The following is a 56557-nucleotide window of genomic DNA, read 5'->3' as shown; positions in this document are numbered from 1 at the left end:
CATGACAGAAGAAAGCTCGCAATAGGTGAGCAGTACAGTCCCTGGACAAGTCGTTTCCTGCGGTTGCTACGGGAGTAAAATGTTCAAGTGTTCCATCGACTGGCGCATCGACCGCTCGATGCTGATATCAGCCACCAGCTCATGATATGACGGCCTGTAACGTTGCTATAATCGATGAGTCTCCTAATCTCGTTCTTTCATCAGTTGAAACCGCACTATCCAAGACTAACATTTCGAGACGACGAAGACGTTATCGGCCTTATGCAGAAGAAACATGGCGATTAGGTCGGATGAACGGCTGATCGGGAAGCACTCCCATTCACGCGCTCGAGCCGGTAATGCTCCTCATCGACCACGCTGGCGATATACTCTTCCAGCGCCGGGAGCAGGCCGGACGGAAGCGGGTTCGATGCGCGGGGATTATGCACGACCACCATGTTCGCTGGCCTATCACTCACTGACCCTTCATCAATATCGGTCGCCCAGATCGCGCTTATAGGCGCGAAGCGGGCGTCAAGGAATGTATCGGCCGGAACGGGCTGTCCAACCCGCTTATGGAGCACATAACGTTGCTGGTGTTTGGGTTGGGAAGATTCCAGTGTATTGCGGTCTATGCTGACTTGGATCGGTCCGACTGCGAGCGTCGCTTCCACGGCAAAGGGAAACTGACTAATCCCTAGCAACTCGCCGGACATTCCGTCGAAACCACGCAGGAGACGCGCATTCACCGCGATGACATAGCAGTCCTCGGTGCCGACAATCCCGTTCGTCAGATAGCCGTTTATCTGTTGGGCCGGATTGCCGAGCAGTACCTCCGCCTTCTGCTTGATGGCAGCAGTCCAGCGCAATAGTATCTGCTCATGAGGAAAATCGCGCACCCCGTTTCCCGCCGGAGCGAGCCACGATTGAGGAACGCCCGCTGGCGTCGGCGTGATGACCTCGACCCAGATCCGTCGCCCCTCATGCTCGATGAGGAAGTCCGGTCCTATAGCCTGATGGGTAAATGCAATACCCGCTTCGCCCAGCCGGTAGCCAAGCAGGACCTCCGAGAGTTGCTGCCAAAAGACGTGGTCATCTACGGAGCACAAACGCTGCTCAGCATTGGCATCGCCCTGCCCTGCCTCAAGAAAAGCCTGAGCGACCTCGATCAATCGCTCGCGCAGTGCCGGCATCCGCCCTCCCGAATGCGGATAACGTTGCTCAAAGGCGGTTCTCAGGCTCATTATTCTACCCCGGCTATTTTCAGTAGCTGTTTTTCTGTCCGTTATCATAATCTAACTATGAAGCGGAGTCGGGAAAAGTGCACCAAATGACTTTAGGCTAGGATTTCGAAGGAAGAGAGGCGTCGAACTGCAGGCGCTAACGCCGCCGCCTCCACTGATCCATCCGTCACTCCCTTCTTGTTTACCACCCCTCATCAGAATGCGATAAAGATCGGACTGTGTCGCGTCGGCCGGCATGGTGTCGGCAGTAGGGGGCATGTTGATATAGGCCGTACCATTCGCCTGTGTCATCGCATGCACGCCGCAGACGCGAATGAGAGCAGATCCCGTCCGGCCAAGTTCCATGAGGTCATTATAGCTTTCCCATTCGCCGCGACGTTCCCAAAGAACGCGCATTTGCGAAACGAGTTCAATTATGGCGGTGGCTATCGTTTTATCCGCGCTCTTCAACTCCGAGGTCATGTCAACCAGCTCCTCTTCAGCTATGCTATCGAGATGCCCGAACAGGTATGACGCGATCCGTAGCAGCTCCCGAAGCGCAGAGCCGACCTCCTGCAACACACGTTCGACATCGCCGTGGATGCGACAGGATCGGATAGAATCACGGCCCTGCTGCGGGAATCTTTCAGCCGGATCCCAAGATTATCTCGATAGCGCTTCGCCTGATTGCGAGCCCAGAGCGCCGAGGCGCGGCACAATCAAGTCGACAAGCCATTGAGATCGTAAGAAAGTAGTCAGGCGACAGGCAGCGAATCGGTCACACATCGGATGGCCTGCAGAAAATCGAGGTCGACCATTGTTACTGAGTCATTTGCGAGAAACTTGTTGCTCTACCGTGCACCACCTGCATGCTAAGGATTGAAGGCCTTTTCAGAAATCGCCCCCGATACCTGGTTTAGCGTTCCAAATTGAAATCGTTATTCCGAAACCAAAGTCGACAGACCCGCGTACCCCGCTTACGATTTTAATTTCACATTCGAACATTTCGTGGACGGCTACGCATTGTTATTACTCAGTATTTTCTTTCATCCCGCATCTAAACCATGCCTCACTTCCTCTCGTCTGACTATAAAATGAAGAATTCCTAGCTTACCGCGAATAGCTCCTCTGTCAATTCTGCAACCGAAGGGCTATCTGTCTCTGTGGTCGTCCAAACGCCCGTTTTCCTTGTATTTCGGGCATTTTGTCGATCGCAGAGACGCTTCCTTTCCTATTATCGGCATTTTCAAACGACCGTTTTCCCAGGACTTTCTATTTTGTACAGACCCATTCGATATGAGATTTTTGAACTAGGTCCACGTACCGGGCGCGCGACTAGATTCACGTAAGGCTTTACAGGGACTGCAATCTTTATGAAGAAAGCGGCAATTCCTTCAACGGATTCCACCACTTTACCCCCATCGTTCCAAAATGCTTTTCGTTAGAGGTTAACACCGTCAGGCCGTTGGCATCCGCGGTAGCCGCAATAGCGATTTCAGCAAAACCAGGTTCATGCGCTCGAGCACGCTCAAGGATTACGCCAGCAGCATAAGCTTCTTGGAGCCAAATGGGAGAACTCTGTTTCCGTACAGGTTCTCGATCAAAGTCACCCAATTACGAAGCCGGCAATGGATGCCTAGATCCGAAGCCGCCGCTCGATCTAACAGGTTTTTCAGACCGCTGCGGAAATCGTTTGCTGGTCAACATTTCATTTTCTCCGCTTGATCTTGTCAGTTAGCTCAATCCACACCGGCGCGTGATCGCTGCTATGGGCCCAGCCGCGCACGTGTTTGTCGACTTCGGCCTTTGCCAATCGTCCTGCAAGATCGGCACTGAGGAGGAAATGGTCGAGTCTCAGGCCCGCGTCGCGTCCATAGGCGTTGCGGAAATAGTCCCAGAACGTATAGATCCGTTCTCCCGGATGCATCTGCCGCAGCGCATCAGTCCAGCCCTGATTGATCAAGTTTTGGTAGGCCTCCCGAACTTCTGTGCGAAACAGGGCGTCGTCCTTCCAGCGCTCCGGTTTATAGACGTCCAGTTCCGTGGGCATGACATTGTAGTCGCCCACCAGCACGACCGGAACCTCAAGTTCCAGGAGCTCTGCGGCATAATCATGCAAACGCCGGAACCAGCGGAGCTTGTAGTCGAATTTCGGGCCGGGATAAGGATTGCCATTGGGAAGATAAAGGCCGCCAATCACAATACCGTCCACGATGGCCTCGATAAACCGGCTCTGCTCATCCTCGGCCTCTCCAGGGAGATCTTTTCGCGTAAGGTGCGGCTGTTTTCCCCGGGCAAGAATGGCGACGCCGTTCCAGGATTTTTGACCGTGCCAAACCGCGCCATAGCCCGAAGCCTCGATAGCCTTGGCGGGAAATCTGGCGTCCGGCGCTTTCAGCTCCTGAAGAACGACAACGTCCGGCTCCGCCTCGCCGAGCCAACGGAGAAGGACATCAAGACGGCCGTTCACGCCGTTGACATTGTAGGTGGCGATTTTCACGTGGATCTATGATCGTTCTGGTTACCCGAGCCAGGCCTGGCGTCGTTTTTTACCTTGTACTGGTCGGAGGATGGGAATTGACCAACCTTGACAGACAAAGTGAACGTGCTCTCTTCATTTTTCCGCTCACCGTGTTTGTCGGTTCCAATGTGGATGAGCTTGCGCTTCGACATCATGATCTCCCGTTGCCTGTGCACACCAAACCCTTGTTCTTCGAGATGGAGAGGCGATTTGTCAGCCAATTGCTACAGTGGTTCCTATTACCGATTTTCCCACAGCCTATACCATACTCGCTCATTTGACCCAGTCGATATTGCGCCCCGGCATGACCTTGATCTGCCGCCTCGCGGTACAATCTAACCGCTTCTGTTGGATTAACATCACAGCCGCGCCGTCCTCTTTTTAACAATCCCCTCAGAATGTGCGCATCGGCATTGCCCGACCCGGCTTCCTGGCTATTACAGCCGCGGTGACGTCGATGTTGTCTTGATGCTCAGGCCTTTCCCTCGCTCTCAGGTTTTCCACAACATCAGTTGTCTGTCTACCGTCGGGTAAATTGACGCCGACATGTTGCGACCCATACGGAGGAATTATCTGCGTGGCCTTCGAGCATTGACCGAGTCGTTGATGCGCTCACAGTCGCCATTAAATTTAATAATCAACTGTTGGGCAACATCCTTGTTTAGCTTAAACGCCTCCATCGGGTGATCGACGGTGTAAGTCTCTCCAACCTTGCCGGGACCTCGGCCCTTCCAATTCGATGTTGGCTTGGTTTGGACCATCTGTTTGTCTCCGTTATACCAGCCTTATGTTTAACGGGCTAAAGAGATTCCTCGTGCTTTCTAGCTCTCAGCAATGAATCAATAGCCATTTGAATTTCCATCAGGTTTTTAATCGGTCCAGGATTTGCACCATTTTGAGCAATCTGGATAATTTCCAGCCGACGAGCAGCAATAAGTTCGTTTATTGCTTCATCGATCTCTTTGACATGTTGTGCCGCCATATCGAAATCAGCCCGCAGGCTTGCGAGTGTGCGAAAAACCGCCGCCCGAACGTCTGAGTATATTGGACAATTCGGTCCAATCCGTCGACGGTATAGGTTCAAGACCGTGAGCGGCCCTCACGTTCGTGCTCGAGGCGATTAGTTTTCCGGAGCTGGTTTCGCTTTCCCGGCGCGTCGACCTTTTAGGAATTGGAATGTACTTCATCGCATCCTCCTCAAATTGAATAAATACTGGCTGTGTCACTATGCTTATGCAAACCGGATGTGGCCGTGGCTCAATGATAACATGTTGATACTGATCTCTGTCTCTAAGGCCCTTTGAGAGCCCTTGTGAGCAAGTCTTGGCGTATCATGGAGAGTGTGGCTGTTGACGAAAAATTTGAAATGCTTCGCAACGAATGGTTTGCGTTATGTCCCACTCATCAGGTGGACATGGCTATGCGAAAATCTACTTAAATGCACATAACGAGCTGCGCCAGGCGAAAGCTCAAAGCACTCTCGAGCGTCAGTGGTCATAAATGCCTGATGACAATTGACTGTCTGACAATTGAGGTAGGGAGTCAATGCGAACCTGAATATCCAGTTTGTCGATTGGACCGTCACAATATTCAGGTCATGCACCGTTGACTGGATCAAAAGGCGGGAGTCGATTCGTCTCCTACCGGGCAACGAGCCCCGTGCATTCTACGAAGCCATGAGCTATCGGTCACTGCAAAGGTGCCGATAACGTACTGCGCAAAAACTTCCAAGTTACAGATGGATTCATTCAGAACCGAAATGAGAGTAGTGCAATGTTCAAGAAAATAAATGACAGCGCTGCAGCAGCCGATGGCGGTTCGCTGGCGTTATTTGTCGAGCGTGACGACGGCGAAGTCGAGACCTTTATCATCCTTCGTTCAATTGCCAGCCGCGGAACTCCAGACTTCAATTTGGTCACTTCAAATCTGAGGAAGCTGACACCAGACCTGTGCGCCAAAATAGCCGAGGATTTTGATCGTCTTGTTCCTACGACAGATTCAATCCATTCTTTGACGCAGTTCGTTCAGGCACTACAGGGCCAAAGCGGGCCGAAAGATTGAGCGGCAGCCCGAAGACTGCCGCTCGTGCACCGGCGTCCGGAATCTGGATTTCTACCAGTTCCTCACGCACAAACCACGCGGGGTCAGGTGGTAACCACGTGCGCATACGCGAGCAACCGGCCTTACCCTGACACATTCACCGTATCGGTTCAGTCGCCATCCCCGACCACAAACTGATGCCCGACGATTGGGAACACAATCGCCATACCTGTTCATCCGCCAGCCACGGCCACAACGCCATCCAACAGCTTCAACTGGCCTGGAAATTTCGGGACTACCGGAATTATACGATAATGGTGCAGCTCCCGCCGGAGGAGCAAATGAGAAGAAACCCAGCGCAAGAATTAGCGCATAAAACCCTGATCTAAGTGACATCGCAGAATCCTCATTCTAATGGACCCCCGTGCCTTAGAAAATAAATCGCCAAGATGAATAGAAGGTGAATGAGATTGGTTGTGGCAGATCGGATCAGGGCAACGATCTTCTGGTCACGATCCAGACGAGACAGACCACTTCCCCAGTATGCGGAGCAGAGTTTAGGCAATTGGTTTAAACGGCGACATGCTATGAAGTTTATTCAACTTGCGTGCCGAAGGCTAAAAGAACATTTATGTTTATCACATGGCCTATACTGAACGGACGGTATGATAATAACTGGGTGACGCACCTTTACTTGTGATTACTTTCGTTGGGATTTGCTTATCGAATCGCTGGCACGGACAACAGAACGAGCCGTCTTGTCGATTTTTTTCACGCAATCCCGTCGGCAACTTCTGCGTCGGCCGTCCGGCTTTTGGAGTTTCGTTAGAAGTCAGGTTCGATCAGTCTAGGGCGTTGGGCCGCAAACCTTCCTGGCGGCAAGCCGTGAAGATTATCCCACGTGCCCGGCAAGTGTTTCGGTGCAAGGTGCAACAATTTGCATGCGCGCACGCCCCTTATACAATCACAACTTATCCCGCTCTATCTCGTGGGCATTGACTTGACGAAGCAACCTAACTCCCTTGACAGGCTAAAGGGCACGAACATGCAATCAATGAACATCCGAAGGTTAGGACCGAACGACGAAATCGCATTTCGCGAGATGAACGTCGTGTTTGCTCGGGCTTTTGGTGATCCGGCTACCTACACAGGCGAACCACTGACTTCGGCCTACATTTCAAATCTGCTGTCGATGGACCACGTCATCGTTCTGGTCTGCATACAAGATAACCACGTCATCGGTGGCTTGGTCGCCTATGAGCTCCAGAAATTTGAACGCCAGCGCCGGGAGATCTATATCTATGACCTGGCTGTCGATGAAAAACACCGCCGTAGGGGCGTAGCAACTTCTCTCATTGAGCAGCTTCGCAGGATTTCGCGTGACCGCGGTGCCTGGGTGATCTATGTGCAGGCGGACTACGAAGATGATCCGGCAGTGACTCTCTATACCAAGATGGGCAGCCGTGAGGATGTCATGCACTTCGACATCCGTGTTTCAACTTAACGCGGTGGGAGATCAAAAGCATGCAATACGTGCGCTGATCCGCAACCTGCCACGCGGCTTTTCCGCAGCCGAGGCAATGGCGCTGGCTGTTTCGTCGAGCTCCGTCAGGAGCGCGGCTGTCTGCTGAAAAAGAGCGCGTCCTTCCTCGGTAAGTTTAAGATTGCGCGCGCCGCACTCGAACAGCCTGAGATCAAGGGCAGCCTCTAGTTCCGCCACCCGGCGTGACGGTTGCCTTCGGCCGCCCGGTGGCTCGTGCGGCTTTGCCGAAGCCGCCGTGGCGGGCAACAAGGTTGAAGTCAGCAAGCGCGACGAGATCCGTTATCTGTTCCAACAGTGAGACGGCGTGTCTAGATTAGCGATCTATTGGATCGATATTGATCCGTCCATATTCGGGGTGTCAAGCAATATCAACCCCGGAGAAAATCCCATGACTATCCTCGTGACCGGCGCCACCGGCAATATCGGCAGCCAAGTCATTCAGCACCTTGTCGATCGTGGCGCAGACGTTCGCGCTCTCGTCCGTGATCCCTCGAAAGCAAACTTCCCGGCCGAAGTTGCCGTCGCCGAAGGCGACTTCCTCGATGTCGACTCGCTTCGGAGGGCCTTCGAAGGCGTCTCAACGCTCTTCCTGCTGAACGCCGTGGTATCCGATGAATTCACCCAAGCCTTGATCGCGCTAAATGTGGCCCGCTCGGCCGGCGTTGAGCGGATCGTCTACCTGTCGGTTATTCACTCCGACATCTACGTCAACGTCCCGCATTTTGCCGGCAAGTTCGGCGTGGAGCGGATGATCGAGCAGATGGGCATGAATGCCACTATCCTGCGCCCGGCCTACTTCATCCAGAACGATCTGACAATCAGAGACGTCATCACGGACTATGGCATCTACCCGATGCCCGTCGGTGACAAGGGTCTCGCCATGATCGACGTCCGCGATATCGCGGAGATTGCAGCAATTGAACTGCTGCGTCGCGAACAGGCTCCTCAAGTGCTTCCGACCAATCGCATCAATCTTGTCGGTCCTGACACACTCACAGGAACGGATATCGCCGCCATCTGGTCCGACGTTCTTGGCCGCCAGATCAATTATGCAGGCGGTGACACTCTGGTCTTCGAGCAGAGCCTGAAGAAGGTCATGCCGCCGTGGATGGCCTACGACATGCGCATGATGGGGGAGCGCTTCCTGACCTACGGCATGCTGCCCGAGGGCGGCGACGTCGAGCGCCTGACAACACTTCTCGGCCGCCCGCTCCGCTCCTATCGCGACTTCGCCAAGGATACTGCTCCCTCTGCCTGAGGCTGCCGTCTACGGTTTCCAAACAAGGAACATCGTCATGATCTATTCAACCGCTACCATCCCCGTAAATCCCGAAGGCGAAACAAAGCTGACCCGCGAGCAAGTCTGGAAGGGCCTGGAACTGAAGGCACGCGATGCGCGCCTCTTTCTCCCGGCTGGCCTCTGCACCCGCTGTGATGTCATCGAGGAAAGTGCGACGCATCTCGTGCGCGAAGCCACCATCGCTCACTTCGACATCAGGGAGATCATCACCCTTGAACCCCATAGCAAAGTCACCTTCTTCCAAGCCACTGGTCCACGAGAGGGCGCGATCATCAACGAAATCTTCGAAGATGAAACAGGGGCCCTGCAGCTGAAATTCTACTGCTACATCGGCCTGCGCGGCAAAGTTCCAAATGGTCCGGAAGAACAGGCGGAACAGAGGCAATTCGACAGCGAAAAGGGATACAAATCGGCCCTGCTATCGACCCTGAAACGGACACGAGAGCTGCTTGCGGAGGGTAGCCTCTGACGGCACGCGTCAACACCGCACCAAGGCGCCGTGAGACATCTCGGCGCACTGCCATTTGTGGAGAGCTTGCACCTCTTGATTATCGGGCAAGCCCGGCATCGTTACTCAAGGGGAACCTTATTACAATAAAGTTCGTCCAGACCGTTATGGATATTTCTTTGCAAGGATTCCCGGTCTCGCAGTCACATTCTTCGAGAACAATGAGAAAGCCTTTTAAGGGCGGCCATAGATCGCCTGGGGTGATAAACCCTGTTTCGCACTCTTCGCAGTGCGCATACATATCTCCGGTACTGAGATTACGCTGTAATATCAGCCAGCCTTGCCGGCAACTGGGGCATTGTCCAACATGGAAAAATAATCCGGATAAAGTCCTGCTCGCACAGGCGGCCTTCGCAAATTCATCGATAAATTGTGGTTCTGATTATCCGAGACTATCCAAATCCTCGGATAAAGGGGGGGCAAATTTGAGAATTGACGCGATGCAGTAATAGATTTCACCATTGTTGGCATATCGGGTCGCCTTTCGAAGATACGCCCGTCCAGATGGTCTTGCATCTTGGTGAAATGCTTCGGGTCAAATCCATCGACCCAAGCTATCGCACAGGCGCAAGGATTAGCGTTCCAATGATTGATAATTATCTTTGGGATAACTCCTTCAAAATGCTGCGTCGTAGACCCTTTTGCAAACACGCGGGATTTGCGTCGTCCAGTCGATCGGGTGGCTGAAGAGCCACTTTTCAATTTCCCGGAACAAGGGTCGCCTTCACGAGATAGCGCATTGGACCGGACGTGATGCTGTCGAATGGCCAGCAGGTAGCGAGCACGAGATTTTTGCCGAGTGCCTCGGCGTTGACCCCGGATTGATCCCACCGAACGATAGTCGTTTCCGTCACCCGGTAGTGGAAGGCCTGGGCATCCTTTCCTGTCACCATGATGTCATCGCCGATACCCACATTCTTCAGGAACGCAAAATGTGTATCGCGATGTGCGGCATAGACTGTCGTGCCATCGCCGCCGGGCTCAGCGCTTCGTTCGAGATGACCGGGGCCAAAAGCCAGGGCTTGACCACTTGCACCATGCAGCACGATGGCGCTCTCAGACAGGCGGGGAACCTCTATGCGGGCAACAGGCCATGTGTCAGCCCAGGACCAAGGTTTTACAGTCTTGCCAGTTGCGAGCGTTTCGGCAAATGCGCGTTCCAGGAGTATCTGCGCGAGCTCAGCCTTCGCATGTACCCAAATGCCCTGGCCGAAAAGCAGGAAACCGGTAAGACCAGCCATCATAGTTACGAGCCGAAAGGCCGGGCGCAAGACCGCCCAGCCCTTGGGTGTTTCTGGCATCGCGATCATGATGACTTGCGTCCGGATTTACGGTTGAGGAACAGACCGGCACTGACCAGGAGAAGCATAAGGCCGCCGAGCATGCGCAATTCAGCATCGGTTGCAGTTTGAGGCAGAGGTAGCTGTTCTTGCACGTCTCCGGCCACCTCGGACGCCTTGTTCAAAGCGATCTGCTTGATATTTTGTATATCGATATCAGCTTTGCGGTCCGCGTGCTCTCCGAAGACCTTGTCGAAATCCCAGCCCGCCGGAAGATTCAGCGGAACGTCAGAGCGTGTCAAAGGCTGGTCTTGAGTGCGTGACGGTGTCTTGTCGACCGCAACCAGGCTGGTAAGACGGGTTACGAGACCATGGTCAAGAGCCAGCTTGAGAATGCGATTGTTGGTTTCGTCGATGCCAGAGATGCCAAGCGTATTCTCGACTTCCGCATCGGAAATCCTGCGACGCGCCCAGAGCTTAGACAAGCCTTCACCAGTCGCAGCATTGGCTACTGGAACCGTCACCTCCCAAGGCTGCCTTCCAATCGTTCCCTTTACAGTAAGAACTCCTGAAAGTGAGCTAAGCTTTGCTGCGATGACCAAAGGCTCGCCCTGATAAAGATCAGGCAATTGGGATGGTGTCATGTCCTCATTGCCGGACGAGAATGTTGCAACAAGATTGGTTACGACAGGGTTTTCCAGTTTAACGAACAGATCACGCATACGGTCATTGACCTGTTCGCCCGAACCAATGAATGTAAAACTGCCACGACCGAGCTCAGCAGCGCGGTTCATCAGGTAGTTGTTCGGAGCCGAACCGATGCCGACCATGAAAACCCGTGAGCGACCGCGTTTTGCGGCAATTGTATCCAGGAGTTGCTGTTCATTGCCAACAGCACCATCGGTGAGGAAAACAATCTGGCGAATAAAAGACTGATCAGCCGGACGGGCGTCATTCAACGCCGCCCGTAGCGGCTCAAGCATTTCCGTACCGCCGGATGCTTGAAGGCTGCCAACAAATTCACGAGCCACGGAAACGTTCCTGGCATCGGCTTTGACGGTGTCAACAAAAAGAAGGTTCATTGTGTCATCAAAACGGATGATGTTAAATTGATCGGCGGGTTTTAAACGGCTCAATGCATAATCCAGGCTGGCCTTGGCTTGATCCATGGAAGGTCCACCCATGGAGCCGGAATTGTCGATGACGAAGACAATCTCGCGGGGACGTGCATCTTTCTGCTGCTGGATGGCGGGAGGTGTTACGTATGCAATGGCATAATCTTCGTCGCCGACATGTTCCCGGAAAAGTCCAACTGCGGGAACCTTGCTTTCCTTCGGCCTCCAGGTCAGTTCAAAATCTCTATCGGCATGGGTGCCGTCAAGGAAAGTGATAAGCCGCGTCTGGGCATCAATGGCTTCCGTCTTTACAGAATGGAAATGGCTCTTGACTTCGTCAAGGTTAAACCCGGCCTGTAGACGAACTTTGATACTCACCGGATTTACTGGTGCGTTGATACGGCGATCGAGCACAGGAGATGTAATCTTTTCGCGGTCAGGAACGGGATCAGCCACAACACTCCAATCGTTGCCGTTGGCGGAGACATCCGCTGATTGCGTTACTGGGGCGGGATTATAGCGAGGTGCAACAACCAGCGGCACGCGAAGGGAAAATACATCGTTGGAAAGGCGGACAGGCTCCTGTAGATCGATCTGTACGACGACCTGTTCGTGCGGTCCGATATTGGCGAGCGAGTTGGTAAAAAGATTAGGTCGCGCCGCTTCCACCAAGCTGGCTTTCTGACCAACTGCCTTTGCATTCTCGTAGATGGCTTTCGCCTCCAGCCGCTCCTTGATTTGTCCTATGATAACGCGTTTGCCGACGACCATCTTAAGCCCGTGGACTGCACTGTCCTCCGGCAGAGGATATGCATAGACAGCCTCGACCCAGTCATTGGAAGGGTTTGTGAATATCTGGGTGATGCGAGTGCGAGCCGTCGGGCCGCTGACAACGATGTCAACATCAGTCGCCACGCGGGTGGCTTCCACATAGTGGCCTGGCGCGGTGCCCTGCAACAGCAACGAACCGGATTTTACGTCATCAAGCGTCATTTGTTGTGTTCGAGAAGAAGAAACTTCTGCACGCGAAGGAATTGCAGAAAACAGGGTCGCAGCAAGCGCGATCAATGGCAGAACGAGAAGGTTGATCAGGCCAATTGCTCGGCAACTGTGCCCCACCCAGCGGGGTATTGATCTTTTTTTGCGGTTGAGTGTTAAAGGGTTCATCGGAAAGCTCCTGTTGATGCTCCCGTCGGGAAGCTTTCCCCATTTCATCCACGTGCCATTTTGCCGCCAGCGTAAGCTTCCGTGATGTTCCGCACCCATGCGCCATCTCCAGCCTTGCCGGATGCCACGATGTGTGGATATGTGACGGAATGTGCGGACCCTTACATATTCGGGCAGGTGAATGGATAGCGACGAACTTTCCGAAAAACAGAACCTGGCTGTTGCCGCGCGAATTCGTGAAGAATTGGCGCGTCGCAGAATCTCGAGGCAGCATCTGGCCGATCTTGCGAAGATAAGCCTTTCAACGCTGGAAAAGGCCCTATCAGGCCACCGACCGTTTACGCTGGCAACGACGATACGATTGGAAGAGGCGCTTGCCATGCGCCTGCGGGCTGCAGACATGCAGAATGTTTCGTCTCCCATTTCAAATGGCCAGGCAGATGAGCAATTTGGGGCATACTCACGGGCATCGGTGGCGTGGATAGAAGGTCTTTATCTGACGATCCGCCCATCGTTCGGCGACAGGCACGCGATCTTTGCCTATTGCACCGAGATTCATTGGAGCAACGCCTCTTCCAATCTCCGGTTCAATGAAAAAGACAGGTTAGACGCTGCTTTCACCCAACAGGGTACAGTGGCAATCCCCAATCTTTCCGGCCATATTTATCTCTCTACCAACACATCCGGTCAGCAGAGATTGATCATTGTGTCCCGACCTTCCATTACCGGTGAAATGTACGGAATACTTACCACGTTGCAGGCCGGTCGCGGCGCACAACTCACACCCGTGGCTGCCCCGATAGTCTATATTCCAATGAAGGCGCTGGCCGAGGCTCCGATGGGCCGAATAGGTCCTGATCAAGCAGGTTTCGCACCTTATGCCGCTTTTCTCAAGCGCGCTGTGGAAGAACCGTTCGCCATGTTTTTGCCTGGCGTAGCAGCGCAATGATCGGTTGTACGGGATAATTGAAAAGCTGAACCAACCGAGAAACCATCGTCTTTACTTTCACTGCGTGGCGTTTTCGCCAGCGCAACCATATGGTGGTACGGACTTGGCAAAACGGGTTTCAAGCATGGCACATCCCCATCTATTGATTGGGTCTGGCGCGGCATTGTTGAGGGTGATGCCAATTTCATCGTAAGGGCTGTCGGTGTTGCTGACGTAGCGATACCAGCGAGAGCCAGCAAGAGCCATCACCGCAATAATAATCGTCAAAAAAACGAGAAACAATTTCTTCATAACGCTTCCTTAAACTACAGCCCACCCGCTTAGCATTAATGTTGCAAGGCCGAAACGAATTCCTCCTTTTGGCTGCAAAGCGTCGTGTGAGGCCTAGCGGCCAAATTGCCTGCTTTGCGAGAGGAACTGAAAAACCTGGTGGGTCCTTCCCTGGAATCTTGTTCACGGGAACCATCGGACCAGGACAGTTTGCCGAGGCGACTGAAGCAATAGGAGAGCCTGTGCTGGTTTGATTTTCGTGTTATTCTGCGCTGAGGTGAATTTTGGGGAGGATGACCTTGGCACAAGATCGTTTGGAACCCGAACCAACGCGCACAATCGGCGATGATGCTCTGCGCCAAATTGGGACAGTTGCATTGCTCTCAGTCCTGTTGGGGTTTGTCATGCAAGGGTTTATACTTGCCGCCAAACTAGCCGGAGGCAGCGCCCCTGCGGGTGTTTTGTTTATCTCTGATTTGGCTCAAGGCGTCACATGGTCATTCTTCGTCTGCACAGGTGTCAGCATCGGCGTATTCCTGAGCAAAGCTCGCGCGTCCGTGGCGGGACTCATCGCACTGGCATCAGCGCCGATTGCAGTTGCCTTCGCGAAATCAGCGCAGAAAACCATGAATGGAATATTGAAGGTAGCGGATCAGCCGGCAGTACTTTCCTTGGCGACAATCAGTATTCTTCGCGCAATTGAATACGGGATATTGGGTTGGCTTTTGGCGAAGCTTGTCCAGCAAGATTCTCTAAAAATCGACCGATACATCGGATCAGGGGTATTGATCGGCGTTGTATTTGGTGGAGCAATTGCCTTTCTGACTTATTCGTCTTCTGTAACAATGGGGACAGCTCCTACGCTCCCGAAAACTTTGGGTACAGTCGTGAACGAAGTGGGCTCGCCCATCGGGTGTGCACTGCTCATATATATTGGTCAATGGATAACCCATCGCCATAAATTGATCAGCGAACAGGATAGCTAGAAGTGGTTTTTGGAAGTGCGCGATAATTTTTGCGCCTGACGTCGCAGGCCTGCAGTAAACCGTTGCCGCAAGGGACAGCCAGGGCTTTCCCACGCTGTGGCTTTGCCGATCCTTGCCCGGCTGGTTCATGGACTGATCGGCATAGGCAATTTCTTCGGTTTTAGCCGTCGCGCATATTGGCTCAACCACTCAGCGAAGTGCAAACACCGTGCCGCAGAGCTACGAGAGGTCTGGTGTGGGCAAACTACCCGAAATAAGCCTCTGAACGTCCTCGCCAAGAACTGCATAAGCACCGAAGCTCGAGTGTTGCCTAACGCGGCGATGCTTGTCGGCCCTCAACCAACGGAGGGCGTGAGGACCAACCCAAACATTGGAATCAGGCATGCCTGGATTTGCCGAGCGGCCCGGCGCCGCCGGCAAAAACGGAGTTAAACTGTACCAGCAAACAGCAGAGTTCCGATAGTTGGATTTCATGTGCATGAAATAGGAATGAAAACGTTTCTCTATCCGCCTCGCCTCGGTCTGTGTAGCCGGGTCTGTGCTGATGGAAAGCGAACCCTCGGTAAGCAGATCGCCATGTATCCTGCTCCGCAGAAACTGAATGGTCGCCATCTCTGAATCGCAATGCCATTCACCTCCCTTGTACTGCGCACTCAGGGATGGACGATCCAGCGTGGACCAAATGATGCAGTAGTTTCCTATCCGATCAAGTGAGTTCAATTTGGCTGGCGAATCGGATGTCCAGATCGGCCCATCAACCAATACGATACCCTCTTCTGCGAGCACCTCCTGTTCAAAATCCTTTTCATCGTCTGGATGCATGATGAACCGCTTCTGCTTCCTCAAGCCCATAACCTCCGCATTAACTGACTCGCCGATAGCTCCATGGAGGGTACATTCAACGAGCTTGAATAGCTGCGCAAGGCCAGTCACGGCGCAGGGTAAAATGACGATATTCAGCGACTAAAGATATGTCCGGGGACAGCTTACAACGTTGGCAAAGCGATTTGACTTCGTGTGAGTACAGCAAGCTCTCTTATTCGTAGTCGGTCCAAATAACGTTTCGAACGAAAACGCTGCGTGGACACTGCCCACGTAGCGCCGCAGCTGAAACCCGTGAGGCATGTTCGCTCCAGCACTGACGTGATATCCGTGATTTGATGACATTGTTGTCACAGGCTCAGACATTAGCAGTCGTCGGCATTTGCTGAGCGCACTGCTTGCGTGCGCAACTCAGGATCGAATATCATCGCTCAAACAAGCCGAATCGGCTCTTGGAGGGAAAGCATGTCCATAATGCGACCACGCATCGACCGCCGCCACCCCGAGCGCTTGCAGAGTGTCAACGTGCGGTCGAAGATGAAATAATCAACATCATCGGTGACGCCCAAGAGGCCGGTTGGGACCGGGATGAAATCCTGTCCGCCATAGTCGAAGTGGCCGATAGGATGGGACTGGCTCTTGGGGCCAATACACTACGCTCAGTAGAAACGGAGCTCGGCCGGTTACGAAAACGTAAAAATATCTGATAGGTCAATGAGGAATGTGGTGAAGACAACCAAGCCTTATAAATGACGCGTGTCCATTGGCTTTTGATTGTCGGAACTTTTACCATCTTCCCGACGTTCTTGGCCCCGTTTGCCGAAGCGCCATCCGACCGCGCTCCCCGTTGAGCTCACCATGGCGCCAGGCATTCCTAAATCCACTACCCTTCAAAGTATATTGAAAACTTTTTGTCCCCAGGAGACATGGGGCTTGTCGCCAAACATACGATGGCCACTGCGCTATCGCCCACCGCGTTGATCAGACACAGGCTTCTCCTTGTCTGCTTTGGCATCAATTAAAGGATGTCTCAGGGCACCCTCAACTGATCCATCACGTTCCTGGTGCAGGCGTTCCTTTGGCCTTCCAAGCCCTTGAGTTCATGAAACTCAGCTTCGTATCGGGCCGCAATGGAGATCTTGGCGTCAATTTGGATCTCGCGGTTACCATGTGATGAACGGCGTTTTCTTGAGCCATGTGCTCGAGGTGATTTGATCGAGCAGGAAGGTGGCAACGTCTTTACGCGAGATCGTACCGCCATGTACGTCGCTGAGATCGGTCAGAGCTCGGACCGGTTTGTGCTCCTGTTTGTTGTTCAGGATCGAAGGACGGACAATGGTCCAATCGAGATCGCTGCCCTTTACGATTGCCTCCTGGCGGTTCTTGTCAGCGTAGACCTTCCGCAAAAGCAAAGGATAGATCAGGTTATCGAAGAGAAAGCCGCCATGTCCCTTGCTGTCGCCGGCGCCAAGCCCGGTAACCGCGATAAGCCGTGAGACCTGCTCTGCCTTCATGGCATTGACGAGCGCGCGGGTCGCGGTGGACAGAAGCGTGACTTCACGAAAAGGGCTCGCTGGCGTACCAAGGGCGCTGATCACCGCAGCGCGGCCTTTGATGGTCTGGCGAAGGGCCTTTTCGTCGCGGGCATCGCCAACGACAATATTGGCGCCCTTGAGTTCAGCTGCCTTCTCTGGCGAACGGACCAGGACGGTGACGTCATAGCCGCGGGCCACAGCCTGGGCTACGATATGGCGACCTGTCGGGCCGGTGGCACCCAGGATGACGATTTTCGGGGAAGCGGCCAGATTTGACTGAGTAGCGGACGTTGTCATTGGATGTCTCCGTGTTGGATTTGCTTGACACCCCGAATATGCACGGTTCATGGTGCGTCCAATAGACTCCCAATCTGGCCACTCTGTCTCACAGTTGGAACACTCATGGATCTCGTCGCACTTGCGGATTTCAATCTCGTGGCCCGTCACGGGGGCTTTGGTAAAGCAGCGAGAGCCTCCAATCGTCCGAAGGCGACGCTGTCGCGGCGGGTAACGGAGCTGGAGGCTGCGCTTGAGCTCCGGCTCTTCGAGCGCGGCGCCCGCAACCTGAAACTCACCGAGGAAGGACGCACCCTTCACGAACGGACAGCGGCGCTTCTCATAGAGATCGACGAGACGGCATCCGCCATTGTCTCAGGGGCGGAGAAACCGCGCGGCCGGTTGAGGGTAAGCGCGCCACTTCTTCTTTCGCAGACCGCCATGGGCAAGATCGCCGCGGGATTTGCCCTCAAATACCCGGACGTGAAGCTTGAAGTCACCACGGAGGATCGTGCAGTCGATATGATCGAGGAAGGCTATGATCTGGTTATCCGCGTCAATCCTAATCCGGATGAAAGCCTCGTTGGTCGCGCCTTCCTTCATGATCGTCTGGTTGTCGTCGCAAGACCTGATTTGCCTCGTCCCGCGCGAGACAATGCAGCTCCGGGAGTCGTCCGCGGTTCCGCCGACCGGCAGACTTGGAATGTCACGACCCCAAAAGGACCCACGCAGATAAAGATCGAGCCGGTCCTTGTCTTGTCGTCGCTGATCATGGTCCGGGACGCCGTTCGCGCCGGTGTCGGTGCGGCCCGTCTGCCGATTTCGCTGGTGACCCACGATCTGAATGACGGCAGCCTGACCCATTGGGGAGATATCAAGGGATCCGATATCGCGCTTTGGGCGCTCTACCCCTCGCGGCGACTGCTGAGCGCTCGGGTCTCCGCCTTCCTGGATTTTCTGAAACAAGCGTTTCCCAATGGGACGCCAGATGAACTGGCGTCCTATATCGGAAGATAGGACAGCCATGCCCTGCATACCTTCGGGAAACAGATAGGAGAGCTTGATTGTGGGCCGCCCAGCTCTCCGCAGCCTGCTCGAAAGATTGACAGCCCACAAATGAAGGTTGAACCAGCGGCCGTGAAGCGTCCGTAGGCACGTGTAATCTCTTGACCAGCGGTAAAATGCGCTCGAGTTGTCTTCCGAACGCTTCTGTTAATCAGCATCAAGTCGCGTACGAGGCGAGTGAGAAAGCAGCACGCCACGCAGATCCTGGCGAGACTGCTGCAACGACAAAAGCGTTCGTCAGGCCCGGCTAAACGCGGATCTCCGGCCAAATCTGTTGATCATCGGGAAATGAAAAGATGGTCACTGATCCCATAAATAGCAGGATTGGCACTGAGTGGCTGATATCGTCGAACGCCTTGATCGGAAGCGAACCGCCGACTATTTCATGCAGTTTTACAAGGGTTGCGTTGTTCTGGAGGAACAATTCCTGATTTTACCTAGCCGCAAGTCGCTCCAACAACGCGGCCGGACGCTGGATCCGTTTCGATCGTAACCCGTTCTTGCCTGTAGTCATGGGTGACCATCTGGCCCGGCTCTATCTGCCGCACAAGCTTTGAATTTGACAGACGCATTGCTTCTGCGTCTGTCGGCTTGGGCTGCCCGACCAGTTTCCGGGCGGCATCGGCACTACACAGACCTTGAGCCGGTTGAAGCGATACGGATTTGTCGTTGCACGATGCAAGCGCTGGTAAGAGCCCGATGAGAAAGATGGAGATGGTCCGGTTTGCTCTCGACATGTGATCTGACCTCGATGTATTTATCCAAACTCGATCGCGGGCGGATCCATGCCTCACGAATCCGCTGTCATTGTGGATTTTTGCTTTAGTCTAGCTGACATTACCATGCCAGCAGCTGTGTGGCCTTTTCAAGATAATCTAGAATGCTCGAGAACGTTTCATCGGCTTGTGCCTGTCACCTCGCTTGCGGATCGACCGGCCATCCATCTCGGTTTCGGTACCGCACTCAGCAGTGCTTGCGTATAGGGATGCCGAGGGGAGGCGAACAAATCCTCCGTATCGTCTTCTTCCACGACCTTTCCTTGCTGCATTACGATCACGCGGTCCGCAAACTCGCGCACGATCGGTAGATCATGGGTGATGAAGAGGTAGGAAAGGCCGAGCCGCTGTTTCAGCTCGCTCAACAGCTCGATCACCTGCATCTGGATGGAGACATCAAGAGCGGATACTGCCTCGTCACAGACGATCAGCTCCGGATCGCTGGCGAGCGCTCTTGCGATAGCAATGCGTTGCCTCTGGCCGCCTGAAAACTGGTGAGGATGACGGTCGGCGTGCTCCGCTTTCAATCCGACAAGCTGCAGCAACTCAACCACCCGATCATTCCAGCGCGAACGCGGCAGGATATCCGGGTGGATCACGAGCGGCTCGCAAATAATTGCCCGCACATTCATCCGCGGATTCATCGAGCCGAAGGGATCCTGGAACACCATCTGGACCCGCCTGCGAAACCCGTTGAGTGCCTTGCCCTCGAGCTGGAATATATCCTCGCCCGCAAACAGGGCCCTGCCCGACGTCGGATCGTTCAGTCGCAAGAGCATGCGCGCGATGCTGGATTTTCCCGACCCGGATTCGCCGACGATGCCAACCGTTTGGCCCCGGCGCAGGACAAAGCTGACATCATCCACCGCCCTGAACTCCCGCTTGGGCATGAAGAGGCCCGAGGTCAACATATAGTGCTTGCTGAGGTTCTCGACCTGTAAAAGAACGTCGCCCTTGACCGCGGTGGGCGCGCGCTGCCTTCCGGGGTCCCGTTGTGGCACCGCCGCCATCAGGCGGCGTGTATAGGCGTGGCCCGGACTGGTAAAGACCTCCTCGGCCTTGCCGCTTTCCACAACCTTGCCGCCATTCATGACGATGATACGATCCGCCATGGCTGCCGCAACCTCAAGATCATGGGTGATCATGATCAGGGCCATGCCGGTTTCGCGCTGAAGATCGCGCAGCAAGTCGAGGATTTGCGCCTGGACGCTGACGTCGAGCGCGGTCGTCGGTTCGTCGGCGATCAGAATATCCGGTTTAAGCGCAATTGCCATGGCAATCATCACGCGCTGGCGCTGACCGCCGGAGAATTGATGCGGGTAATGGTCAATGCGCTTTTCAGGTTCAGGGATGCCAACCCGCTGCATGAGTTGCACAACCTTGTCGCGCACCGATCCGCGCCCATGTTCGCTGTGGCTCTCGAATACTTCTGCGATCTGCCGGCCGACCGTATAGACCGGGTTGAGATAGGCCAGCGGATCCTGAAAGATCATGGCGATGCGCCGGCCGTTCAACGCACGCCGCTCTTCCTCGTCAAGATTGGAAAGATCGATACCGTCAAACACCAGCGAACCGCTGACAATATCGCCGGGCGGGCAGTCGATCAGCCCCATGGCTGTTCCGGTACTCACGCTCTTGCCCGATCCGCTCTCCCCGAGAATAACCAGCGTTTCACCCGGACAGACATGGAAAGAAACATCGTCGACAGCCCGTACCGGGTCACCCTCGGACAGGAAGTCCACTGTCAGATTTTCGATCCGGAGAATGGGTTTGCCCGTACCGGTCATCGGGGAGCCTTTCGCAGCGATTGCAGACGCCAGCGTTGAAGAGGATCGGCAACAGTCCGGGCCCAGCTGGCGAGAATGTTCAGGGAAAGGGTCGTCAGGAGGATTGCAAGGCCTGGCCAGAAGGCGATCCACCATGCCGAGGCCAGATAACCGCGTCCGTTGGCCACCATCGCGCCCCAGGTGAAGTCCGGAGGTTGAATGCCAAGACCGAGGAAACTTAATGAGGATTCAGCCAGGATCACTGTTGCAAAATCGATGGCCGCGATCGTGACCAGCGTCGGGAGAACCAGAGGCGCGATATGCCGAAACAGGATGCGCCGGGAGCTTGCGCCCATGGACAAGGCAGCACTCACAAACATGCGCTCGCGCAGTTCGAGCACTTCTGCCCGCGCGGTTCGTATGAAAATGGGCATGCGCGTGATCGCCAGAACGATAACAAGGTTCATCATGCTGGGGCCGAGCGTATAAAGAACGATCAGCGCAAGCAGCAATGAGGGAAAACTCATAATGACGTCCGCCAGACGGAGTATGGCATGGCAGTACCAGCGTTCCGAATAACCGGCAACAAGGCCCAGCGCGCCGCCGACAGACATCGAGAAGAACACGGCAGCAGCCGCGATTCCAAGCGTGTTCTGTGAACCCACGATCAAACGCGCCAGTATCGGCCGGCCAAGCGTATCTGCACCGAGAAAATAGATGAATCCATGATCGAGCGAAAAGGGCGGTAAATTGCGCTGCCTCAGGCCCAGTCTGCTTGCCGATTCGCCGACAAGCAGGGGTCCGAGGGCCACGCAGGCAATCAGCAGGATCAGGAAGAGCGCTGCGCACAGTGCAAGCTTGTCGCGCCTGAGGTAAATTGCCAGCTGACGCAGATTTCCAGGCAGTTTCGGCAGCGGCATCGTCACGTCGGCCATATCGAGCTCCTCAGTAGCGAATGCGCGGATCGAGAGCGACGTAGAGAAGGTCGATCGCGATATTGACGATAAAGATGGCAATGGCAGTGACCAGGATTGTCGACTGCACCACAGCAAAATCGCGCTGAATGATCGAGTCGATCATCAGTTTGCCGATGCCGGGCCAGCCGAAAATCGTCTCGACAACCACCGCGCCGTTAATGAGACCGGTGGCAAGATCGCCGGCAACGGTAATGACGGGCAGCAGGGAATTGCGCAATGCGTGTCCAAAGATGATGCGCCGTCGCTTCATCCCCTTAGCGTGAGCCGTTTTGATATAGGGGGCAGCAAGTGCCGAGATCATTGTGCCGCGCACCACCTGGACCAGAAGACCGAACGGGCGAAGCATGAGCACGATGATCGGCATGATCCAATGCAGGGCCGTACCGGTACCGGAGGTCGGCAGCATACCAAGGCCAACGGAAAAAACGAGAATCCCGACAATCGCGATCCAGAAATCGGGCATGCTGGCGCCGGTGAGCGAAACCAGTCCGGCAACGCGGTCGAACAGGCTTCCGGGGCGCGCCGCGGCCAGCGCACCAACAATCACGGCAAGAACCGTAGAGAGCGTCATGGCAAGAATTGCGAGCTTCAAGGTAGCCGGGAACGCCTCCAGTGCCACCTCTATGGCCGAGCGGTTCTGGCGCAGGGATTGTCCGAAATCCAAAGAAAGGAGGTTGCGCAGATAGTGGAGGAATTGTGTATGGATGGGCTGGTCGAGGCCATTGAGGCGTGCAAACGCCTCGCGCGCCTCAATGCTTGAGTCCAGCGGGAGATAGAGCGCCGACGGATCACCGGTCAAACGCGTGAGGAAGAAGACAAGCGTCAGGAGCCCAATTACTGAAATGGTGCTGTGATAGGCGCGCCTACCCATATAGCCTAACATCATACGAAGCCTCTGGATTCATCTGGAGCGGGAACGAGCGCGAAAACCGCGCCCGGTCCCGACATCGGAACGGGTCAGTTCCTCAGGCCGATATTGGCAAGTGGTATTTCACTGTTGGTGGTGATGTCCGGCTTCCAGTCCAGCCTTGTTCCCACCCTGGTGTAACCGATCATGTGGAACATCGGGATATCGACAGCCAGGTTGTCGTGAACCTTGGAAAAGATCGCCTTGAACCTTGCTGTCCGGTCCTCACCCGTCGCAACCATGGCATCTGCCACATCCTTATCGAGCTCTGGATTGTTCATGGTCGAATAACTGCCGACCGAGGTATAGAAAATCGGAATCGTGAAAGCAGCGTCGCCCTTGTTGTTGTCGTGCATCATCTGCAGGAGATTGGGGCCGCGCCCTTCCGGGAAGGGCTTTTGCAGATAACGCAACCAGTCATTCACGTCGAGCATTGTCAGTTTCACATTCAGTCCGACATCCTGCCACATCGCCATCATTGCTTCCATGGCTTCCGAGCCGTTCGGATAGATGCCGTTGCGCCCGATCAGCTCGATTTCGGTATCGACCGGAACACCGGCTGCCCTGGCTTCGGCAATCAGCTCGCGGGCCTTTGCTGCATCGTAGGTCCAGGCCGCAAGGGCATCATTGTGACCATTGATGCCCTTGACGACCATTTGCGAGGCGCGCTGCGCATCCTTGCCGAAGAGCTGGGACAGGCCTTCCCAGTCGATGGCCAGGTTGAGCGCCTTGCGGATACGAACATCATCAAGCGGGGCGAAGCCTGCATCAATGCGGATCGCCGTGGTCTCCGAGTTCAGATAGGCGAAATCGGTATCCGGATTTGATGCATCCTGGATCGCGATGGACGGTGTCAGATCGGCCTCGCCGGTCTGAACCATCGCCGCACGGATGGACGATTCGGGACGCCAGACATAGCTTGCTTTGGCAATGGCCGGCTTCTTGCCCCAGTAGCCGTCAAATGACTCCAGTACGACGGTCTGGGACGTAAAGCTGGAGAGCTTGAAAGGACCGGTACCGACGGGGTCGTTTACCGCCTTGTCCGCCGGTGTGTTTGGAGAGACAACCATGATCACGCTGAGCAGGGTCGGCAAGATAGGCTGAGGCGTGTCAGACTTGATTTCAACGGTCAGGTCATCGATTGCCGTGACGGTAAGCCTGGCGTCGCCAAACTTGGCGATATTGCTGCACGTGACCTTGCCGCTGGTCATCCGTTCGATGGAAAACTTGACGGCCCGGGCGTTGAAGGGGGCGCCGTCCTGAAACGTCACGCCCTCGCGCAGCTTGAATCTCCACGTATTGGGGTCGACCTGCGTCCATTCTGTTGCCAGACTGGCGACCGGCTGACCGCTGGCCGGATCGATGATGGTCAGCGGCTCGACAACATTTCGGCTCAAGATCTGGCCGACATTGGTGATAATGGTGCCGCATGGTTCGAGATTTGCCGGTTGTTCGGGCAGAACGATATTGATCTGAGCGCCATTTTGCGCCGCGGCAGGGCCGGTCCAGCCGGCAATTGCCAGTGCTCCTGCGATAATGCGAATAGATGTCTTTTTCATTACATTCCTCCCAGATGAAACGATGACGATATCAGGATCGGGGCACCGTCTCCGGGCGCCGACCGAACTTGCCGGTCAGCCGCCCGCGGCGGCAATCAGTTGGCGCAGTATTTCCCGTTCCTCGCCATCGAGGTCGATCAGCGGCGGGCGTACAGGACCGGGTCCATAGCCGACGAGATCGACGCCGGCCTTGATGATGGAAACCGGGTACCCGGCCTTGCGGTCGCGCAAGGCTGCAAAAGGAAAAAAGAAACTGCGAAGTATCTCTTCCATGACGGCCCTGTCGCCCGCGCGCATCGCGCGATAAAAGCGCTGTGCGAGCTTCGGGACGAAATTGAAAACCGCGGAGGAATAGGTCGTTACGCCGACCCCGTTGAAACCTTCTGCGAAGAGCTCATGGGTCGGCATGCCGCCAATATAGCAGAGCCGGTCACCCAGCTTGGCCGTGACATGACGCACTAGGTCCACTTTGCCGGTTCCGTCCTTGAACCCGATCAGGTTGGGACAGGCATCTGCCAGGCGCGCCACCGTATCGGCATTGGCCACCGAATTGGCGCGGTTGTATAGAATGACGCCAAGGCCGGTTGCATCGCAGACTGCTTTGACATGCGCGAAGATGCCCTCCTGCGGCGCTTCAGTCAGATAGTGTGGCAGGAGGAGAATCCCGTCTGCGCCTGCGCCTTCGACGATCCTGGCCGTCTCATGGGCAAGTGACATGCCATAGCCGCACCCGGCGATGATCGGAACCTCGCCTGACGCTTGCTTTGCTGCACGCGTGACCTGTCCGACCTCGGCCGGTGAAAGCGAGAAAAACTCACCGGTCCCTCCGGCGGCAAACAGGGCAGCAGCTTCAAAACCCGACAGCCATTCAACGTGCCGTTGGTAACTGTCCAGATTGAGGTGGTAGTCCGATGTGAAGTGTGTGACGGGGAAAGACAAAAGCCCTGAACCGACTCGCGACTTAATTTCTTCAGGCGACACTCAATTTCCTCCCAACAGATGCATTCTGCAGGAAGTCATATGATGACTTTTAAGATGAGTCAACCAGACTCATCTTCTTTTTGTTCAATTTGCCATGGCGTGAGCGAACGATAGCGCTTGATGCCCGTAACGAGATGGCGGCGCATGGCCTCCCGCGCCCGATCCGGATCTCGCGCCATGATTGCCTCGGCGATTTTGCGGTGCTCGTCAAGGATAGGTCCGTCCCTGCTGGGCAAAGGATCGACGCCTCCCATAACGGTGCGAAACTTCACGCGCGGGATCATGCGCCGGCCGATGTGCTCCAGAAATGTGCGGAACCGTGCGTTGTTCGTGGCCGCTGCAATCGCCATATGGAACTGGAAGTCGGCTTCATCCGTTGGCCTGCCTTCTGCGACGAGTCCCGCAAAGATGTTGACCTGCGATTGAATCTCGGCCTCCTGCGCCGGAGAACTGCGCACTGCGGCGAGCGCAGCAGCCTCCACCTCGATACCGATGCGAAGTTCCAGCTCCTCGATAATGTCGGAAATCTTGCTTGTTTCCTCTGTGAACAGACGCAGGCCCGGATCACTCTGGCGCGGCCCGATCACGAACACGCCCGACCCATGCCGGGATTCCACCAGGCCGTCGGCGCGCAGCGCCGCGATCGCCTCGCGTATCACTGTCCGGCTGAAGCCGAATTTCTCAATCAGCGCCGGCTCGGTCGGCAATTTGTCACCGGGGGCATAGTAGCCGGCCTCGATTTGTCCCCGTATCGCATCGGCGACCTGAAAGGACAAGGAAGGGCGCCCGCCGCTTCGCTTCATGTTCAGCATCTGCCCGCGTATATCCGATTTTACTTCAGTCATCATATGACCTCGACCCGTTCCTTGTGATTTCATCTTATGGGAATGGTCGATGTTGGTACAGGGGCAGCCGGGGAAATATTCAATCTCTGTCGACGCATGCGTTGCACCTCTCGTGCTGTATGCTAATGCAAGCCAGTAAACTGGCCGGAGCGACCAACTTCACGGTGTCATTTGCGTCAACGGCAGCAGGGGTGGTGTCCGAAACCGATCGCTGCAACCGGAGGCATAAACGACATCGCGAGAAACCTGATCGGAGTGTACGTGCGATGTCTTTGGTGGGGGGCTCCATGCGTCAACGAATTAAAACTGAGAGGGCTAAGGCATAGCCGGAGCCCGTCTTGAGTATCGAGAAGGCCCGGGAACGGGTAGTGGAAGCCGAAAACGAGAAAGCCGGTCTGCCGCTGCCATGTCGCCGGGTTTGCTTGAACAGTCGCACCTTAAACCTGGAATATCCGAACCTTTATATGCGCGCCATACCCACAATTTTTGTGAAGGAGGTATCAAATCGCAACCTGGAGCGGCTTGATTAACCCTGGGCGCATCGATTATCTTTACTATTAGCACTCGATTTGTTCCCGGCTGGCGCCAAAGATCTGCAATGCCAAAAGGAGACCCTAGGTTTGGACGGACAACTTCAATCGCTCATTGACACGCTCGATGTCGCTATCGACGAACGCATGATTGAAAGCGCAATGAAGAGTTTCACGATTGCGTGCGGGTTCGAGCGTTTCGCCTATCTTCAAACGGCCGGAACAGAAATCAAGACTTTCAATTCCTATCCTGCGGAATGGCAGTCGATTTATTTTACAAATCGATATTCCCGTATCGATCCGGTTGTAACGACAGCCAAGCGGCACATGAAACCCTTTGCATGGTCGGCAGACGCTTGGCCTCGCGGCGATCTGTCGAGGGAAGAAAAACAGTTTCGCTCCCAGGCGCTCATGTTTGATATTCGATCTGGCATTACAATTCCGGTTGAAGGCAGCTACGGTTCCACCCTCATGCTCACCTTCGCTTCCTCTCAGCCGCAATGCGATGCAACCATTCTCGGCGACCCGAGGAGGGCAGAACGGGCGGTGCTCTATATCCACCATCGCTGGCGCACAGTGGCGCAGCGTCCCCTCAGCATGCCGAAGCTTCTGCTTTCACCAATGGAACTCGTCTGTCTCAAATGGTCGGCGGAAGGCAAATATATGCCGGACATTGCCGAACTGACAAACAAGCGGCATCGTACGGTTCAATATTATCTCGATAATGTGCGCGCAAAGCTTGAAGCGACCAATCTCAATCACGCAATCGCGCTTGCGAAAGACATGGGTATTCTTGAACCCGATTGACTTCTTCAGGCCCCTCCTCCGGCACCTTCGGTATATATCCCAACAGATCGAGGAGTTCGGACAAGTGATTTTGTTGAGCAGCGGTTCTTTCCTGACGCGAAAGACATTCTGCAGCAAGTCTTTCGATCTGCTCCGTGGGTACCTGGGGGTTTGCCCTGGCTCTTTCCCATTCTTCATAGATGATCTGATCGGACTCCAACAGGCGCCGATGTTCGCGAATGGCGTCGATAACGCATAGCTCCAATTCAACCTTGCTCATTGATGTAAGGTTTGTGCGGTCAAACTTGTTACTTGTTTGATTACTGGATTTTGGTTTCACGCGTATCTCGCCAATTTTGATCTTGATTTGTTTGGCCAGCAACGTTGTACGGAAGCTGGATGAACGGAACCTCTGAATCGTGTACCAAACATATGTAACACTTCAATGCATACAGCGTCACTCATGATCTTCAACATGATCGCGTCAGTATGATGTGCCGAGTTCGCAGGTTTCCAAGTCTCTCGTATCCGTCCATCGGTGTCGATTCCCCATTAGAACTTCGTGCTCAACCATTGAACGAGTTCGCCGTTTGCGAAGACGAGGCCCACGCAGCGGCGGGCGATACCGATTGCAGAGTATACTCTGTAGCTGAATGCACTGCAACGCGCATGACTCCGGATCATGGATATTCGAGAGATCTTTGCGCTCAATCTCAGGACGCTGCGACACGCCAGGGGGCTTTCGCAAGAGGAACTCGCGCACCGTGCAAACATCCATCGCACTTACATCAGTTCCCTGGAAAGATGCGTTTACAGCCCGACCATCGATATGGTGGACGGCATCGCAAAAATCCTTGAGGTGGAAACATTCGAGCTCCTCGTTTCCAGGCACCGTTCCGCTGCCAGCAAGACAGCCAAATCGGAGTTCAATCCATCCTCCGATGTATGATTGCAACGCGTGTAAACTCACCGCTGTTTCAGATAAATTCCGATCATCGTGCTTAATCATCAGCCTCGCCCATCATTTGCGCATTGGAGACCGAGTGTCCGCTGCCCTCTTCTGCTGCGAGGGTACACAGCATGAGAGCGGTCTTGTAGGATTGTTCGAAAGCTGGAACGGGCAGAAATTCGAAGCGCGAATGGAAATTGCAGGCGCCGGTGAAAAAGTTGGGGGTTGGCAGACCACGGGCTGACAGCGCCGCCCCGTCGGTTCCTCCGCGCATCGGTACAAGCTTTTTTTCAATCCCGAGATTTTCGAGTGCGCGAAAGAGCAATTGTGCCGGGCGAGGGTCGGCATGCAGGTGATCAGCGATGTTATGGTAGGTGTCAACGACATTAAGCTGCACCAATCCGGAAGTGTACTGTGATCTTATCTTTTCGGCGATGTCGCCGATGCGCCGTTTTCGCCGCCCGAATTCTTGCTTGTCAAAATCACGGATTATGACTTTCAGGTGCGCTTCGTTTTCATTGGCGACGATATCCTTGAACCAGTAATAGCCTTCGCGGCCTTGTGTGCATTCAGGTGTTTCGTTGCGATCAAAATGAGAGATGAAATCGAGAGCCATCAGCAGTGGATTGACGAGAACGCCCTTTGCCGACATTGGATGCGCGGTGACACCGGTAAAGACAATATCGGCTGATGCGGCATTGAAATTCTCGACGACCACTTCGCCGAGCGCGCAGCAATCAATGGTGTAGGCGAAATCGCATCGAAATCGATCAAGATCGAGCGCTCTCGCACCGCGCAATCCGATTTCTTCATCGGGAACAAAGGCGACAAAAATGTCTCCGTGGCGCTTTGAAGGCTCCAGCCGTGCCACCAGGGTCATAAGAACCGCGATGGCTGCCTTGTTATCGGCACCAAGGACGCTTGTACCATCGCTGACAATAATGTCCTCATCCTTCCAGGGAAGAATCTCCGGATGTTCCGCGACACGCAACCAGATGTCTTGCCCGGGATTGAGACAAAGGTCCGATCCTTCGAAACGCTTGATCTGCGGGCGGATAACCGGAGAAAGACCGACATCGACGGTATCGAGATGGGCGATGAAGCCGACAGGCGGTGCGGCCGGGCAGTTGCCGCGTTTCACCCCTGTGACGATGGCGTGCTCATCGACGATGACCTCCTCAATGCCGAGGTCACGCATCTCACTGGCGAGCAGTCTGGCCAGTTCAAGCTGGCCCGGAGACGATGGCAGATCGGGTGAAGCAGCATTGGTCTGGCTTTCTATCGCTACATACCGGAAGAAGCGGCTGACAAGTTCATCGCGGATGCCTGGTGGTTGCCGGGTCGAAGACATTCTGATCTTTCTTCAGTGGTATCGGAATGATTTGCAGCGCGTTGGTCTTGAGTATCCGAGGCTCAGACGCGCAGGATGCCGATCCCGTCAGCAAGGTCGATCTCGGCGCCCATATCTGCCGATTGGCGTTTGAACCGCTGCAGGATTCGTGTCGCGCTTGTTCCCGTTGCAAGGTGAGGTACCAATCGGCCCTCGAGTGAGTGACCGCCAAGGCTGTCTTCTCCGCCGATCACAATGGGATAAAACCGGATGTCGATCAGCGTGTTGTCGTCTCCGTAGGCGCACAGGCCAACAACACTCTCCCAGACCTCGGGTGCATGCCACGCGGTCGTTTCTGACCTGACATGGAAGATGAAATTGCCAAGGCTGTAGAAAATCGGGCGCTGGCGATAGATTTCCACCGGTTGCAGCACGGGCGCGCCATGGCTGACGAACATGGCGGCGCCCGCGTCAATACATTGTCTGGCAACGGCGCTGACCCAGTCCGGTACCTGATACCAGTTTGAGGCCCAGTGATGATGGTGCAGATAAGCCATGACAAGGCATCCATCGCTTGCAGCGGAATTTATTGCCGCAAGGTTGCTGGCCAGATCGTCTTCATCGATTTTAATGCTCCTGCCACACCTTGGCGCCCGTTTGAAGATTGCACGGCCAAGTCCGATCTCCTCATGCGGGTCTACAAAGGGTGGATCATCAGGCTGACTGTCATTGGTAAGGTCGATCGCCGTATAGCCGACTTTTTCCCTGACGACCCGCATCTGGTCAAAGGCTTTGTGATCGAGCTCGATGATCTGTGACAGACCAAGCCTGTTGACACCGGGCCTTTCCGGTCGATTTTTGCCGGCATTGGCTGCATACATGAAATCTGGACCTGGCCCGCCATCCATCGCGACGATGGCAACTGATCTTCCCCGGATCGTCGCGGTTCCTGCCCGCGACGCCTCGCTCCGGTTGCGGCCAAGGCCGGCATGGAGAAAGCCGCGCTTCTCCACCTCTTCGAGGGTTGAAAGCACACCGGATGGGCCAAGGTCGAAGGCGTGATTGTTGGAAAGCGAAAGCCCGCCGAAACCGGTTGCCTGCAAAGCATCGAGAACGACGGCGTCGCTGCAGCCAAAGAATGACCCTTTCAAAGGCCAGCCGCCATGGCTTCCAAGGATCGTCCCCTCGAAATTGGTGAATGAAAGATCTGCGTGATGCAGCAGTTGCCGGACGTCATCAAATGCCGGGGTGCCGAGACTGCGAATATCGTGTTTTATAAGCGACTGGCCTGTAACGGCCAATGTGAACCTGTCATTCATGAGTTGCCTTTGTGGAGTGTTGTTTTGATATCCGCAATGCGGGTGTGGGAAACGTTCTGTCGATGCCTATTTCCTTGTCCCTCAACAGGTGAACCGGGCGGGCCGGGCATCGATGAGGGTGCGTGTGTAGGGATGTGTGGAGTGTGTGAAGACGAAGTCGGAGGATCCGGAGTCCACAACCTGCCCGTCCTTGAAGATGTAGACGCAGCCGCACAGCTGCTGCACGACGGCCAAATCATGGGAGATAAAGACCATCGTCATGTGCTGCGCTGTTATGGTGTCCTTCAAAAGCTCGATGATTTCGGCCTGTACGGACACGTCAAGCGCCGAGGTCGGCTCGTCTGCGATGATGATCTGCGGGCGTGCCAGCAGCGCCCGCGCAATACAGATGCGCTGCTTCTGGCCGCCCGAGAGCTGATGGGGATAACGGGAAAGCAAGCTGCGGGCCAGACCGAGCCGGTCCATCATGGTGGCAGCGTCGGCGGGCTCGTCTTCGCGACCGGCTTTTGCACCGAAGCGAATGGCCTCGCGCAATGTCTCGCCGGCACTCATCCTCGGATTGAGCGACACCGAAGGGTCCTGGAAAATCATCTGAACCCGGCCAAGAAGGCCGTTGCGGCCGCCTCGTTTCGAAACATCGAATGCGTCTTTGCCGATCGTGACCGTCCCTGCCGGCGCCATATCGAGACCGGCGATGATCCGGCCGATCGTCGTCTTGCCGCTTCCGCTCTCGCCGACAATGCCGGTGATCGCGCCACGCGGCAGCTCAATACTGACATTGCGCAATGCGAAACTTGCCTTGTTGCGGGACAGGTCCCACGCGAACCCTTGGCGACTGAAGGTTTTGGAAACACCCTTTGCCACGAGAAGCATGGTGTTGTCCGCGCCTGCATTGGTGGAAATGGACCTGTTGCCGTTCTCTGGACCGTTGCCGGCAGCCGCCGCGACGCTTCCGGGGCCGGGCAGGTGCGGCGCGCGGCCATGGATCCCTGCCGGGATGGTCTCCTTGCCCGCCTTGTTGGAAATGGCCAGATTATCATGCCCTTGGCCCTCGCCTGCCTCCGCCGGGACGGTCCCGCTGCCGCTCGTCTGCGTGCAACCCGCTGCCGCCGAGATCCGCAATCGCGGAACTGCGGCAAGCAGGGAGCGCGTATAATCGTTTGCGGGTGCATCAAGAATGACCGAAGTGCGATCCTGTTCGACCACCCTGCCCTTTCTCATGACGAGCACCCGGTCGGTGATCTCGGAAACCACGCCCATGTCATGGGTGACGAGGACGATGGAAATACCGGTGTCATCAACGAGAGTTCGCAGGAGCTTCAATATCTGCTTCTGTACTGTGGCATCAAGTGCCGAGGTCGGCTCGTCGGCGATGATGATGTCGGCAGATCCCGCCAGCGCGACAGCGATGACCGCGCGCTGTCTTTGTCCGCCGGAGAATTGATGCGGATAATTGCCGTATCGGCGCTCAGGCTCCGGAATGCCGACCCGGGTCATGAGCGCGATAGCCCGGGCGCGTGCCTCCCTTCTCGAAACAGAAGCGTTGATTGCCAGGATCGTTTCCTGCACCTGTGCGCCGACGCTCATCAAGGGATCGAGCGAGGCAGTGTGGTCCTGGAAGATGGCGGATATCCTGCGGCCCCTGATGGCATCGCCACCTCCTGCCATGGTGTCGCCCGTCCCTTGCATGGCATTGATTGGCCTGCCATCCAGTTCGATCGATCCCGACATCCGCTGGAACCCGGGAGCAAGCAGACCGAGAATGGCGTTGCCGAGGGTGGACTTTCCGGCACCCGACTCGCCGATGATGCCGACGATTTCGCCGCGCCCGAGTTCGAAACTCACATCCTGCAGGATCGTCACCGGTCCGGGCGCAGAAGAATAGCGCAGATTAAGGTTCTTCACCTGAAGAAGAGGTGCTGTTCGGCTCTCAAATGTCATAGCGGGCGGCTCCTTGGATCAAGACGGCGCCGGACCTCTTCGCCGACAAGGTTGATGCTTGCGATCAGGCCGAACAGCGCGAGACCGGGAAAGAGGCTGGTCCAGTATTGTCCGGTCAAAAGGTACTGGAACCCGTTTGCGACGGCCGAGCCGAGCGATGGCTTGTCGATTGGAACGCCGAGGCCAAGAAAGGACAGTGTCGCTTCAAGCGCGACTGCATGACCGATCTCGATGGGAATGAGGGTCACAGCCGGTGCAATGCTGTTGGGCAAAAGGTGGCGAAAGATAATCCTCGACGTTGGCAGCCGCATGAGGCGGGCGGCATCCATGTAGGACTTGTTCGTCTCGCTCAATGCGACGCTGCGCGCCAGTCTGGCATAGGTTGCCCATTGCGCGATGATGAGGGCCAGGATGATCCGGTCGATCCCGGGGCCGAGCGTGACAATGGCGACCAGGGCGACCAGAATGGTCGGAAGGCTGAGCTGAAGATCGACCAGTCGCATGATGGCGATATCGACCCAGCTGCCGAACCAGGCAGCGCTGACGCCGGCTGTCAGTCCGATCAGGGCGGCAATGGCAGCGCTTGTGACCGAAACCACCAGGCTGATGCGCAGGCCATAAACTATGGTGCTGAGGATATCTCGTCCCAGCCCGTCCGTTCCCAGCAGATAGAGATAGCCGCCGGTGCCGGGCGTGCCCGGAGCAGACGAGGCTTCCCATCCATAGATCTGCAGCGGATCATAGGGGTTTTGCGGCGCGATGACCGGTGCGGCAATTGCAAGCACGATATAGGCTGCAAGCACGATCATGGGAATGGTCAGGACTTCACGACAGCGGGACTTTTTCAGGGCCGGAAGGATTTCGGTTTTCATCGGAGTTCACCTTTATGAGGACAGGCGCACGCGCGGATCGAGCACGGCATGAAAGAGATCGACAAAGGCATTGAGGGCGACGAAAATCACCGAAATGAACGTCAGCGTCGCCATCACCACCGGCCGGTCGAGGAGCTGGATGGAGTCGATCAGGAGTTTGCCGATACCCGGCCACGCGAAAATCGATTCCACCACGACCGCAAATGCCAGCATGCCGCCGAACTGCAGGCCGATGATCGTCACAATCGGCACGCTGATGTTCGGAAGGGTATGGCGAAGCAGTATTCGCCTGGAGGAAAGGCCCTTGGCGTGGCAAAATCGGGTGAAGTCGAGACTTTCAACTTCAATCGTGCCCGAGCGCGATAGCCGCGCGATCAATGCGATATTAGGTATGGCAAGCGCCAAAGCGGGAAGGACAATATGCCAGACCCCGTTGCGGGTGAGGATACTCCATTCCTGCCCGAGCAAACCAAGCGTCGCGCCTCTGCCGCCGGACGGAAACCATCCGGTCAGGACAGCGCCGCCAAGGATCAGCATCATGGCGAGCCAGAAAGACGGAATGCTCAAGGCAAATACACTGGACTTGAGAACAATCCGGTCAAATACTGTTCCGCTTTGCCTGCCGGCGAGAAGCCCAAGACCGATACCGACCGGTCCTGCAACGAGCATTGCGACGCAGGCAAGCTCAAGTGTTGCGGGCAGCTTGCTGATGACAAGTGCGAAGGCCGGCATATGATAGATATACGAGGTCCCGAAATTCCCCCGTACCACATTGCCGATGAACACGCCGTATTGGTGCCAGATCGGTTGATCCAGTCCAAGCGCGATCGTGGCATTGCGGATATCCTCGGGCGTGGCGGTTTCGATGTTGACGATGTTGAAGACCGGGTTGCCGACACTGTGAATGCCAAGGAAGCCGATCAACGACATGGCGAAGAGAAGAAGGATGGCTTGCGACAACCTTCCCAGGGCAGCTGAAATGAGGGCCATGATCGCTTACTCCGTCACGGCAGATGTCTGCATGGCGGTCGTCCAGCCGCGGGGATGCATCGCATAGGAGGCAACCCGCTTGCCGTAACCGACAATATGGTGGAAGTGATAGAGCGGGATGATGGGTTGGTCGGCCATCACCAGATCCGTCGCCTCGGCAAGTGCCTTGTTGCGCGCGGGGCCTTCCGGAGTGCTTTGCGCCTTTGCCAGCATCTCGTCAAAAGCCGGGTTACGATAATGCCCGAAATTCAAGGCACCGCTGCCGGTCTGCGGACTTGGTGATGCAAGGAGTGCGTGAAGGATGACATCGACCGCCTCGCCGGAGGTGCCACCATACCAGAGCCCATAATCGCCGGCGGCACGCTTGGTGTTGAAAACAGAAAAGGGAGAGGCAGCGGGCCGGACGGCCACCCCGATACGGGCCCAGCTTTGGGCGATTGCCTGGATGCTCTCGCCGTCACCCGGATAACGGCCCGCGGGACCTGCCAGAACAACGCTGAAACCGTCGGGAAAGCCGGCTTCAGCCAGAAGGGCTTTGGCCTTGTCATAATCTGGAGCTTCGGGCTTCAGATTGGCGGAGGTGCCGGGAAGCCCGTTCGGAAAAACCTGTGCTGCAGCGGTGCCGTAACCGGCAAGAATCTTGTCGACGAGAACACCCCGGTCCGTTGCCATGGCAAGCGCACGCCGCACCAGGGGTTTCCTGAAGGGATTGGGTATCTGCTCTCCCGTTTTGCCTGTCACGCCGGGGAGCGTGTTTCTTTCCACATCGAACTGGAGGAAATTGATGCGGGCTGCACCGACGCTCGCAATCTTCGCGCCGCGCTGTTTCAAGGATGCCACATCCCGGGCCGGAATGGCGTCGGCAACATCGACATCGCCGGTGGTCAGGGCAGCAACACGTGCAGCGGGGCTTTCGATAATCCTGAACGTGACTTCTGGCCAGGCAGGCCTGTCGCCCCAGTAGTCATTGTTTCTCTCAAGCTTGAGCATCTCGCCGGAACTCCAGCTTGCGAACCTGTAAGGCCCCGTGCCGACGGGTGCGCCCGTACCGACGGGAGCGCCCGCGCCAGAGGAAGCGCCGCCGGCATTGAGTTCCTCCGTCGTCTGAAACCCCTGCCCCGGCCGGTGCATGATGAAGATGGAAGAAAAGGACAGCGGCAGATTGGGAACGCTGCCGTTGGTATCGATGACGACAGTCAGGGGATCGGGCACTGACACCGACTTGATTGCGCTGACATAGGAGCGAAAGCCGCCACTCGGCGATTTTACGAAGTCCCGGATGCGTTCGATCGTGTACACGACATCATCCGCCGTAAACGGCGATCCGTCATGAAAGCGCACATTGTCCCGCAGCTTGAACTGCCACCGCGTTTCGGATGTCGCACGCCAGGAAACGGCAAGGCCAGGCTTCAGTTCAAGATGCTCGTCCTGATAGACGAGCCGCTCATAGATATGGGAGAGCAGCGAGGTATTCTCGTTGAGGTTGGCGTAATGCGGATCAAGCGTCATCAACTTGTACGATGTCGCGATCCGAAGTCCTTCCTGTGCCCGTGCCGCCCCGGAAAAACTGATCCACGACAGGATCACAATCAGCAGGGCCGACAAAAGACATGAACGAAACGGGTTTCCTGATTTCATTATAAGTTCCCTCTTTTTTAAGATTCTGAACGCAGTTGGCCCACTGCGGCGGAAGGGCTTCCACCACATGTCGGCGCGATACCGGGCCGTTGCTTTGATATTTTTGAAGAGTATCCTCTGTAGATGAATACTCTTCAGTACGGAATCACTCCCTTTGTGAAGACGGACAATGCGTTATTCGAAAACTGAAGAAGGCGCCCGCATTGACCGGGTTGAAAGGGCTATGACGATGAAGAAACCTATACGTTTTGCTCCGCCGGACGGAGTGACCGTTGCCGGCCGCGGGCGGCATGCTAACCACCCCCGGCCGCCCTTCGCCTTCCCGGCGGCGACACCTGATCACGCCCGCTTCTCTGAAACGACATTTGCGCGTCGATCTTCAAAAGGTCGGCAATGACAGCGCGGATTTGCGGCCAGGGATATTCGTCGCAGGCAGCATCAGGCTGCCACTTGTCGACGATGGCGTGCAACTTGGCAGTTGCGCCCATGATTGATTGGGCCGGTGTGTACCACAGGATCTCTGCAACTCTGTTCTCAGCGATAAATGCCTTCCGCTCCTGGTCGAGGGCTCTGCTGTACCCTAGCTTCTCATCGCTAGCCTTCCAGGCATCGGCTGCACTCTGCGGCGAGCCGGCCATTGAGATGAGTTTCGCTTCAAGCTTCTGCTGGCGCCGGCACGATTTACTTGCGTCCAGCCGTGCAGCGCACCATTCGCGCCACGTCATGACCGCCGGATCGTCATCGCAAGCCTCTGCCGGTGCGGTAATCCCGGCAGCAAGGTGCGGATATGTGGGTAAAGACGCCGCCAGCACCGAATGGAAATCTCTCCGCGTGACCGGAGGCAAAGTTCTGCTATTGTCGGAATCAGCCATGATCCGAGCTCCTTACAGCTTGGTAGTGGTTAGGCTGCATTCGGTGTTACAAGCGCCGGGTGCAGCCGTGTGATGTTTTTAGTACCACATGGTCATATAGTTTACAATGGAAAATCGAAAAAACATGAGCGGAATAACCGGGACTCAAATTCGGGCAGCACGGGCTTTGCTTCGATGGACTGCGGAAGATCTCGCGAAATCCGCCGGCGTTGGAGTCATGACAGTACGTCGCGCGGAAGCTGACGACGGCCAACCAACCATTACAGGAGCAAATCTCAAACTGATTAGGATCACCTTGGAGGATGCCGGCATAGAGTTCATCGCGCGCAATGGCGGCGGCGTAGGCGTGCGGTTTAGAAGCGGGAATGACGAGCAAGAAACCACGGAAGGCTGATGTGTTGGGCGATTTCACCTTGATCAAGCAGAGCTCGCCGAGAATTCCGTCTAGACTGGAATTACAGTCTCAACCGTTCCGAAGAATCGGAAAGGTCAAAGCGGCAACAATGCGTCAGGCTTCACGTCACCGATTGATGCGTAACTGTGGGTTTCTCTGACGCCGGGAAGTGGCAGAATGAGCCGATGCACGAACCACAAGACCTGGCAACCATATCTGCTTGATAAGGAAGCTTTCCTGTCAGTCGTCAGTGAAGGAAACTTGACAGAGCTCGATGCGGCACTGGCTGCAGTGAGATACCTGCACATATAATCCATTTTATCGCTTACTTAAAATCACGGGTCTTCACCTTGATCGTATCGATATGAGCGTAGGGATCATAAAAATCGCGGGCTTTCATTCCTTTTGGAACCGACCTCGTATCCGGCTCGGGACTGCCATGGTGGAACTCATCGCCGCGCCCGTGCGGCAGGGGAAAGGCTGTATCCCGATCGCCAACGCTGGCCAGTTCTGATGACAGATCGGTCAGTTTATTGGCGACGAGGTGAACGACCTCGCCCTCGCGCTGAATCTTGCCCTTGATCGCCATCATGCCAGCCGACAGTACAATGGATCGGTACTTTTCGAACACCTTCACCCACACGACGAGATTGGCAATGCCGGTTTCATCTTCAATGGTGATGAACATGACACCCTTTGCCGATCCGGGACGCTGGCGAACCAAAACAAGTCCTGCCGTTTCCACCCATCGGCCGTCGCGTGATTGCATGGCCTCGGCGCAGCTTATAATGCGACGTTGACGCAAGCTTTGCCTGAGAAACGACACCGGATGATCACGCAGGGACAATCCGACATGCCGGTAGTCTTCCACCACCTCGCTTCCGGCTTTCATCGGGTGCAGTTGCACGGCAGGTTCACGCAATTCTGCAACTGTTTGCGCGGCGCGGTGCGAAGCGCTGGCAAAGAGGGGCAGCGGTTCATCGCGCAACGCTTTGATTGCCCAAAGAGCCTCACGCCGTGCCAGGCTCAAGGCAGACCGAAGAGCATCTGTTTCGGCAAGCTGTACCAGCGATGATGTGGAGACAGCTGCCCTTCGCCACAGATCATCAACAGAACTGAATGGTTGATCGCTGCGCGCGGTGACGATTTTGGCGGCATCCCTGTTTGCAAGCCCCCTGACCATCCGCATGCCGAGACGGACGGCAAATTTGTCGTCGATATCGGTTTTTTCCAGGGTGCAGTCCCAGCGGGATGCATTGATGCATACGGGTCTGATTTCCACACCGTGATCGCGCGCATCACGCACAATCTGGGCCGGAGCGTAGAATCCCATGGGCTGTGCGTTCAAAAGCGCGGCGCAAAAGACATCAGGGTGCCAGCATTTCAGCCAGGAAGACGCGTAAGCGATCAAGGCAAATGATGCTGCATGGCTTTCGGGAAACCCATAGGAGCCGAAGCTTTCCAGCTGTTTGAAAGTGCGCTCGGCAAGTTCGCGTTCGTACCCATTTGCAACCATGCCCTCGATGAGCTTGGTACCAAATCTGGACACACCGCCCGTATACTTGAAGGTGGCCATCGCCCTTCGCAGCTGGTCTGCCTCGCCTGGCGTAAAGCCCGCACACTCGATGGCCACACGCATCGCCTGTTCCTGAAACAACGGCACGCCAAGCGTTTTTCCGAGGACCTTTTCCAGTTCCGGTTTGGGATAAATGACCTCTTCCTTGCCTTCCCGCCGCCGCAGATAGGGATGCACCATATCGCCTTGGATGGGTCCGGGCCGGACAATAGCCACCTGAATGACCAGATCGTAAAAGGTGCGGGGGCGGATCCGTGGCAGCATCGACATCTGCGCACGGCTTTCGATCTGGAACGTCCCGAGCGTGTCAGCCTTCCGGATCATGGCATAGGTACGTGAATCCTCGGCAGGGATGGTCGCCAGATCGATATTGATGCCCTTGTGCTCCGAAAGAAGATCAAAGCCACGTTTCATGCAAGACAACATGCCGAGCGCCAAGCAGTCCACCTTCATGAATTTGAGGATATCGATATCATCCTTGTCCCACTCGATGACCTGGCGATCCGCCATGGCTGCCGGCTCGATCGGCACCAGCTCATCAAGCCTGTCATGGGTGAGAACAAATCCGCCAGGATGTTGCGACAGGTGCCGGGGTGCTCCCGTCAATTGTTGTGCCAGATCAAGCGCGAGCCGCAACCGGCGGTCACTCATGTTCAGATTGAGACCATCGGCATGCTTGGCCTTGATGTCTTCTCCCCAGCCCCAGACCTGCGAGGACAGCATTTTGGTGACGTCTTCCGGCAATCCGAGCGCCTTGCCAACGTCACGCAATGCCCCCTTGGATCGATAGCGGATGACCGTCGAACAAAGCGCGGCATGGTTGCGCCCATAGGTGTCGAACACCCACTGCATGACGATCTCGCGGCGTTCATGTTCAAAGTCGACATCGATATCGGGAGGTTCACGCCGTTCTTCGGAGACAAAGCGCTCAAACAGGAGATCATTGCGTTCCGGGTCAATCGCCGTGATCCCAAGCACATAGCAGACGGCGCTGTTGGCCGCCGATCCCCTGCCCTGGCAAAGAATGTCACGCGAGCGGGCAAAGCGGACAATGGAATTGACGGTGAGAAAGTAGGGTGCGTATCCAAGCGTCTCGATCAATTTCAGTTCATGTTTCAATGATGCGACCACTTTATCGGGCAGTCCTTCAGGGAAACGCGCGGCCGCGCCTTCCCAGGTCATCTTCTCCAATGCCTGTTGGGACGTCAGTCCCGGATGCGTTCGCTCCTGCGGATATTGATAAGCAAGTTCGTCAAGGGAAAACCGGCAGCGGTCAGCAATCTCGAGCGTCCTGGCCAGTGCCTCCGGATAGCGGCTGAACAGGCGCGTCATTTCTTCCGGCGGCTTCAGGTAGCGGTCAGCATGGCGTTCCCGCCTGAAGCCTGCATCGTCGATGCTGACATTGTGACGAATGCAGGTGACGACATCCTGCAGGATGCGGCGTTCGGGACTATGGAAGAGCACATCATTTGTCACGACCGTCGCCACGCCGGCCTGCGCGGCAAGATTGGAGAGATCATGCAACCGCAGCTGATCGTTGGGCCGTCGTCTCAAGGTCAACGCCGCGTAGGCCCTGTCGGAAAAGGCTTGCCTGAGCTTGCGCAGCTGGACGGCGCAAAGATCATCAGCCCGGTCCGGCAAAAGGACTGCAATCATGCCTTCGCAATATGCGAGGACATCGGACCAATCGAGAATACATCTGGCCTTGCCGCCGCGCTTTTTTCCAAGCGACAGCAGGCGGCAAAGACGCGAATAGGCCGGACGGTCCATCGGGTAGACCAGAACCGACATGCCATCGCAAAGATCAAGCCGGCATCCGGCGATCAACCTGACGCCCGTTTCCCTGGCGGCCTGGTGAGCTCTCACAATCCCGGCAACACTGTTGCGATCGGCAATGGCAAGTGCCTCGATCCCCAGGGTTGCGGCTTGGGCAAAAAGTTCCTCGCAGGAACTGGCCCCGCGCAAAAAGGAAAAATGCGAGGTGACCTGCAATTCCGCATAGCGGCTATTGTTCATCCGAATAGTCCGTGCATGAACCAATGGTGCGATCCGGTGTCCGTGTTCTCGCCGTCTCCTGCCCGGTAGATCCAGAACCGTTCTCCCGCCTCGTCTTCGACAATGAAATAGTCTCTGACAGCAGACATCTCAGCATCACGGTGCCACCATTCTCCAAATACGCGTTCTGGACCATCGGCCCGCTTGATGCGGTGCCGAATGCCCTGCCAAGTAAAGGATCCGGGGGGATGGTCCGGCAGCAATGCCACGGTCTCGATCCGTTCGGGAAATTTCAGCAGACGCGTCGGTCGCGGCCAATCGAACGGCCAGGTTTCTGCAGTATCGGGTGAAAGTGCCGGAACCCGTTTGACCGACCGCTCGGGAACATCGCTGGCCACCGATGCAACACGGTAAATCCGGGTTTCCCCGACACGGTTCGTCAATGTATCGATCAGTGCCGAGACATCGGCATCCGGTTTTTCGATCAATGATGAAATTGTCTGCTTCATCCCCAGAGGCTCGGCAATTGTTGCGACAAGGGTCATGAGTTCAATCCCGAAGCCCGGATCAATCGTGCCGATCTTGTCGGAAAGAAGCCGTGTCAGTCGCCTCACATCGCGCACGGCAAGTGCGGTGCCGACCCGGACAGCTTCAATGCGGTTGTCGACCCTGTGCAACAACAGATCCAGCCGTCTGGCTCCAAGACCTTTTGTTTCCAGCAAGGCACATAATTGTTCAACCAGTTTACCAATGTAGCGGGCGATGGTTTCGCTAGCGCCGATGGGCTCGGCAAAGGCACGGCGCACTTCAATCAAGTCAGGCGTGCGGATTGGATCGATCGGTTCGGCAATCCGTCCATAAGCCCGATCAAGGCGTCGTCCGACCTCGGGCCCAAAGCGCAAGGTCAGAGGCGCGCGCGGCGTCCGCTCAAGCTGTCCTATTGTGGTGAAACCGAGGATGCGCAGGCTCTCCGCGGTATTGGCAGGCAGTCGCAGTGCAGTGACTGACAGCCGTTCAAGAGCCGCAGCATTGGACCCAGATGGCACCACCGAGATTGCTGCGGCACTCGTTCGCGCCAGCGCGTGGGCCGCACCCCATGTATCGGCGATGGCAGCGCAGGCACCAATGCCTGAGGCCTCAAACCGCTGCACGATTTGCCTGAGCATTGCTTCTTCCCCGCCAAGCAGATGATCGGCACCTGTCGTATCAAGAACAATGCCATCGGGATGATCGGCAGCAACGATCGGTGCATAGCGCTGCATCGCCCATAACGCCAACCGTTCCAGCGCTTCGGCATCGGCTTTGGGATCCGCGTCCATGGTCACGAGCCCGCTGACCAGGGCTTGCGCCTTGGTTGCCGCCATGCCGACGCGCAATCCGGTACTGAGTGCTGCCCTGTTGACGGCACTCACCACACGGCGGCGTGCATCACGGCTGATAAGGACGAGCGGAACCTCAGACGGAGGCGCGGCGTCGCCCAATTTCCTTCTGAGGCGATCCGTAGACCACGTCGGAAGGAAGAGCGAGACGACCCTTGTCATCGCAGGCCTCCACTTCAAAATCGGCAGATTCCCCGGCACGGCAGCGGATCAGCTCAAGTTGCCAGCGTGCTCGGCCGACGCCCGGCACCGGCAAGGGGGATGAGGCAAGCGCCGTTACCCGCCATCTTGTCACCGATGCTGTCGGCTGGCCGAAATCTGCGGCCTCTGCCTGTCGCCGCCAACGCCGCACCGCAATGCCGATCGTGCCGGATCCCTCTGCTGCGAGCTGCAAGCGCCGCGATGAGGTCATCGACAACCGCGCCACCTCGGCTACGACAGCGCCAAGGCCACCATGGCGAAGTCCCTCTTCAAAACAGGAAAGCACTGCCTTTTCGTCGCCCGCCTCCACATAGATTACACGGTTGCTTGCAAGCCCCACCTGAGCAATTGCCGGAGCAAACAGATCCTGCCGGGTTATGCACCAAAGCACCTTGCCTTTGGTTCTTGCGGCAATGCCTGCTGCAAACAGTGCCGCAACCGCACCATGGACCGCGCCATTGCCGCCGCCCGCCACTTCATGCAGACTGCCAAGTGCAAGCCCTCCACCGGGTAAAACGCGGTCTATCAATTTGACGCCAAAGGGAAGAACCTCCGCTGCACGCGCCCTTCCTGCCTGCAGCCGTTCAATACGGTCACGAAGTTCGGCAAGGATAGGTGTGGTTAGAGCGTCTTTCATTCACGATCCTTTGGCGCTGCAACGTGCGCAGGGATTTGATTGTTCCCTTTTTGTTCTTACTTTCGCAATGTCGAGTCAACTGAATTTGCGAGGCTCATGCCAGCCTGAGGGATAAGCCACGGATTCGAAACAAGTTTAAATTTTTGAGTAAATGGCGGCGCTGTCGCTGGAATTGAACGATTTGATATGAGAAATCGTAAAAACTGCCCAACTTGCGGGAGGGGAGCATAGGCCGGGCCCTGTGCGCAGTCGAACTCGCACGCAGTTAAAGGCGATGGATCGACCGCCCCGGAAGAAAAAGGTGGCGGGAAGGACCTGCCTATAGAATATTGGTCACGGGGCCAATCACAGGGCATGGCGCGACCGGCAAAGGCAACTCAGGGGGGGTGATTGATGTGCAACCTCTACAGGCATAAAAGCAGCTACCAGGAAGTCGCTGACCTGTTCAAGACGCGCAGCAATCTGACGAATATGACCGAGTTCGATCTGGAAATCTTCCCGGACTATCCCGCTCCTATGGTCAGGAACGATGCTCACGGGGAACGGGAACTAGCCATGTTGCGCTGGGGTATGCCCTCGCCCGACAAGGCTGTCACCAGCACAGGCGTGAACTACGGCACCACAAACATTCGCAACCCCCATTATGACCACTGGAAAAAATGGCTTGGCAAAGAGTTTCGATGCCTGGTGCCGGCAACCAGTTTTTCAGAGTATGGACCGAAGCCAGATCCCGTTACCAAGCGCAAACCCCTGCATTGGTTTGCTTTGAACGAAGATCAACCCATGTTCTGCTTTGCCGGTCTCTGGACGTCCTGGCGCGGTATCAGGAAAGCCAAAGAGGGGCACATTGATGTTGAGGTGTTCGGGTTTTTAACGACCAATGCCAATGCTGTTGTCAAACCGATTCACGAAAAGGCGATGCCGGTCATCCTTCGCACAAGAGAAGAATTCGACATCTGGCTCAACGGGTCACCCCGCGAAGCACTGCAACTGCAGCGCCCTCTGCCTGACAGCGATTTGATTGTTCTAGCGCCGCCAAGGAAGATCGAGGAAGAGCCGCTTTTGCTCTGAGAGATTTCAACATGACCGGATATTTCGAACGGGACGCCAAACGTAAACTCAAGATCGGCTTCATCGTCGAGTTCGTACTTTTGCTCGTTCTTATCGCGGTTCGCGTCGCGCTATTAATTGGTGATCCGGCCCCCCCGACGCTCAAGGGATGGCTGATCGAATATACAAACCCATCCTTTGTTCTGAATCTAGTTCTCATATTCCTCGCTACAGCAACCTGCCTGATGCTGTATATCAACAGGAACTATGACAAGCTGGTCAGGAGCGTCGAGTCACATAAGCATCGTGTTCCGCCGGGGTTGCTTCCCAATCAGTCTGTGGGCTTTATTGCCAGTACTCAGGTGCATGGAATGATTGGCGGTGTTCAACTAGGATCAATCGTCGTCACCTTCATATTTGCAGACATTGTCATTTCGCACATTCTGCGATGACCGGAGCAAAAGGAGAAGCGCCATGCCCTGGAAAGTCAGATTTCGCGGAAAAACCTACAGCATTGAGAGCTATTTCGATGAAGACTACATGGCAGAAGTCGAAGCGAATATGACTGACGTTGAGGAACTTCCCGGTTCGTTCGATGTCGCCTCGAACGGCGAGGAAATCGTAGAGAATATCACCATCGCTCAATCCGCCGATCCGACCGAGTTTCCTTTTGAGGCTGTCCGGGCAAGTCATCCTGAACTCGGCGAGATTTACATTTTCACAGGCGTGCCGGATGAAACCGAGGGTGAGGTGCACGTTCTCTATACCAATGCGGCTGCGAACGATCCCGTTTACAACGAGACAGCATTTGAGGGCGATGGCACATGATGGTCATAGTTCCAAAGCGGAACGGCCTTAACTAAAGCGTGAAGTTGATGGCCCGATAGCACGCGTGAACCGAACAGTTGGAAAAGGAGTCGACAATTTGCCTATTCTTTTCGATGGAATGCTTCTTGCTGATTATCACCAAATCTACCTGGAGGATGCCGCCATTAGTGCCAGCTTGCCAGCGATCTGGAGGGATGGGGATGTTGAGGCTCGTATACTCGTTGGCAAACATAGCGTTACCTTTGCAACCGCACGCAATCTGTCTGTTCCGGTTCGCGTAGAACTTCACGACGTAAAGCCGGAGATCGATGCGCGAACCGCAGACCACATTGTAGTCGGCAACTTTCTAACTTTGGGTAAGATCGTTATCGCGGGGCTGTTGGATTACATTCCGGAAGCCAAACACGCAGATGTACCTGCCGGAAATCTTTGTGCAATGGCCGTTTCAACAGGATTGGGCACGCTTTCAGAGGATGGCATTCAAGGAGACGATCGGTATTCTATCCATCTCTGGCCATGTGAGCAAAAGGGCGTGACTGTTTTGCGCCAATGGCAAAATAAATGAAGAAACCTGATGTCTACCCCCCTCGCCCAAGCCTGAATACCCGCCCATATGGAACCCGCACCCGCCGGGTTGTTCGTGCATTGGTGCGATCATAAAGACTGCAAGGTATGGGGCAGCTTTGGTTTCTCTCGACGATATGGAATTGTCTGGTATTGCGGCGAGCACAAGGGCGACGGCAAGGTTTAGTGTTGCTTCTTCTCGGCCTCATCCAGGCGCTTTAACAAATCCCTGAAAGTTGTATCCGTTGCTATCGGAGGTTGCGCAGAACGCATTTGCATCCATGAAGCTTAGCTCAAGCATCTGATTGCGGAGATTTGTCACGCTGTCGCGCTTCTTTTTTGGATTGTTCTCATTCACAGCTTCGCCTTTTGGGTTTGGCATACAACCCACCGCGACGCTATTAGTTCCTTATTATCGAGAGGATGGACTCTTTCCAGTAAAGGAGTAGAGTCAGTACAACATCGAGACAATATTTCGGCGTTCGATGTTTGAGAGATCATCTGTGCTCCCGCCCTACCGCGAGGAGCATTTTTATTATGACTTTCCAAACAAATATCTATGCAAATAAGTATACGTCCGCCGACTGGACCATCCTGGAGGAAGCGTACAAACTGGCTCTCGAACAGATCGGAAGCAATCCGGATGTACAGCGGGATCGCCTGGCTGGATTTATAATGACTTTCTTCGATCGAGGAGTGCATTCTGTCAGCATCGTCAGTTCGCTGGCAATGAACCGGGAGATGAGCTTGGTAGATGCTGCGCGTGCACGACGATCGCCCGCTGACAACAACGATATAATTTCGAGCGATGAAGCTCTTTATTACGACTGGAAAACACTGGAATGGAACGACTCGACCACAAACTAGACTGCAAGGATTGCGGTACAATCTATCTGGAGATTCCAGAAGATGTGGCAAGTCATACTCCTATATATTGCAGCACCTGTGACCAACTTATGGGACGCTGGGAGGAGTTGGAAAAGGACTTCAGCCAACAGGGAGGCCAAGACGGCGTATTTTCAATGCATGATGGGAAGATTGATCGGATTAGCTAGGAACTGATCCCCTGCAAGAGTCGTTCACCGACTCATGGAAGATAAACCCTTCAAAGAAATAACAATAATGACCCGCCAGCTCGGCAAGATGAAGGTAATAACCTCCATAATGCAGGCGGCAGAGTTCATCGTGAACGAATGGCCGGGCACGGATACCGAAAGGCTTGATATCGCCAAGCACGCGTTGCTTGAATGCTATGATGGTAAGCTGTCGCCCGGCGTTGCTCGTATGGCCTTCATTGAAGCTGCAAAGGAAGCTGACATTTACGTTGAGGCCGCTGGCCGTCCGCCATCGATCGGCAAGCTTGAAAAGTGGCGCAAGGGAAAGATGCGACGCAGAGTTTAATAATTGTACTCCGATAATTTCCGCATTAAGAATTAAGTTTCAAGAACGCGATAAATTGGCTTAATCCAACCCTCTCGGGTTTTATATCATCATCCCAAATGTTTTCTATCAAAACACCGCTTCTGGTATACGTTACGCAGAAAGCGTTTCCAGTGAGTTGCAGTGTGGCTTGGTTTCCTGCCAGAATGTTCTCTGCAAACGCGATGTAGCGCTCTCGGTCTGCATATGTCTGTATGTCACTATCAATTAACTCTTGGAGCAGCATTCTGGTCCTGTTTGTTCCGTAGAACGATAGCCGCGTTGCAGAGTGACCGCAAGACGCCGCCCCACCCGAAGGAAAGAGCGGCGCCGCTGAAACAAAAAAGATTGAGGGCTTGTAGGAATCCTATTACGCCGTTCGTCCTACGTTTATAGCAACCAGGGGGAACATAAGATGTCTACAGTCGCAACAGTAAAAGGCCCTGCCTCGTACTTTCCATCCATCGAGAAAAAGTATGCTCAGCCAATTGATTATTGGATGTCTGTTTTGGCAAGTTTGAAAGATCAAAAGCATATGGAAATGGTTGCACTGCTTAAAACGCAGTACAATATGGGTCACGGGCACGCCAACGCATTAGTAGCTCATTTTCGGGCAAAGAATGACGGATAATCAACACCCAATAGGGTCCCTCCCGTTACTAGCTGGAAAGCTGAATAAGTCGTAGGGCTCAACAGGGCAAGTCCTCCCCGGACTCCTTTGCCTTTTCCAGCACAAGCGCATCAATAGCTCGCTGCTCTTCTGGCAAGCCCCAACCCGCTTTGATGGCCTCTTGATGGATAGCGTACATATCTTTCGAAGAAACCTTGTCGAGAAACCGATCTTTCAATGCTTCCCGGCATTCGGCTTCGCGCTGTTTTTCATCCTCGTACTTAAATCTAGGGGATGCGATACTCATGGCACTCACTCCTACGAAACGGAGTCAATGCGGGCGAAGCGAATCAGTTCCATATACCCGCATCCTGATCGATACGAGGGCAGATACAATGGAGGCCGCCTCGACTTATCTAATCTTCGTCGCCTTCCAAGAGGTCAGCTCCCATCGCGGTTTGATAAATCAACTCTCGTGCTTCCTCAGTTGAAATATCGCCCGCCAGTGCTTGCCGGCATATCTGTTCGGCTGTTTCCCGTTTTGAATTGGGGTGGCGCGGCCATAAGCCATGGATATATCCGAGCGCCTCCGTTACCGAGGTTATCTCATGGGCTTGGTCCAACCTCGGGTCTTTGAGATAAATCGGGGCAAATTTGTCAGACATCACAGTTCCTTATGTTCGTCCACGGTCATTGTATTCTCTGCCTCTTCAAGCCTTCGCAGCAATTCTGCAAATCGCCCGTTCGTCTCAATGGGCGGATTGCTTCCGTCTGCAGCTTTCCGCAAAGCGGGTGGTTGCGAATCTCTGCTGAGATTCTCCAAGATCCTGTGGTTGTTGGGCTTTTTATCATTCATTGCCAAGCTCATGTGTTTGGCAACGAACCAAATTAACGGCGTATGGTTCCGAAAAATATTTACGTTGGTTGGCACTGTAGGATTACACAGTAGAAAACTTCGAAGCACCTGACCGAGTTGTCTGGAATTATTTTGGCTGGAGATAACTGGCAGGATTGACAGGCGATTGACCATGTCCATTCTTTTTATGCTAACCTGTCCGATTGTCCGGACGGGAGAGATTGTTTGACCGATGAAATCTTGATTTATGTTGTTGCAGTGCTGGGCCTGATTACCCTTGGCTTATTCATTTACCGGGGCAGAGACTAACCCTCACGAATAGCTTTCAATAGCAGCATGCCGCGATCATCGCTAAATCTCTGCTATTTTTTATAGCTAATGTTTACCAATGTACTTGCCCCAACCTGTGTATAGTACACTTCCATCAGCTCTGTTTTCCAATAAGCGTTTCCAGCCATTCCCTCAACCGTCTCCGGTGCGCCCAAAATTTCTGTCAACCCACCCAACAAACCGGCATCACTGCCCAGACTGTAGTTGCATGCCTTGTGGCTGTTGGGCCCCTGCGCAATCCAGAACGACAAACTCACGACGTGCTCGCCTTGTCCGTGGTGCCATCCAACGATATCGACTGACCCGCCGTTGTAAGCAAGAAAGCCGGTGCGCCATTCATTGAAATCCGCATCGCTCATTCTTTGCCAACTTAATTGGTCACCATTTGCCGCCGCGTCTGAAACTGTTGATGAACTGCAAATATCAACCAGTTGTGTCGCGGTCAGAGTTTTTGGCAACGCGAAGGCACTTTCCACGGTCAAAAAGAGACTGCACAACGTGCAAAGTAGAGAACTGCGCATGCGGTGTCGATCTCCGGTTCATGACTTTGTGAGCCTAAAACAGAACATTAAACAAATCTATTAGACGTTGGATTGCAGTCACGACTTACAAACATCTTGTGATAAACAATGGTTGCCGCCGGTTGGAGTGGCGCAACCTTGATAATGGTGTATCGCCGGTTGGCTTAACTCCGATGAAGGCGCCACGATGGGGCTGCCATGTTGCGAGGATCGGGCCATGGTCTTTGTGCACCACGCCTATTGTGTCAGGTGTTCTGGCTCTGGCTCGCATTTGGTCCATCTCATGATAATCTCTCGCTATAACAAGGTTGACTGGAGTGTGATGATGTTTTCGAGAATCACGAAATCTGCTGCACTTATTAAAGGGCTCGTTAGCGATCCGATTATCAAGCAGTTGGCGATCAATACCTCACTGGGTGAAGGATTTCTTGACTGCCAACTCCGCCAGAGAAAGGATGGCACTACATATCATGTTCTGAAGGTATCCGGCGGAGACACGACTGTTTGGGTCTCCTTGGAACGGGAAAGCATTGTGCAGCTTGCGGATTTTATTAGAGAATAATCAGAGGTCCGAAGACTGCCGCAAGCGCACCAATGTGCAGGGATGGTTGCAAATGAACAGACCAAAGAAAGCCCGGCATCCACAATGGACACCGGGCTGCACAATTACAGGACGCGCAGATTTCCTCCGCCGTGCCGATGGCCTAACACGGGGCCAATCTCAGGCGCAAGTAAGTCGTGCTTTTTCGCGAAAGCGATAAATAGTCCACGAGCTGTTTCCGCTTCAATCGTACCTGTCAGCACGCCTTTGCAAGCATTCAAAGCAAGGCTATGCGCAGTATCCCGGCCATGGACTGGCCAGTCATTCAACAGCTGGTATGCTTCCATAACAGAGTGGATATCTGTCGGCACGCCGAGGCCAACAAGGATGGAAACGGGCCTCGTGAAATACTTCTCCATCATGACAGTTGTTCCCTTTATATAAGGGGAAGGCTCTTAGCGCCCTCCCCGGTTGCTTATGCTAGGCCGCTTCTTGATGTTTGGGCTTTTCTAACTCCTTCGATACCGAGACGGTTTTTTCCGTGCCAATTGAAATCTTGCGTGGTTTCATGGCTTCCGGGACCTCTCGGATCAATTCAATTGAAAGCAGACCATTCTCAAGCCCCGCGCCTACCACACGCACGTGATCGGCGAGCTCGAACCTGTGCTCAAACGGTCGCCCGGCAATGCCTCGGTGAAGATACTCAGACTGTTGCGCCTCTTCTTTCTTCCCGATGATCGTGAGGAGATTGGATTGATACGTCAGATCCAGATCGTCTTGTGAGAAGCCTGCGACAGCGACGGTGATCCTGTAGGTATCTTCACCGGTCTTCGCGATATCATACGGAGGCCAGTCGCTGATCGACCGTGCACGCTGAGCGTTCTCCAGGAGATTGAACACCCGGTCAAAACCAACACTGGACCGGAACAGTGGAGCGAAATTAGAATTTGCTGTCATTGCCATATCCTCCTTGAAGCAACATGACGCTGAGACGCCGAAGTTGAGGCCTCCAGCGGTGTCGATCCTACTTATGCGATCGACGCAAAATGATTTAGTTTTGGCCAAATTGAATTCAAGGATTCAGGAAAAAAATTCGGGAAAACCGCCTCACCTGGAACTACTCGATTGGCCTTTTTTATACAATTTTAACGCAGTGTTGCACACGAGGGCATAATCGCGGAAATGTAGAATAGTAATTGATTCGCAGGCATGATTGCCATCTTGGGGCTCAGCAGATGAACTTCAAAGCGTTCAAGCAAATCGCGTACATTTCAACGCTTATATTGATACCGTTTAACGCTGCTGTCGCCGCCGATGTAACAACCAAACCGAAGGTGAACCCTTCATTTATTTTGCCACTTCGGATCCATTTCTGAAACCCGGTCAGCGGCCAATCAGTTCGGCTATGCCTTTCGTTCTCTCTGGTCATCTCCGCCGAGGCCGCCGAACCAAACTGCGTTAACAATGCCCGAAACAAGATATTTCCAAATAATCTAAAACTTATCCACGCCTCCCAGAACTGAGCGATAATGGTCGCAATGATCAACTGGAGGTTACAATGATTTCTCTCAATCTCGTTTTTTTTGCCACTATTTTACTAACGGCAGTGAGCGGTTTGGCGGCAACATGTATCGTATTTTTCGGCGACACGCAGCACAACGCAGGACAAAAAGCGGTTGCCGAGAAATTTGCTCAAATTGCATTGATCGGCGCAGCAGCGGTGGCCTCATTGCTAGCTGTTTCCTGATACTTGGAGGCTGAATTATCTTGGAGCACGACATCATGCCATGGCCAAACGTCCAGCTTTCTCCAGTTCGTCTGTGCGGCTTTCGACAGTCGGCAAACCAACAGACTGTTATCAAGCGGGCGACCGTATAAAAGTCACCCCAGACTTATACTTGCATTAACCCACTTGTTCCAAACGTTGTTCTACATAATGGGAAAGGCTTTTAACTAATGCCAATGAGCAGCAAATACCAATGTGTGGGATGATGTTTGACTGCAGCGAACCGAATTTCCTTATCGAGATGTTGCTTAATCGTGCGACGAATCATCAAACGCTTAAGAGTATCTCTACTCACACTACCTATCGCCGCACCTGGAACCAGTCGCTCATCAGTACCAGGCCCTTGAACTTCTATGGACCTTAGCCCCCCGTGATCATCCCGACCAACATGTCCTCATAAATGGAGCGGTTAGCGATTTGTCCAAATCATCACCGTCTCTACGGTCACGATCTCGCGACGAATGTCCTTACCGCGCGCAAGGTCAATTTCTAATTTCGCCGAGATAGAACCTGGCGATTGTGTACTGAGACAGGCTTCAAGTAGGGTTTGTTGTGACACCCTCGATTTGAGACGCCACTTCAATCTTTTTAGCCACGCCTTTCTCGTAGTTCAAAATCCAGGTGACCCCGATCAAAAAGATCGGCAATAAATGCCCTCTCTCGCGTACGAGGATGATTGGCTGGATCGCGACCAAAGCGTTTTAAAGCATGACGCAATGCCAGTTCAATATTGCGTAAATTCTTCATCGTCGAACCGGCTGCTTTTGGTTGGGTATGATTGCTCAGTCACAAACTCATAACTTTGAATTCACGCCGCGTGTTGCGTGAGCAATATGAGTTTTGGGAACTTATACAAAAATGGCGTGTTCTGTGTTGCCCTGACCACCATAGGACAAACATTATGCTCGCGGACACTACCCTGCTCTATCAACCTAACATTCGCATAGCTGGCAATATTTCAAGCGGTACCTTGTGGGATGTACTTAATGCCCTCGCACAAATTCGCCTCACAAATGAAGATCTGGTTCTCGAAGTAATGACGGAAGGTGGGGACGCCGACATCGCTCGTCGTATCGCTCTCGAAATATCGCTCTTCATACGCGACTCCGGAAGGGCCGCCTACTTTATTGGGAAAACGATCGTGTACTCAGCGGGAATGACTATTATGGGTGCTTTCCCGGCCCCTAATCGTTTTGCAACCAAAGATACAACCTTCCTGGTCCATGAACGCCGTATAACAAAATCCGTGAACTTCGACGGTCCAATGCGTGCAATGATACAAATTGCCAAAGAGCAGGTATCGCTTCTTGAAACGGCGCACCGGCTTGAATGGGAAGGCTTCGAGGACTTGGCCAAAGGCAGTCTGATCGATGCCGAGACCCTTTATGAGCGAGCCAAGGAAAATTACTACCTGAGCTCGGATGAAGCACGTGAGCTGGGGCTCATCGCCCGGTTGTTATGACGAAGGAACGAAGTTATCAGCATGAGAACCCACAACGCGGTCGCACCGGGCCGCCCTGTGGGCTTGCGGAGCGTTGCGAAATCAACTGGTATCGCGGTCAACACAAGAACGCTGGCGCGTTTAGACATGACGGTCAGATAGACCGGACTGATTAGGAACTGATAAACAGGCCGGTCCAACAACTCATGCAGGACAGACCCTTCAAGGGAAGGGTGACCCACCGAATGGGTGAGTCGCAACTTCCGTCATGCCGCGCTGGCTACCGGGTTCGGTTATACGAGCGGTCGCAAGCCACAGCTTTTCAAGTTGAGGGTAGAAGAGAACGTTAATTTGACATTGCCAGACTCTGGGCGTATTTGTCTATTGTCGATATTGCTTGTCAGACTTTTGTTATTGCACGATGGCAACGTGCCCTGGACGAACTTCCCCTTCAAAATCGAAATCACCATCCACAGTGCTTTTTTGCGTTGCGGTATCTATAATTGCTATGAAAGGGTTCGTTATGACCACTGGCACAGTTAAATGGTTTAATTCCACTAAAGGCTTCGGCTTCATCCAACCAGACAATGGGGGCACGGACGCGTTTGTCCATATTTCCGCTGTCGAACGCGCAGGTCTTCGTGAGATCGTTGAGGGCCAGAAGGTCGGATATGACCTTGAACGCGACAACAAGTCCGGCAAAATGTCAGCTTGCAATCTACAGGCGATCTAAAAATTGGTACCTGCTTTCCTTTGACCACGGATGTACCGGCACTGTTGAAAGCAAACTAAATGGGAAGGTCAGGCATGTGTCTGGCCTTTTTTATTTTCAAAGCACTTATAACGGGGCCAAAAGGCTTCTGGCAATTCCAGAAACAGTTAAGCCCAACGGAGCTTTCGATGCCAGATCCAGCGAATGAATTGCAGGCGATCAATACGGCTTGGCAAATTGCCATGCAGGAAATTTTGCGGATGGTCGTGCGTGATATCTACAAAACCGGCGATGAAGCCGTCTTCAAATCCCATATCAAACGTATTGAAGAAGCTGCGGTGGACAGCATCTACAGCGGCTTGATGCTTCGGGGATCCGATCAATGGACAGAAACACTTGTGAAAGAAAAAGCCAGCAATTTCGTTACGACCTTGTTGACTTCTTTCACGTTTGATCGTGCATAGATTAATCCATCATTGGCCTGCGTATACGGAAATGTTTAATCTCGCACCTTCCAGATTCCTGATTTTGTCCTGAATTCCAAGGCACCACCTCTTGAACATTATCTGCAAGTTTCACAGTAAAGGCCGCCTCAGAGCCTGATATGACCGTTACTTCAAACCATTTGCCATCCCTGTCGGCGTTCTGCAATACCTGCAAAGGATCACCTTCTTTGAGGGATGTATTATATTTGCCTACCGCATCGGACTGTTGCATAATTTCCGCTCACTCTACCTTCATACTAACTTAATTGGTTTGAAAAATCTGAAGGAACCGTGACGGGTCGATCATATGTTTCCTTGCCGGCCTCATCTGTGCGGCAAAGGCCTACTCCGCAACCCGATATGATACGCCGTTCTTGTCTGTGATTGAGCGGCTGCCGCGTCCTCGGCTAATTCCGTGATGGCTTGTTGATCAAGCAGCGGTCATAGAGCCACGATGCCCAGAAAACGCCATTCAGATCAATCCAGTGATTGCCTGAACAGTCGAATCATCGAGATTGCCAACCGCCGACGAGATACCGGCCGATCACCTGAAGGATTTGCCGAATGATCGGAATAAAAGAGCGATGTCCATGATTATGCTTTATTGAAAACAGCGTTGAAGATCGCGACAAGCGCCACCCGCAGCGAGGCATGTGCCTCAGGCTCCGGAGTTGCTGGCGGCTTGTCGGCTACCCAGCGTGAGGAACAGCTTGCGTTCCGCTGCTCGGCGGGTGACGAGCCCATTGAGGACTTCCCGCCTGCCTTGCACCAGACAAGGAACTGATCGGCTGTGCGACACGATTTCTCGCATTCAGCTTTTTATCAATGTGGAAATTTGACAATGTCCCGCTGCCAATGTTGAAGGCGAGCGATACCAGAACGTCAAGCTCATTCTGGTTCATATCGAGCTTGACGCCGTTCTGCACAAAAGATTCGAAAATTGCCAGTTCGCGGAAAAGCACGCATCGGACTCGGCAGTGGTTATTTTCATGCCGGCCTTGACGGTCGGCGGCCTGCGGCTGAAGTATGGCCCACACCTGTGGTCAGATTGCCACGTATGCGGTCAGTACATTTTCTTCACGCGCAGCAATAGCCTCCCGCCCGCTGATTGGTTTTCATGGTGATTTCCTGAGTTGAATAGGAACAATTTGATTATTGCTGAATCAGATGTAGTGATGCAGAATTGGTCAGCCCAGAGATCACAGAACATGGATCCGGAAGACAAACCTTATCTCAGTCGAACGTGGCCCTATCTTCTGGCCATCGTAATTATGGCTGCGGTGTCGATTGCACTGGGCCGGCATTGTTCGGTTGAACATGCACCGGGCTATCGTGTTAGTAGTGGTCAACTTTGAAAAGTGCTATTGTTGGTAATGCTGATCGTAAGTCGGCTAGAGGCCTGATGCCGCCACTCCGAAGTGTCCCATAGGGATCAGGCCTCGCTTGGGGTACGGTGTAGCTAAATTCAATCCTGCGCGTTGTGACCTATGGTGCTCAGCCACGCCTTTCGAGCGCCATTTGTGAGGAACTTAATTTGCCCAGCCTTGGTGCTGGCTTCTTTTGGAACTTTAATGAATGGAACCGGTTTCGCTCTTGCCGGGGGCACTCGACGCGG

General features: G+C 54.5%; 61 protein-coding genes and 1 pseudogene (1 of these 62 only partly in view). 23 read left to right on the top strand and 39 right to left on the bottom strand.

The genetic code is table 11. The features are described 5' to 3' along the window. Nucleotides 1-78: the final stretch of a hypothetical protein gene (locus tag V9K92_RS01115; protein ID WP_337352932.1), read on the top strand. It extends 1269 nt beyond the left edge of the window; only the last 78 of its 1347 coding nucleotides appear in the window; its start codon lies off the left edge, out of view; it ends in the stop codon at nt 76-78. Nucleotides 79-281: 203 nt separating this feature from the next. Here V9K92_RS01115 and V9K92_RS01110 read toward each other — a convergent pair whose 3' ends face one another. The 5 genes from V9K92_RS01110 to V9K92_RS01095 all read right to left on the bottom strand — a co-directional run bounded on the left by V9K92_RS01110 (nt 282) and on the right by V9K92_RS01095 (nt 4705). Continuing rightward, entirely contained in the window at nt 282-1223 is a 942-nt protein-coding gene (locus V9K92_RS01110) for a hypothetical protein (RefSeq protein WP_337352931.1), read from the bottom strand. Nucleotides 1224-1274: 51 nt separating this feature from the next. Beyond that, nucleotides 1275-1685, bottom strand: a complete 411-nt coding sequence (locus V9K92_RS01105) for a hypothetical protein (protein WP_337352930.1) — start codon at nt 1683-1685, stop codon at nt 1275-1277. 1225 nt (nt 1686-2910) lie between these two features. Further along, the gene (gene xth, locus V9K92_RS01100) at nt 2911-3702 is read right to left on the bottom strand and encodes an exodeoxyribonuclease III (protein WP_337352929.1); all 792 of its coding nucleotides are present in this window, start codon (nt 3700-3702) and stop codon (nt 2911-2913) included. Nucleotides 3703-3874: 172 nt separating this feature from the next. Further along, complete coding sequence (locus V9K92_RS22770; RefSeq protein ID WP_443094418.1) at nt 3875-4111, bottom strand: tetratricopeptide repeat protein; 237 nt, start codon at nt 4109-4111, stop codon at nt 3875-3877. Between the two features lie 411 nt (nt 4112-4522). Then, nucleotides 4523-4705, bottom strand: a complete 183-nt coding sequence (locus V9K92_RS01095) for a hypothetical protein (RefSeq protein WP_337352928.1) — start codon at nt 4703-4705, stop codon at nt 4523-4525. Between the two features lie 791 nt (nt 4706-5496). Here V9K92_RS01095 and V9K92_RS01090 point away from each other — a divergent pair. Continuing rightward, complete coding sequence (locus V9K92_RS01090; protein WP_337352927.1) at nt 5497-5784, top strand: hypothetical protein; 288 nt, start codon at nt 5497-5499, stop codon at nt 5782-5784. A 51-nt stretch (nt 5785-5835) separates the two neighbouring features. On the opposite strand, the gene V9K92_RS22765 is transcribed toward V9K92_RS01090, so the two are convergent. Next, nucleotides 5836-6159, bottom strand: a complete 324-nt coding sequence (locus V9K92_RS22765; RefSeq protein WP_443094417.1) for a GCG_CRPN prefix-to-repeats domain-containing protein — start codon at nt 6157-6159, stop codon at nt 5836-5838. A 649-nt stretch (nt 6160-6808) separates the two neighbouring features. On the opposite strand from V9K92_RS22765, the gene V9K92_RS01085 reads away from it, so the two are divergent. Beyond that, nucleotides 6809-7267, top strand: a complete 459-nt coding sequence (locus tag V9K92_RS01085) for an AAC(3)-I family aminoglycoside N-acetyltransferase (RefSeq protein WP_337352926.1) — start codon at nt 6809-6811, stop codon at nt 7265-7267. Nucleotides 7268-7297: 30 nt separating this feature from the next. On the opposite strand, the pseudogene V9K92_RS01080 reads toward V9K92_RS01085, so the two are convergent. Continuing rightward, nucleotides 7298-7589, bottom strand: a pseudogene (locus V9K92_RS01080) (LysR family transcriptional regulator); the annotation flags it as partial. A gap of 105 nt (nt 7590-7694) precedes the next feature. Between V9K92_RS01080 and V9K92_RS01075 the strand changes: the two are divergent. Then, nucleotides 7695-8564: an SDR family oxidoreductase gene (locus tag V9K92_RS01075; protein ID WP_337353480.1), complete on the top strand. Its 870-nt coding sequence runs from the start codon at nt 7695-7697 to the stop codon at nt 8562-8564. A gap of 37 nt (nt 8565-8601) precedes the next feature. Then, nucleotides 8602-9075, top strand: coding sequence for an SRPBCC family protein (locus tag V9K92_RS01070; protein ID WP_337352925.1), 474 nt, complete (start codon nt 8602-8604; stop codon nt 9073-9075). 737 nt (nt 9076-9812) lie between these two features. Here V9K92_RS01070 and V9K92_RS01065 read toward each other — a convergent pair. Both V9K92_RS01065 and V9K92_RS01060 read right to left on the bottom strand, forming a co-directional pair. Then, nucleotides 9813-10424 (bottom strand): class GN sortase, encoded by a 612-nt coding sequence (locus tag V9K92_RS01065; RefSeq protein WP_337352924.1) that lies wholly within the window; start codon nt 10422-10424, stop codon nt 9813-9815. Beyond that, on the bottom strand, nt 10421-12676 hold the full coding sequence (locus V9K92_RS01060; protein WP_337352923.1) for a marine proteobacterial sortase target protein: 2256 nt from the start codon (nt 12674-12676) through the stop codon (nt 10421-10423). Before V9K92_RS01060 ends, V9K92_RS01065 begins: the two co-directional genes overlap by 4 nt. A 181-nt stretch (nt 12677-12857) precedes the next feature. On the opposite strand from V9K92_RS01060, the gene V9K92_RS01055 reads away from it, so the two are divergent. After that, nucleotides 12858-13625: a helix-turn-helix domain-containing protein gene (locus V9K92_RS01055; protein WP_337352922.1), complete on the top strand. Its 768-nt coding sequence runs from the start codon at nt 12858-12860 to the stop codon at nt 13623-13625. 57 nt (nt 13626-13682) lie between these two features. On the opposite strand, the gene V9K92_RS01050 is transcribed toward V9K92_RS01055, so the two are convergent. Further along, nucleotides 13683-13916 (bottom strand): hypothetical protein, encoded by a 234-nt coding sequence (locus tag V9K92_RS01050; protein ID WP_337352921.1) that lies wholly within the window; start codon nt 13914-13916, stop codon nt 13683-13685. A 278-nt stretch (nt 13917-14194) separates the two neighbouring features. Here V9K92_RS01050 and V9K92_RS01045 point away from each other — a divergent pair, with 278 nt between their 5' ends. Then, on the top strand, nt 14195-14881 hold the full coding sequence (locus V9K92_RS01045; protein ID WP_337352920.1) for a hypothetical protein: 687 nt from the start codon (nt 14195-14197) through the stop codon (nt 14879-14881). Nucleotides 14882-15100: 219 nt separating this feature from the next. Here V9K92_RS01045 and V9K92_RS01040 read toward each other — a convergent pair whose 3' ends face one another. Further along, a complete protein-coding gene (locus tag V9K92_RS01040; protein ID WP_337352919.1) occupies nt 15101-15727 on the bottom strand; it encodes a hypothetical protein in 627 nt (208 codons plus the stop codon). Nucleotides 15728-16866: 1139 nt separating this feature from the next. Continuing rightward, nucleotides 16867-17535, bottom strand: a complete 669-nt coding sequence (locus V9K92_RS01035) for an NAD(P)-dependent oxidoreductase (protein WP_337352918.1) — start codon at nt 17533-17535, stop codon at nt 16867-16869. Between the two features lie 105 nt (nt 17536-17640). Between V9K92_RS01035 and V9K92_RS01030 the strand changes: the two genes are divergently transcribed. Continuing rightward, nucleotides 17641-18531 carry a LysR family transcriptional regulator gene (locus V9K92_RS01030; protein WP_336441173.1) on the top strand — a complete coding sequence of 297 codons (891 nt, stop codon included), beginning with the start codon at nt 17641-17643 and terminating at the stop codon, nt 18529-18531. Nucleotides 18532-19016: 485 nt separating this feature from the next. On the opposite strand, the gene V9K92_RS01025 is transcribed toward V9K92_RS01030, so the two are convergent. The 7 genes from V9K92_RS01025 to V9K92_RS00995 form a co-directional block, all read right to left on the bottom strand. Continuing rightward, on the bottom strand, nt 19017-19316 hold the full coding sequence (locus V9K92_RS01025) for an I78 family peptidase inhibitor (protein WP_336441174.1): 300 nt from the start codon (nt 19314-19316) through the stop codon (nt 19017-19019). Between the two features lie 158 nt (nt 19317-19474). After that, nucleotides 19475-21142 (bottom strand): ABC transporter ATP-binding protein, encoded by a 1668-nt coding sequence (locus V9K92_RS01020; protein WP_336441175.1) that lies wholly within the window; start codon nt 21140-21142, stop codon nt 19475-19477. Next, complete coding sequence (locus V9K92_RS01015) at nt 21139-22041, bottom strand: ABC transporter permease (protein ID WP_442958571.1); 903 nt, start codon at nt 22039-22041, stop codon at nt 21139-21141. The genes V9K92_RS01020 and V9K92_RS01015 overlap by 4 nt, the downstream gene beginning before the upstream one ends. A gap of 25 nt (nt 22042-22066) precedes the next feature. After that, the gene (locus V9K92_RS01010; protein ID WP_307279003.1) at nt 22067-22981 is read right to left on the bottom strand and encodes an ABC transporter permease; all 915 of its coding nucleotides are present in this window, start codon (nt 22979-22981) and stop codon (nt 22067-22069) included. Between the two features lie 74 nt (nt 22982-23055). Next, nucleotides 23056-24564 (bottom strand): ABC transporter substrate-binding protein, encoded by a 1509-nt coding sequence (locus V9K92_RS01005; protein ID WP_337352917.1) that lies wholly within the window; start codon nt 24562-24564, stop codon nt 23056-23058. A 75-nt stretch (nt 24565-24639) separates the two neighbouring features. Next, nucleotides 24640-25545: a 5-dehydro-4-deoxyglucarate dehydratase gene (gene kdgD, locus V9K92_RS01000; RefSeq protein WP_337352916.1), complete on the bottom strand. Its 906-nt coding sequence runs from the start codon at nt 25543-25545 to the stop codon at nt 24640-24642. A 59-nt stretch (nt 25546-25604) separates the two neighbouring features. Further along, nucleotides 25605-26357, bottom strand: coding sequence for a FadR/GntR family transcriptional regulator (locus V9K92_RS00995; RefSeq protein ID WP_337353479.1), 753 nt, complete (start codon nt 26355-26357; stop codon nt 25605-25607). Nucleotides 26358-26728: 371 nt separating this feature from the next. On the opposite strand from V9K92_RS00995, the gene V9K92_RS00990 reads away from it, so the two are divergent. Together V9K92_RS00990 and V9K92_RS00985 are read left to right on the top strand one after the other, a co-directional pair. Next, nucleotides 26729-26920 (top strand): hypothetical protein, encoded by a 192-nt coding sequence (locus tag V9K92_RS00990; protein WP_337352915.1) that lies wholly within the window; start codon nt 26729-26731, stop codon nt 26918-26920. Nucleotides 26921-27010: 90 nt separating this feature from the next. Continuing rightward, nucleotides 27011-27727 carry an autoinducer binding domain-containing protein gene (locus V9K92_RS00985; RefSeq protein WP_337352914.1) on the top strand — a complete coding sequence of 239 codons (717 nt, stop codon included), beginning with the start codon at nt 27011-27013 and terminating at the stop codon, nt 27725-27727. Here V9K92_RS00985 and V9K92_RS00980 read toward each other — a convergent pair. Next, entirely contained in the window at nt 27675-28046 is a 372-nt protein-coding gene (locus V9K92_RS00980) for a transcriptional repressor TraM (RefSeq protein ID WP_337352913.1), read from the bottom strand. The genes V9K92_RS00985 and V9K92_RS00980 overlap by 53 nt on opposite strands. Before the next feature lie 342 nt (nt 28047-28388). On the opposite strand from V9K92_RS00980, the gene V9K92_RS00975 reads away from it, so the two are divergent. Continuing rightward, complete coding sequence (locus V9K92_RS00975; protein ID WP_337352912.1) at nt 28389-28655, top strand: helix-turn-helix domain-containing protein; 267 nt, start codon at nt 28389-28391, stop codon at nt 28653-28655. 52 nt (nt 28656-28707) lie between these two features. Here V9K92_RS00975 and pepT read toward each other — a convergent pair whose 3' ends face one another. The 7 genes from pepT to V9K92_RS00940 form a co-directional block, all read right to left on the bottom strand. Beyond that, entirely contained in the window at nt 28708-30006 is a 1299-nt protein-coding gene (gene pepT / locus V9K92_RS00970; protein ID WP_337352911.1) for a peptidase T, read from the bottom strand. A gap of 62 nt (nt 30007-30068) precedes the next feature. Next, nucleotides 30069-31304, bottom strand: a complete 1236-nt coding sequence (locus tag V9K92_RS00965) for a CapA family protein (RefSeq protein ID WP_337352910.1) — start codon at nt 31302-31304, stop codon at nt 30069-30071. Between the two features lie 81 nt (nt 31305-31385). After that, entirely contained in the window at nt 31386-33245 is a 1860-nt protein-coding gene (locus tag V9K92_RS00960) for an ABC transporter ATP-binding protein (RefSeq protein ID WP_337352909.1), read from the bottom strand. Next, a complete protein-coding gene (locus V9K92_RS00955) occupies nt 33242-34117 on the bottom strand; it encodes an ABC transporter permease (RefSeq protein ID WP_337352908.1) in 876 nt (291 codons plus the stop codon). Before V9K92_RS00955 ends, V9K92_RS00960 begins: the two co-directional genes overlap by 4 nt. A gap of 12 nt (nt 34118-34129) precedes the next feature. Continuing rightward, nucleotides 34130-35107 carry an ABC transporter permease gene (locus V9K92_RS00950; RefSeq protein ID WP_337352907.1) on the bottom strand — a complete coding sequence of 326 codons (978 nt, stop codon included), beginning with the start codon at nt 35105-35107 and terminating at the stop codon, nt 34130-34132. Nucleotides 35108-35113: 6 nt separating this feature from the next. After that, nucleotides 35114-36745, bottom strand: coding sequence for an ABC transporter substrate-binding protein (locus V9K92_RS00945; RefSeq protein ID WP_337352906.1), 1632 nt, complete (start codon nt 36743-36745; stop codon nt 35114-35116). Between the two features lie 293 nt (nt 36746-37038). Beyond that, the gene (locus tag V9K92_RS00940; RefSeq protein ID WP_337352905.1) at nt 37039-37617 is read right to left on the bottom strand and encodes a hypothetical protein; all 579 of its coding nucleotides are present in this window, start codon (nt 37615-37617) and stop codon (nt 37039-37041) included. Between the two features lie 124 nt (nt 37618-37741). On the opposite strand from V9K92_RS00940, the gene V9K92_RS00935 reads away from it, so the two are divergent. Then, the gene (locus tag V9K92_RS00935) at nt 37742-38011 is read left to right on the top strand and encodes a helix-turn-helix domain-containing protein (RefSeq protein WP_337352904.1); all 270 of its coding nucleotides are present in this window, start codon (nt 37742-37744) and stop codon (nt 38009-38011) included. 325 nt (nt 38012-38336) lie between these two features. Here the strand turns inward: V9K92_RS00935 and V9K92_RS00930 are convergent, their stop codons facing one another. From V9K92_RS00930 to V9K92_RS00920, 3 genes are read right to left on the bottom strand one after another with little or no spacing between them, the layout of a single operon-like run. Further along, on the bottom strand, nt 38337-41603 hold the full coding sequence (locus V9K92_RS00930) for an error-prone DNA polymerase (protein WP_337352903.1): 3267 nt from the start codon (nt 41601-41603) through the stop codon (nt 38337-38339). Continuing rightward, a complete protein-coding gene (locus tag V9K92_RS00925; protein ID WP_337352902.1) occupies nt 41600-43123 on the bottom strand; it encodes a Y-family DNA polymerase in 1524 nt (507 codons plus the stop codon). The genes V9K92_RS00930 and V9K92_RS00925 overlap by 4 nt, the downstream gene beginning before the upstream one ends. Next, nucleotides 43038-43799, bottom strand: a complete 762-nt coding sequence (locus V9K92_RS00920) for an ImuA family protein (RefSeq protein WP_337352901.1) — start codon at nt 43797-43799, stop codon at nt 43038-43040. Before V9K92_RS00920 ends, V9K92_RS00925 begins: the two co-directional genes overlap by 86 nt. A gap of 393 nt (nt 43800-44192) precedes the next feature. On the opposite strand from V9K92_RS00920, the gene V9K92_RS00915 reads away from it, so the two are divergent. The 7 genes from V9K92_RS00915 to V9K92_RS00885 all read left to right on the top strand — a co-directional run bounded on the left by V9K92_RS00915 (nt 44193) and on the right by V9K92_RS00885 (nt 48291). Continuing rightward, nucleotides 44193-44870: an SOS response-associated peptidase gene (locus tag V9K92_RS00915; protein ID WP_337352900.1), complete on the top strand. Its 678-nt coding sequence runs from the start codon at nt 44193-44195 to the stop codon at nt 44868-44870. Between the two features lie 11 nt (nt 44871-44881). Continuing rightward, nucleotides 44882-45301 (top strand): hypothetical protein, encoded by a 420-nt coding sequence (locus V9K92_RS00910; protein ID WP_337352899.1) that lies wholly within the window; start codon nt 44882-44884, stop codon nt 45299-45301. A 22-nt stretch (nt 45302-45323) separates the two neighbouring features. Continuing rightward, nucleotides 45324-45677, top strand: a complete 354-nt coding sequence (locus V9K92_RS00905; RefSeq protein WP_337352898.1) for a hypothetical protein — start codon at nt 45324-45326, stop codon at nt 45675-45677. 97 nt (nt 45678-45774) lie between these two features. Beyond that, a complete protein-coding gene (locus V9K92_RS00900; protein ID WP_337352897.1) occupies nt 45775-46242 on the top strand; it encodes a hypothetical protein in 468 nt (155 codons plus the stop codon). A gap of 536 nt (nt 46243-46778) precedes the next feature. Further along, nucleotides 46779-47108: a hypothetical protein gene (locus tag V9K92_RS00895; protein WP_337352896.1), complete on the top strand. Its 330-nt coding sequence runs from the start codon at nt 46779-46781 to the stop codon at nt 47106-47108. A gap of 255 nt (nt 47109-47363) precedes the next feature. After that, complete coding sequence (locus V9K92_RS00890) at nt 47364-47642, top strand: DUF982 domain-containing protein (RefSeq protein ID WP_337352895.1); 279 nt, start codon at nt 47364-47366, stop codon at nt 47640-47642. A 433-nt stretch (nt 47643-48075) separates the two neighbouring features. Then, nucleotides 48076-48291, top strand: coding sequence for a DUF4287 domain-containing protein (locus V9K92_RS00885; RefSeq protein WP_337352894.1), 216 nt, complete (start codon nt 48076-48078; stop codon nt 48289-48291). Nucleotides 48292-48349: 58 nt separating this feature from the next. On the opposite strand, the gene V9K92_RS00880 is transcribed toward V9K92_RS00885, so the two are convergent. The 6 genes from V9K92_RS00880 to V9K92_RS00855 all read right to left on the bottom strand — a co-directional run bounded on the left by V9K92_RS00880 (nt 48350) and on the right by V9K92_RS00855 (nt 51475). Beyond that, the gene (locus tag V9K92_RS00880; RefSeq protein WP_337352893.1) at nt 48350-48577 is read right to left on the bottom strand and encodes a hypothetical protein; all 228 of its coding nucleotides are present in this window, start codon (nt 48575-48577) and stop codon (nt 48350-48352) included. A gap of 109 nt (nt 48578-48686) precedes the next feature. Then, on the bottom strand, nt 48687-48935 hold the full coding sequence (locus V9K92_RS00875) for a DUF982 domain-containing protein (RefSeq protein ID WP_337352892.1): 249 nt from the start codon (nt 48933-48935) through the stop codon (nt 48687-48689). Then, nucleotides 48935-49306: a hypothetical protein gene (locus tag V9K92_RS00870; RefSeq protein ID WP_337352891.1), complete on the bottom strand. Its 372-nt coding sequence runs from the start codon at nt 49304-49306 to the stop codon at nt 48935-48937. The genes V9K92_RS00875 and V9K92_RS00870 overlap by 1 nt, the downstream gene beginning before the upstream one ends. A 182-nt stretch (nt 49307-49488) precedes the next feature. Then, nucleotides 49489-49977: a hypothetical protein gene (locus tag V9K92_RS00865; protein ID WP_337352890.1), complete on the bottom strand. Its 489-nt coding sequence runs from the start codon at nt 49975-49977 to the stop codon at nt 49489-49491. A gap of 666 nt (nt 49978-50643) precedes the next feature. Further along, nucleotides 50644-50940 carry a DUF982 domain-containing protein gene (locus tag V9K92_RS00860; protein ID WP_337352889.1) on the bottom strand — a complete coding sequence of 99 codons (297 nt, stop codon included), beginning with the start codon at nt 50938-50940 and terminating at the stop codon, nt 50644-50646. 58 nt (nt 50941-50998) lie between these two features. After that, on the bottom strand, nt 50999-51475 hold the full coding sequence (locus V9K92_RS00855) for an Hsp20 family protein (protein WP_307277984.1): 477 nt from the start codon (nt 51473-51475) through the stop codon (nt 50999-51001). A 601-nt stretch (nt 51476-52076) separates the two neighbouring features. Here V9K92_RS00855 and V9K92_RS00850 point away from each other — a divergent pair. The 4 genes from V9K92_RS00850 (at nt 52077) to V9K92_RS00835 (ending at nt 54921) form a co-directional block, all read left to right on the top strand. Next, complete coding sequence (locus tag V9K92_RS00850; RefSeq protein ID WP_337352888.1) at nt 52077-52265, top strand: hypothetical protein; 189 nt, start codon at nt 52077-52079, stop codon at nt 52263-52265. A 940-nt stretch (nt 52266-53205) separates the two neighbouring features. Beyond that, nucleotides 53206-53766, top strand: a complete 561-nt coding sequence (locus tag V9K92_RS00845; RefSeq protein ID WP_337352887.1) for a hypothetical protein — start codon at nt 53206-53208, stop codon at nt 53764-53766. Nucleotides 53767-54268: 502 nt separating this feature from the next. Continuing rightward, entirely contained in the window at nt 54269-54478 is a 210-nt protein-coding gene (locus tag V9K92_RS00840) for a cold-shock protein (RefSeq protein WP_307277973.1), read from the top strand. Between the two features lie 167 nt (nt 54479-54645). Continuing rightward, nucleotides 54646-54921: a hypothetical protein gene (locus tag V9K92_RS00835; RefSeq protein ID WP_307277970.1), complete on the top strand. Its 276-nt coding sequence runs from the start codon at nt 54646-54648 to the stop codon at nt 54919-54921. A gap of 1 nt (nt 54922) precedes the next feature. Here the strand turns inward: V9K92_RS00835 and V9K92_RS00830 are convergent, their stop codons facing one another. The 3 genes from V9K92_RS00830 to V9K92_RS22760 form a co-directional block, all read right to left on the bottom strand. Continuing rightward, a complete protein-coding gene (locus V9K92_RS00830; RefSeq protein ID WP_337352886.1) occupies nt 54923-55174 on the bottom strand; it encodes a hypothetical protein in 252 nt (83 codons plus the stop codon). Nucleotides 55175-55536: 362 nt separating this feature from the next. Then, on the bottom strand, nt 55537-55686 hold the full coding sequence (locus V9K92_RS00825; protein ID WP_337352885.1) for a hypothetical protein: 150 nt from the start codon (nt 55684-55686) through the stop codon (nt 55537-55539). After that, nucleotides 55632-55904 (bottom strand): glycoside hydrolase family protein, encoded by a 273-nt coding sequence (locus V9K92_RS22760; RefSeq protein WP_443094416.1) that lies wholly within the window; start codon nt 55902-55904, stop codon nt 55632-55634. The genes V9K92_RS00825 and V9K92_RS22760 overlap by 55 nt, the downstream gene beginning before the upstream one ends. Between the last annotated feature and the right edge of the window lie 653 nt (nt 55905-56557).

The sequence above is a fragment of the Phyllobacterium sp. CCNWLW109 genome (genome assembly GCF_037203905.1).
Taxonomy (GTDB): Bacteria; Pseudomonadota; Alphaproteobacteria; order Rhizobiales; family Rhizobiaceae; genus Phyllobacterium; species Phyllobacterium ifriqiyense.
The sequence above is the reverse complement of the archived record's forward strand: the minus strand, read 5'-3'. Positions and strand labels throughout refer to the sequence as shown.

Bases quoted from the DNA above. Each gene is read 5' to 3' on its own strand.
- V9K92_RS01110 (WP_337352931.1), bottom strand. From the start codon at position 1,223: ATGAGCCTGAGAACCGCCTTTGAGCAACGTTATCCGCATTCGGGAGGG.
- V9K92_RS01105 (WP_337352930.1), bottom strand. From the start codon at position 1,685: ATGACCTCGGAGTTGAAGAGCGCGGATAAAACGATAGCCACCGCCATA.
- V9K92_RS01095 (WP_337352928.1), bottom strand. From the start codon at position 4,705: ATGGCGGCACAACATGTCAAAGAGATCGATGAAGCAATAAACGAACTT.
- V9K92_RS01090 (WP_337352927.1), top strand. From the start codon at position 5,497: ATGTTCAAGAAAATAAATGACAGCGCTGCAGCAGCCGATGGCGGTTCG.
- V9K92_RS22765 (WP_443094417.1), bottom strand. From the start codon at position 6,159: ATGTCACTTAGATCAGGGTTTTATGCGCTAATTCTTGCGCTGGGTTTC.
- V9K92_RS01085 (WP_337352926.1), top strand. From the start codon at position 6,809: ATGCAATCAATGAACATCCGAAGGTTAGGACCGAACGACGAAATCGCA.
- V9K92_RS01075 (WP_337353480.1), top strand. From the start codon at position 7,695: ATGACTATCCTCGTGACCGGCGCCACCGGCAATATCGGCAGCCAAGTC.
- V9K92_RS01070 (WP_337352925.1), top strand. From the start codon at position 8,602: ATGATCTATTCAACCGCTACCATCCCCGTAAATCCCGAAGGCGAAACA.
- V9K92_RS01065 (WP_337352924.1), bottom strand. From the start codon at position 10,424: ATGATCGCGATGCCAGAAACACCCAAGGGCTGGGCGGTCTTGCGCCCG.
- V9K92_RS01060 (WP_337352923.1), bottom strand. From the start codon at position 12,676: ATGAACCCTTTAACACTCAACCGCAAAAAAAGATCAATACCCCGCTGG.
- V9K92_RS01055 (WP_337352922.1), top strand. From the start codon at position 12,858: ATGGATAGCGACGAACTTTCCGAAAAACAGAACCTGGCTGTTGCCGCG.
- V9K92_RS01050 (WP_337352921.1), bottom strand. From the start codon at position 13,916: ATGAAGAAATTGTTTCTCGTTTTTTTGACGATTATTATTGCGGTGATG.
- V9K92_RS01035 (WP_337352918.1), bottom strand. From the start codon at position 17,535: ATGACAACGTCCGCTACTCAGTCAAATCTGGCCGCTTCCCCGAAAATC.
- V9K92_RS01030 (WP_336441173.1), top strand. From the start codon at position 17,641: ATGGATCTCGTCGCACTTGCGGATTTCAATCTCGTGGCCCGTCACGGG.
- V9K92_RS01025 (WP_336441174.1), bottom strand. From the start codon at position 19,316: ATGTCGAGAGCAAACCGGACCATCTCCATCTTTCTCATCGGGCTCTTA.
- V9K92_RS01020 (WP_336441175.1), bottom strand. From the start codon at position 21,142: ATGACCGGTACGGGCAAACCCATTCTCCGGATCGAAAATCTGACAGTG.
- V9K92_RS01015 (WP_442958571.1), bottom strand. From the start codon at position 22,041: ATGCCGCTGCCGAAACTGCCTGGAAATCTGCGTCAGCTGGCAATTTAC.
- V9K92_RS01010 (WP_307279003.1), bottom strand. From the start codon at position 22,981: ATGTTAGGCTATATGGGTAGGCGCGCCTATCACAGCACCATTTCAGTA.
- V9K92_RS01005 (WP_337352917.1), bottom strand. From the start codon at position 24,564: ATGAAAAAGACATCTATTCGCATTATCGCAGGAGCACTGGCAATTGCC.
- V9K92_RS00995 (WP_337353479.1), bottom strand. From the start codon at position 26,357: ATGCTGAACATGAAGCGAAGCGGCGGGCGCCCTTCCTTGTCCTTTCAG.
- V9K92_RS00975 (WP_337352912.1), top strand. From the start codon at position 28,389: ATGGATATTCGAGAGATCTTTGCGCTCAATCTCAGGACGCTGCGACAC.
- pepT (WP_337352911.1), bottom strand. From the start codon at position 30,006: ATGTCTTCGACCCGGCAACCACCAGGCATCCGCGATGAACTTGTCAGC.
- V9K92_RS00965 (WP_337352910.1), bottom strand. From the start codon at position 31,304: ATGAATGACAGGTTCACATTGGCCGTTACAGGCCAGTCGCTTATAAAA.
- V9K92_RS00960 (WP_337352909.1), bottom strand. From the start codon at position 33,245: ATGACATTTGAGAGCCGAACAGCACCTCTTCTTCAGGTGAAGAACCTT.
- V9K92_RS00955 (WP_337352908.1), bottom strand. From the start codon at position 34,117: ATGAAAACCGAAATCCTTCCGGCCCTGAAAAAGTCCCGCTGTCGTGAA.
- V9K92_RS00950 (WP_337352907.1), bottom strand. From the start codon at position 35,107: ATGGCCCTCATTTCAGCTGCCCTGGGAAGGTTGTCGCAAGCCATCCTT.
- V9K92_RS00945 (WP_337352906.1), bottom strand. From the start codon at position 36,745: ATGAAATCAGGAAACCCGTTTCGTTCATGTCTTTTGTCGGCCCTGCTG.
- V9K92_RS00940 (WP_337352905.1), bottom strand. From the start codon at position 37,617: ATGGCTGATTCCGACAATAGCAGAACTTTGCCTCCGGTCACGCGGAGA.
- V9K92_RS00935 (WP_337352904.1), top strand. From the start codon at position 37,742: ATGAGCGGAATAACCGGGACTCAAATTCGGGCAGCACGGGCTTTGCTT.
- V9K92_RS00930 (WP_337352903.1), bottom strand. From the start codon at position 41,603: ATGAACAATAGCCGCTATGCGGAATTGCAGGTCACCTCGCATTTTTCC.
- V9K92_RS00925 (WP_337352902.1), bottom strand. From the start codon at position 43,123: ATGACAAGGGTCGTCTCGCTCTTCCTTCCGACGTGGTCTACGGATCGC.
- V9K92_RS00920 (WP_337352901.1), bottom strand. From the start codon at position 43,799: ATGAAAGACGCTCTAACCACACCTATCCTTGCCGAACTTCGTGACCGT.
- V9K92_RS00915 (WP_337352900.1), top strand. From the start codon at position 44,193: ATGTGCAACCTCTACAGGCATAAAAGCAGCTACCAGGAAGTCGCTGAC.
- V9K92_RS00910 (WP_337352899.1), top strand. From the start codon at position 44,882: ATGACCGGATATTTCGAACGGGACGCCAAACGTAAACTCAAGATCGGC.
- V9K92_RS00905 (WP_337352898.1), top strand. From the start codon at position 45,324: ATGCCCTGGAAAGTCAGATTTCGCGGAAAAACCTACAGCATTGAGAGC.
- V9K92_RS00895 (WP_337352896.1), top strand. From the start codon at position 46,779: ATGACTTTCCAAACAAATATCTATGCAAATAAGTATACGTCCGCCGAC.
- V9K92_RS00890 (WP_337352895.1), top strand. From the start codon at position 47,364: ATGACCCGCCAGCTCGGCAAGATGAAGGTAATAACCTCCATAATGCAG.
- V9K92_RS00885 (WP_337352894.1), top strand. From the start codon at position 48,076: ATGTCTACAGTCGCAACAGTAAAAGGCCCTGCCTCGTACTTTCCATCC.
- V9K92_RS00880 (WP_337352893.1), bottom strand. From the start codon at position 48,577: ATGAGTATCGCATCCCCTAGATTTAAGTACGAGGATGAAAAACAGCGC.
- V9K92_RS00875 (WP_337352892.1), bottom strand. From the start codon at position 48,935: ATGTCTGACAAATTTGCCCCGATTTATCTCAAAGACCCGAGGTTGGAC.
- V9K92_RS00870 (WP_337352891.1), bottom strand. From the start codon at position 49,306: ATGGACATGGTCAATCGCCTGTCAATCCTGCCAGTTATCTCCAGCCAA.
- V9K92_RS00865 (WP_337352890.1), bottom strand. From the start codon at position 49,977: ATGCGCAGTTCTCTACTTTGCACGTTGTGCAGTCTCTTTTTGACCGTG.
- V9K92_RS00860 (WP_337352889.1), bottom strand. From the start codon at position 50,940: ATGATGGAGAAGTATTTCACGAGGCCCGTTTCCATCCTTGTTGGCCTC.
- V9K92_RS00855 (WP_307277984.1), bottom strand. From the start codon at position 51,475: ATGACAGCAAATTCTAATTTCGCTCCACTGTTCCGGTCCAGTGTTGGT.
- V9K92_RS00850 (WP_337352888.1), top strand. From the start codon at position 52,077: ATGATTTCTCTCAATCTCGTTTTTTTTGCCACTATTTTACTAACGGCA.
- V9K92_RS00845 (WP_337352887.1), top strand. From the start codon at position 53,206: ATGCTCGCGGACACTACCCTGCTCTATCAACCTAACATTCGCATAGCT.
- V9K92_RS00840 (WP_307277973.1), top strand. From the start codon at position 54,269: ATGACCACTGGCACAGTTAAATGGTTTAATTCCACTAAAGGCTTCGGC.
- V9K92_RS00835 (WP_307277970.1), top strand. From the start codon at position 54,646: ATGCCAGATCCAGCGAATGAATTGCAGGCGATCAATACGGCTTGGCAA.
- V9K92_RS00830 (WP_337352886.1), bottom strand. From the start codon at position 55,174: ATGCAACAGTCCGATGCGGTAGGCAAATATAATACATCCCTCAAAGAA.
- V9K92_RS00825 (WP_337352885.1), bottom strand. From the start codon at position 55,686: ATGGGCTCGTCACCCGCCGAGCAGCGGAACGCAAGCTGTTCCTCACGC.